This window comes from Pseudomonas sp. EA_65y_Pfl2_P74, assembly GCF_963970575.1.
Classification (GTDB): domain Bacteria; phylum Pseudomonadota; class Gammaproteobacteria; order Pseudomonadales; family Pseudomonadaceae; genus Aquipseudomonas; species Aquipseudomonas baetica_A.
On the sequence record NZ_CAXAOQ010000006.1, the window covers coordinates 1 to 57671 of the forward strand.

A 57671-nucleotide genomic window follows, 5' to 3' on the forward strand; every position below is an offset into this window, starting at 1 on the left:
CGAATCCGCTTCGTGACCCCGGCCGAACGGCACCGTGGTCAGGATCATCAGATCCTGGCTCGGCGTCATGAGCTGTACGAGCAAGCTCGGGAGAAATGCCCGGAACGCTGGTCTGGCCAGACAAGAACCTGGGAGCCGATGGGCACTGTGATGTTGAACCCGGATCGGCAGCAGCAGACCGAGAAAAGAGCGGCATAGTTAGACGGCGACGCGACAACAACCTTGAAAAACGCCGCATCAACAGCAAACTTTGAACCGCCAAAAACATTATTTCCATTGGTCGCGTCACGAATCTGGTCAACCAACTCTGACTCTAAGTCATTTTTGAACAGTTCGCGGTAAGCATCTGCCGGCTGCCCGCCCTGCACTCCAAGCGCCAAATATTGAGCATGAGGGGTAACAATGTGTGATCGCTCTGATTGTGCGTTAAAACGGTAACTTGACCAGCGATATTCTGCCGGATGATTTACCATTTTCGCTCTGACGGGATTCATTTCGATGTAACGATAACAGCACAACAAATATCGTTCACTCTCAACAAGGCATGAACGAAACCGGCCTTCCCACAAACTTCCGCTGCGACTATACGTACGATTTATATATTGGACGTATCGCTGCCCGACACCTTTCATCAGCAGGCTTGCGCTGTTGGAATTATGAGGACTGACTAACAAATGAACGTGATTGCTCATTAAGCACCACGCATGAATATCACAATCATTTTTAGAAGCCTGCTCGACCAAAAGCTCCAAATAAAAAAGGTAATCTTCCTCGGTAAAAAAACAGACAGATCTATTGTTTCCTCGCTGAATCAAGTGCAATGGTACGCCTGGTATCAAAACTCGGGGTCTACGCGGCATCGATGAATCCTTTCAATTGGTCGAACTGAAAGCTTAGCGGGCCGCAAGGTACAAATGACGGCAAATTTTTACCTATTGTTGCAGTGAATTACGTTAAACGTGGTCTGTCCCCCTTTACCCACTCTGTGCAAAAATCGGATGGCTTGCATGGGTTCGGTTTCTTGTATTTGTGTGGTGCAAACCAAGTTGCCGACTCATGCAGGCCTCTTCAATATTCCAACTTCTTGATTTTCTGTAAGAAAAATCGGGGATCCCTCAGGGTCTGTCCCCATTTATCCGTTTTTATCTTCGTCAATTGCCTCGCGCCGAAACGGGCGCAAAATCGGGACAGACCAAGTGCCTCAGAATACTTTATAAATGTGGCCTGTCCCGTTTTCATCAGTTCCTTAGAAGATTTTATAAACGTTGTCTATTACCGCTCCCCTTTAACCCTCAATCTTTCTCGCACCTAGTAACGAATCCACTTTCCGGTCGGGATTAATTCCGGGCCATCAGGATCAAGTAAGTAAAGCCATTCTGGATCGTGCCCTACCGTACCGATTAAAACACCTAGTGAATTTGGATGCTCGGGCATCGCACCTGAATGTATGGCACCTATATAACTGCCTTTACCATAAGGATTATGCAATTGAAAACGTAATGCACCATCAGCATTGTAGATCGCAGCATTGTGAGGAACCCCGAAGAACCAAGGTGTTTCAGAAAAGTCAAACCTAGATGGCTCTTCATTAAACACGACCAGCACTCCAGTCCGATCTGGCAGTATGCATGGGATGCCTGCAGCAGAAAACAAAACTTCCGAACCGTTATCAGAAACTATGTATCTTCTTATCTTTACAACCTTACTCACACGCACATATTTAACTTGCGCCATTTCAACTTCAAACTCAGTCCTACGCCCATGCCAATCGTAAAAACTCTCAAAAATTGTTCCATCAGCATGCACCACTTCATTTCTTATACGCGCAACTAGATCAATCATTTCAACAGCCTCAAACTATCAATATCAATATTATAAAACTCAGGATTTGTACGAGGGGTTTTATCCATAAAATTAACTTGATGTGCTCCACCAGCGAGACGCTTCTCTTGCTTGGCATCCCACATATCACCCGCAGTCCCTTCACGAACGCCTACACCCGGTTTCACCGTAAATTCGACCTTGTACAAATTCCCGGTTTTAAATTCGGTAGAAATAGCCAGTTTATTTCTAACGTCTTCCATTGAGTTCACTGGAGAATCTGTTGCCCATCCGCCTAAGAAAGATGCAGGATTTTGCTCCTTTAATTCACTACTCTTTATAGCGTCGTATTGCCTTTGATCGATTACCATGGTCATCGTTCGTGGCTGATCCAAAACCTTATCGGTGACGACTGTCCCCTCCTTCCACGCCGGTCGTTGCGTTCCCCAGTATGGAGGATCTATTCCACCTGACTGCTGTTTCAGAAGCAGATCATTCGCAGTCTTCTCACCATCGACACGCGGAAGACCATCACGGTCTGTCACCTGTCCTGCGTTGATGTTCTCCGCACGATGCTCCATTCCCGGAACAAAGTCACGCTGCGCAGACAACCCAAAACCCTCCGCATCGCGGGTAGCATTTAGTTCAACGTCAGAGACTTTCGAGGTGTTTCCAGTGAGGCCGCTCTCCTTCTTACCGCTCGAAACCAGAACCGAAGCCCCAGTCCCCTCAAAGTATTTCCCCGCCCCCTTCAGCAGTGCAATTTCCATTGCCGTCTTAGCGGCTTCCGTTCCGTAGTCGCGAAGCGGGTTCACGTCGCCGGGGTAGGTCGCGCTGCTAAAAGAGTCAAGTACTTTGCTTCCCTGGGTGTAGTCATAGGGCGCAAACAACTGCCCCGTGGCCTGCCACCCATCAGCGAACGATGCTGCACCTCCCAGCCCGGACAACGCCGGAATCGCGCATCCAACAGCGGTTACACAAGCCGGGCTTGACGCTATGGCGCCTCCAAACCCTGCGGCAGCCCCTATGGCGCCCAGTACCGCTCGACTGGCATTTGCCGAGTGCCGGAGGTCCTTGTCGTTGCGCAACAAGTCGTCGTTGACCTGGTCCCACTTAGAATACTCGTCGAAGGCCCCGGTAGCGAAAAGCGTACTTTGTGCATCCTTGAAACCTTTCCCGTCCGCCTCCAATGCTTTGATGAATTTGTAATTAGGATCATCGGGGGGTACCGAGTCACTGCAATGAACCAAGGCACAAGCCGCTGCTTTAAATTCATAGGCTTTATCAGGGTTCTCTTTTTGCAGCTTCTCCAGTGCCAAGGTTTCTTTTTGATGAAGCTGGCGGTTGTACTCGTCAGCCATCAAAGCAACCCACGATGCCTTGTTGACGTCTCCGCCGGCCAGTCCTGCAGCTGTCAAACCGACAATCTGGGAAAATGCCTGGCGTAGCTGAGGTTGGGTGTCGAACGTGGAGTTGAGCACACCTGCCATCGCTTGACTCGCACCTGCAGCCATCGCGCCGGTTTTGAAATCCCCACCAGTTGCACTGGAAATCGCTCCCCCCATCAACGCATGCAACGCAGTGCGAGCGACACCCCCTTCGGCCCACATCGCCATTCCGGTCGTATCACCCGCATTGTGTGCTGCCTGCCAGTGATCTTGGGCGTAGCCCCCGACAAAGTTGAACGCGGTGGCGGCGGCCACATTGCCTGCCTGAGAAATCAGCCCATCCTTCAGGTTCTCACTGTAACTCCCCCCGCCAATTACTGTTTTTATGGCCCCGCCTGCGAGTCCCTGCGCACCCGCATGAACAGCGAAACCACCGATACCTTGGAGAGTGTTTAGGTCAAATCCTTTTGTTAGGTTGTTGAACGGTACCGTGTGGCCGCCGAGTTGTGGATCGATCACGCCTTGTGTAAAGCCGGTCGTAACACCCGCGATCGCAGCATTCTTCAGGCTGTCCTTACTGAAGGTCTCCTTGACAGCGGCGCCGAGATTTCCTTTGTTATTAATAGTGCTGACTGCTGCAGTGCTGGCCAAGGACGTCAATACGGCAGAGGCCATTACATTGCCTAATCCGGCGGCGACGGTTGAACCGACAGCAGCACCACCTGCCACCGCCGAAGCGGTTGCCGTACCTGCTGCGGCCATGGCAGTCCCTGATCCCGCTGTCGCACCTGCGACGCTTCCCACAGCCGCACTCGCGGCTCCAGCTGTCAGCACAGTGATGATGATAATGATCACCAACATTGCGCCCTGACCGAGACTTGAGTTGCTGTATTTGAACGACTCGTGAACCTCCTTCACTCGCCGCCAGTCAACATCCCCGCGCGCCTCAGCATCCTTCAACCACGCCAGTTGCGGATCAGCCTTGACCATAGCGTCGATGGTCTGGCTCACGGACTCCTGATTGACATCCTTGATATCAATCTTCAGCCCATCAACGGCCTTGATCACGATGTTGCCCTTGGCAATCATTTGGGTCTGGCGCAAGGTTTCGTCGGTATTGCCACGGCCTTTGGAGGAGACCCACGCGGCACTGTTGTTGGTCTTGGTATGGCTCTCATCATGCAGATCCTTCACCCCTTCAAAGGTGATGGAGCCGCCGCTGTCGAGAACGATGTCCTTGCCGCTGTCGAGCTTGGCCACTTGATAGAGCTGGTCACCCTTGCTGACGAGCGAAAGGTTGCCACCGGTCTTGATCTCGCTACCCACGTGGGTGACCTGGGTGACTTCGTCGCGCTTGAGTTTCAGGCTGCCGAAGCCGCCCTTCTCTTTCATGTCATAGAGGGTGTAGTCCTTGTTCTGCGCGGCCAGCAGGTTCAAATCATTGCCGGCGTAGACGTAGGCTTCATTGCCTGCGCTGATCTTGCTTGCGACCAGCGTGGTGTCGCGTCCGGAACTGGTTTTCACGTCGCCGCCCGCGATGAACTCGGCGGCTTTCTGGACGGTGTGGTTGTCTTCTTCGTGGACGCGTTTCTTGCCATCCTTGCTATGGGTTTCGACATTGTTTTCGTCGCCGGCCGAGGACATGTAAATGTCGCGCTTGGCGTCAACGTTGAGGTTACCTTTGGCTTCGGCGGTGCTGGCGACGACGTTGATGTCGCGGCCGGCGTCGAGCTTCAAGTTGCCGCCGCTTTTCACCGTTGACGCAAGGTTTTCCACGGTGGTGGTGACGACCGAGCGATGGCCGCCATTGAACACTTCGTGGAGTTCGTTTTCGTTGCGCGTCGCCAGCAAGTTGATGTCACGGGTGGCGCTCAGGCTGGCGTCGCCGCCGCTGCTGATGGATGACGAGTTGACCAGATCCTGGCCGGACTTGATGGTCAGGCTGTCGCGCGCGGTGATGTTGCCGCCGTCATCGACCAGCGTGCGCATCCCGTTGCCGTCACGCACAGCGACAGCGGTTCGATCGTTGACGATGTCGCCCTTGAGGCTGGTGAGGCTGACCTGATTGCCGCGAATCTCGCCGGCCAAGGCATTGCGAATGCTGTCGGTGGCCATGAGCGTGATGCGCTCATTGGCTTCGACCAGACCGCCCTGATAGAGGCTGCCCTTGACGTCGACGGAGACGTCTTTGCTGGCGCTCAAGGTTCCGACGTTGACCAGGTCATTGCCGGCGAGCAGTTCCAGATCGCGGCCCTGAATCAGGCTGCCGCCGCGCACGTTGCGCGATTCGGCCTGTGCCAGATAGAGCACCGGCACCAGCACTTTCTGGCCGTCGACGATGCGTTCTTCCATCCAGACGATGTCGTGGGTCAGTGCGGCAACCTGCGCGGAGGTCAGGCTGACGCCGACCGACAGGTTCAGTTCGTTCTTGCTGGCGAGCGCGTTATCCATCAGATAACGGAATTGCTCGTAGTCGTTTTCCAGGCCGCCAGCGAGGAAACGCTGGCCCGTCTGGGCCATGACTGCGTCGCTGATCAAGCGCGATTCGTAGCGACCGTCGCCGAGGCGACGAGCTGCTTCATCTGTGCTGAAGTTGAGTTTGCCGAGCAGATAGTCGGAACTCATGAACGCCGCGGTCTGGGTCAGCTCCGGGTTGGTTTCGATCAGGTAACGGCTCTGCGGATTCGTGCTCTGCACGAACATGCCATATGGGCCTTTCGGCAGACGGAACGTCGAGGAAGCCGTCGGATCGACCGCCGCAAAAGGTACACCCTTAAAGTCGACCGGGACGAAGCTGATCTGCTTCACGCCGTCGGCATCGACACGTTCGATGCGGGTTACATTTTTCGCTGCCTGGGTGCTGGCGTCAGTGCTGTGCTTACCCAGATTGATGTTGATACCACCGACCACGGAGGTCTGATCGCTGGACAATGACCCGGTCAGTTGCCCATAGGTGTTTTCGTACAGCGTACCGTTCTGAATGCTGTTGGTGACATCCAGTTTGACTTTGCCACCAGCCTGAAGCACCGCCGAGTAGACGTTGTTGCCGTTTTCATTCCAGGTGGTGACGTCGCTGGTCTGAGCGAATCGGGAGTCGCTGGAGCGACTGACCAATTCTTCGAAACGCGCCTCGTCGAAATTGCCTGCCGCTGTGGCGGCATTGAACGCCGGGATGTCCATGAACTCCATCTGATCCCAGAGGCTGTTATCGATGTGTCCCGGCGTGCCGATCTGCACCACCCGATGGCCCGAGCGCGAGACCGCGCCCTGATTCAACAGGCTGTCGGCAGTCACCGTCAGGTCGCCGTTGGCCGCCAGCAGGCTGTAGCGGTTTTCCACTTGATTGGCGTGGATGTTGAAGTTTTTTCCGGCGACGAATCGTGCCGCGCGCGAGTCCTTGAGGACTTGATCGTTGAAGTCAGTGGTAATGGTGATATAGCCGCGTTTCCAGCCGTCATGGCCACCGCAATGCTGGGCGCACACCCAGCTCAAGCTGCCAGATGATTGCCCCGAGGTCATCTCGAATTCTGCCTTGGCGTTTTCCACCGAGACAGCATTGATGTCGATATCACCCTCACCTTCGACGGTGCCCGACAGGTTGCTGAACAACGCGGCACGACCGCCGCCCACAGCGTCGAAGCTCAGGTTGCCGCGGCTGTAGATGTCACCGTAGAAATTGTTGAGGCTGTTGCCGTGCAGCTTCATCGTGCCGCCGCTGAACAGCAGGGTGTCGGCGTCGTTGTAGATGCCGTTGGCAGCGGTGAACTCAAGATTGCCTTGGGCGCCGAGGGTGCCTTTGTTGTTGATGCGTGCTGCCGTCACCGTGAGGTTCTGGTTGGCGATCAGACGACCGAGGTTGTCGAGCGTGCCGCGCAGGGTCAGTGCGGTATCGCCCCCGCTGACCAGTCGCCCGTCCTGTTGAATCAAGTCGTTGGCGCTGATGGTGAGCTTCTTTTGCGCCGATACCCGACCACTGTTGAGCAGATTGCCCGTCAGGGTCAGCGTCAGATCGCCGTCGCTGAGCAGTTGTCCGGCGTTGGTCAGGTTGGCGACCTGAAGGCTCATTGCCGAAGCACTGGCGATGCGGTCACTGGCATTGAGGTTCAGATCCTGAGCGCTGGTGTAGGTCAGGCCGCCGTTGAGTTGCCAGGTGCCGACACCATTGACCGAACCGACATCCCACACGCCTTTGCCCAGTCCGGTGAGGCTGCCCTGGGTGCCGGTCAGATTGCTCAGATCCAGATCGAAGACACCCTGCGCGGCGTGACGCACGCTGCCGCTGAGGTTATTGAGTTGGCCGCCGGCGAGTGTCAGATCCTGGCTGCCGATCTCTATAACGCCGCTCTGGTTGTTCAGGTTGCCGGTCAGTTTGATCTGACTGGAGGCGCCGCCGAGTGCGCGAATCTGGCCGCCGGCACTGTTGTTCAACTGGCCGCTGGCGAGTTGCAGATGGGTCGCCGATTCGATCAGGCCACCCTGGTTGAGAATCTGGCTGACCGCTTCGAGCGCCAATCGATTGCCGCTGATCTCGCCGCCGGTGTTGTCCAGACTGTCGCCAACGAATACCAACTGATCCTTGGCGAACATCTTGCCGGCCCGGTTGGTCAGGCGAGTGACGGTCAATTTCAGATCACCCAACAGGCTGGAGATCAATCCGGCCTTGCCGTTAACCGCGCTGTTATCGAGGTCGGCGCTGGTGATCTCCAATGTGTCGGCTTGCAGCGTGCCGCCCTGGTTCTGAAGGGTTCCGCTACCCAGAGCCAGTTCGGCATGACTGCCATTGGCGAAGATCACGCCTTGCTGGTTCAGCAGGGTTTTGCCGGTAATTTTCAGGCCATCACTGCCCGCGATGATCTGGCCGGCAGCGTTGTTGTTGATCGAGATGCTGGTGATGTCCAGTCGCTTGCCGCGCAGGGTGCCGCCACGGTTATCCAGCTCGGTGAGCTGATCGAGCAGCAGACGCTGTTCAGCGGCATCGACCACGCCAGTGACGTTGCTGAAGACACCACTGATTTTCAGTGCGACATCACCGCCGTTGCCGACAATGCCACCGTTGTCATTGTTGTTCAGTTGCGTGGCAGTCACGTCGATGGCTTGGCCAAGCAGGACGCCGGCGCTGTTGTCGACGGCATCACTTTCGATGTGCAGGTCGGCATCGCTCTGGATCCGGCCTTTGACGTTGAGCAGTTGCGACTGGCCAGGAGCAGCTCGTTTGAGGATCAACCGCGCACCGTCAACACCTGCTGCCAACAGACCGTTATCGCTGTTATCGAGGCTGGCCGCGTGCAGGTCCAGACCATCACTGATCATGCGCCCGCCACGGTTGTCGACGTGGCCGTTTTCAGCCATCACCAGCAATTGCTGTGCGGCGACGACACCGCCACGGTTATCGAGCGAAGCGGCATGAATAGCCACATCACCCTGGCTGGCTTGCAACCGACCCAACGCGTTGTTCAGGTGCTGCTGGACCATCAGCGTAAGCTTGCCGCTTTGCGCGCTGAGGGTGCCGTCGTTGTTGCCGGTGAGGTTGGCCAGTTGCGCGTCAACTACGCCGCCCAGCAATTTGCCGGCCGAGTTCTGCAAATCGCGAGCGGTAACGTTCAGGCGATCATTGCCCTGAATCAGCCCCTGACTGTTGTCCAGGTCTTCGCTGGTGACCACGCTGTCATCGGACGAAAGGGTGCCTTGGGTATTGTCGAGTGTGCCGCGACTGTTCACTTCGAGGGTTTGGCCGATCAGGCTGGCATTACGATTATTGATGCTCTGAGCCGCGACGGTCAGGCGACCCGATGCCTGAATTTTGCCGTCGTGGTTATCCAGATCCTGCTCCAGTGTCAGCTCGGCAGCACCGTTTTCAGCACTGACGACACCTTTTTCGCTGTTATCCAGTCGTGCGGCAGTGACCAGAATCCGGTCAGCCGCGAGCGTTCCGCCATGGTTGAGCAATTCGCCGCCGGACACCGCCAGCGTGGTCTTCGCCTGGATTTTGCCTTGTGCGTTGTCCAGCCGCTCTCGGGCGACAACCTTGGCATCGCTCTGACCGGCGCCGATCAGACCACGGGTGTTGTCAACTTGCCGGGCATCGATATCCAGGCGTCCGGCAACGATTTTGCCGTCAGCGTTCTGCACATCCCGGGCATTGAGCTTGAGACTGCCGCCAGCGATTTCGATACGGCCCAGACGGTTGTCGAGGCTGTCGACCGACAGCGTCGCAGCCTGACCATCGGCAAAGCGGATCAGGCCCTTGAGATTGACGATGGCCGGCGCGCTGAGTGCCAGACGGGTTTCACCATAAATACGCGCGTTGACGCCCTGATTCACCAGCCGGGCAGCGCTCACCGTGACGTTTTTCGCCTGGACGATGCCATTCTGGTTATCCAATACACCGGTGGCCGCAGCGCTCAGGGAACGACTGGCCAACAGGCTGCCAGTGTTGCTCACCGCAGCACCATTGACGGTCAGATCACCTGTGGTATTGCGAGTGTTGTCGGCGTTCACCCCGGCTTCGATCACACCACTGTTGGTCAGTTTGCCGCCGCTGCTCAGGCGTACAGAATCGCGGGCGACAAGGCTTTGGCGGTTGACCAGTTGTTCAGCGGTCTGCACCGCCAGTTGCGTTCCAGCGTAAACCGGCCCTTGGGCATCAAGACCTCTGGACTTGATATCAATGGCACTGCTGGCAGTGACTTTGGCCATGCTCAACTGACCGTTGGCATCGATCTGGATGTCACCGGCGCTGGCGGCAAGATCGCCCGCCAGCTTCACACCTACGCCCTGCTCCGTGCCCACCAGTTTGATCGCGCCGGCATACATGCCACCGAGCGCAGAAGAGTCGATGGCCAGTTGCGGCTTGGCGCTGCCATCGTCAGCCCGCGCGGTGGCGTTGAGAGTGTCGGCATTGACGTCATTGCGGCCGGTGGTGATGTTCAGGCGTTTGGCATGAATCTGCGCATTGATCCGCGCACTGCGGGTGATGATTTCAAAGCTGTCGACGTTGCTCGCATCCAGACCGGTGCCGTCGATGGACACACTGCCCTGGTCCACCTGAAAACGATCCAGTCGACCGTTATCAAGCACCGGTTTGCCGGTGGTCAGGGTCACCCGCGGCGTGTTGATGAACCCACAGCCGTTGCAACTGATGCCGTAAGGGTTGGCGACGATGACACGCGCCGACTGCCCTGCCACTTCGGTGTAACCGCGCAGTTGACTCGGGCTGCCACCGTTGACTTCGTTGAGGATGGTTTGTGCGGCAGCCCCGCGCAAATTCGGGTTGCCTAGAATGATGCCGCCCATTTGCGTCAGTTGTGTGCGCGCCGTGGCGTTGTTGAGGATGACGCCTTCAGCACCGACGTTGTAATCATGAAACTGGTTGTGCGACAGCCCCGTCGCATTGGGCGCGGCGATATTGACGATGGGCACGCCGTTGCCGGCACGATCAAGGGTTGTGCCAGGCGCGTTGACTACGATCCCATCCGCCCGCGCCCAGATCGGTTGCCAGAACATGACGTTTGCCAACAGGAACGCGAGGCCGCGCTTGGGCATGCCCAGAAAGCGTTCGTGGTGTTTTACGACAGCAGAAGGCTGACCGGCCAGGTAGGCCAATTGACGGATGTCCATGTCAGAATCTCGGGGCGGGCGAAAATTAAAGGAAAAAATCCAGGCGGAAATAGATCGGTGCTTCACGCTCGGTCAGCACATCGGGGCGTTCCAGCGAGTGCGCAAACGTCACGCTGGCGGCGACGTGCTCGCCACGGGCGAACAGTTCCAGCGAGTTGCTCGACATGCGCCCGTGCTGATTACCGTTGTAGCGATCGCCGCGGATCACGCCCTGGTCATAACCCAGACTGGTGCCGTATTCAGCGAACACCGGGCGCAACCATTCGGCGGTCACCGGACGTGCCCAGCGCAAATCGTTACGCCAGTAACCGCCGCTGTCGCCCGACAAGGATTGATCCTTGTAACCACGGATCGACGACGAGCCGCCAAGGCTGGTGCGCTGGGAGCTGAACAGCACGTCTTCGCTGCGCTGGCCGGTCATCAGGCTGCTGAACGTTAAGGACTCGCCCCACACTTTGAAGGGCTGCAAGTAGCTCAGGGTGGCGGTGTATTTGCGGTAGCGCGCGTTCGGTTCGCCGGGGCCAGGATCGTGGCTGCCCTGCGCATCGAACGCGCCGATGCCTTCCTGCATGCCGGCGTCGAAGTTGACGAACGCACTGCCGACACGGCGGCCGTGGTTGAAGCCGAACTGCGCTTCGCTGATGCGGTTGCTGCTCAGCTTGAGCTTGCTGTCTTCGATGTAGGCGTTGGTGCGCAGGTAGGACAAACCGGCGTTGAGCGAGGTCTTGCTGACAGCGTCGCGGTGGATCACTCGCTCGGCGCGGATCTGATGGTTTTCGCTGTCACCGGTCTGCTTGAAGTTGTAGCCGTTGGCGGCGATCTGCGAGCGGTATTCGCTCTGGCTGTAGGTGTAACTGAAGTTCCACCAGCCCCATGGCAGGTTGTAATTGAGCACGGCGTTTCTGGAGGTGTGCTGGTGATCGGTCATCGCATCGTGACCGCCGCGCAGGCTCAACTGATCGGCCAGGCCCAACGGGCTGTCCCAGTCCAACGTCGTGCCCCACTGCTGTTCGCCAGTGCTGCGCTGGCCGTCGTTATTGCGCGACAGCCCGACACGCCAGGGTTTCTGCGGGGTGTTGGTCACCAGCACCGTGCTGCCACCCACGTTCTTGCCTGGCGCCAGTTCCATTTTTGCCTGATTGGACGGCAGGCGATTGAGCTGATCGACCATCTGCTCGATCTCGCGCAGGTTGACCCGTTCGCCCGACTTGCCGGGGAATGCCATGGCCAGTTCGCGCTCCGACAGCTTGCTGTTCTCGGCGCCCTTCATGCCTTCGAGCTTGCCTTCGACCACCAGCACCTTCAGATGGCCGCCGGACAGATCCTGTTGCGGCAGGTACGCGCGGCTGGTGACCAGACCTTTCTCAATGTAATGGTCGGTGATGACTTTGAGCAGCTCGTTGAGCTGTGGCACACCGAGGCATTCGCCGATGTAGGGGTTGAGCAGGCGTGCCTTGTCGCGCTCGGACAGGCTGTCGGCGCCCTTGAGTTCGACATCCTTGATCGGGAAGCAACGGGTGTCGGTGGGCGCTGCGGGTTGGGCAGGTTTGGCGTCCTTGCCGGGCAGATCCTTGAGTTCTTCGAGACGCCGCTGCTGCTCTTCGAGCAGACGGTTCTGGCGGTCGCGGATCAGGTCGGTTTCACCGGGTGTGGGGGCAGCAAAAGCGGTTTGGAGCGCGGACAGGCACAGCAAAGCTACGCACAACCTCGCCGCGAGGGCGGGTGGGTACATGTTCGATCCCTCGAGACGGAAAGTGATATCAAAATAGTGGCGAGATGTTAGATGGCCATCATTTTGACGTCAAACATAAGTTGAAACAATTTTTCGGAGCTTGTCGCCGATCTGTCGGATTCGATAATCGAGCACTTGCGTACAAGTCCCCCTTGAGCTTTACGCCGATAGTGAACGCTGCCATCACGGCATCCATTCGCCACGTAAGGAGTTCCCATGAGCACATTCACCACGCAAGACGGCACCGCGATCTATTACAAGGACTGGGGCAGCGGCAAGCCTGTTCTGTTCAGCCACGGCTGGCCGCTGGATGCCGACATGTGGGAATACCAGATGGAATACCTGAGCAGCCGCGGCTACCGCACCATCGCCTTCGACCGCCGCGGTTTTGGCCGCTCGGATCAGCCATGGACCGGTTACGACTACGACACCTTCGCCGATGACATCGCGCAATTGATCAATCACCTCGATCTGCGTGAAGTCACGCTGGTGGGCTTCTCCATGGGCGGTGGCGATGTCAGCCGCTACATCGCCCGTCACGGCAGCGAGCGGGTTGCCGGCCTGGTGCTGCTGGGCGCGGTGACGCCGCTGTTCGGCCAGAAAGCCGATTTCCCGCAGGGCGTCGACAAGTCGGTATTTGACGGTATCAAGGCGGGCCTGCTGCAAGATCGCGCGCAGTTCATCGCCGATTTCGCCGCACCGTTCTATGGCACCAATCAAGGTCAGAACGTCTCTGACGGCGTGCTCACGCAAACCCTGAATGTCGCCCTGCTGGCCTCGCTCAAAGGCACCCTGGATTGCGTCACGGCATTCTCGGAAACCGACTTCCGTCCAGACATGGCCAAGATCGATGTACCGACCTTGGTGATCCATGGCGACGGTGATCAGATCGTGCCATTCGACATCACCGGCAAACAGTCTGCCGCGCAAATCAAGGGTGCCGAACTGAAGGTCTACGAGGGTGCGCCGCATGGCTTTGCGGTGACTCATGCGCAAGCGTTGAACGAGGATTTGTTGGCGTTCCTGGGCCGCTGAGAGCCGGCCCGTCTGCCTTTCGCCAAGGCGTAAAAAAGCCCGCCAGACTTTTGCCTGGCGGGCTTTCAGTTGATCAGCGAGCGCTGAGTTCGATCCACTGCGGCTCAGTCGCTTCCATCTGGCGTTTAGCGCGGTACGTCAACGCCGACATCACTATGAAACCAAGCAGTATCAGGACCGGATACGCCATCAACAATTCAGAAAGAGAGTACTTCCAGGCCAGCGGACGCCCGACCCCCAGCATGGCGGCATACATCCATGACACTGCCGAGAGCGAGCCGCAGAACAGTGCGAGCATTCTTGCGCTGAACCCGAGATGGAGCAGCGAGCCAGCCTTCTGTAACGCCGGCAGCACCAGGCGATGCAACAAGACGCCGTTGTAGCTCAACATCACAACGATGATCACTTTGGCTTGCAGCTTTGGATTCATAAAGTAATCCATGCCTTTATCCAGATAATCGATACCGACGACCGCCATACCGGTCAGCCACAAGCCTATGAGGGCAAACACCACCGACTTCTGCAGTTTCTCCATATGAGCATTGTCATGTTCAGAGGGTATTTTTTGTTTTAACAGGTCACTCACCATCGCAACATCACTGGTCAACACAAGCCCCATTGCCACACAACACGCCACCAAATGAACATATATGACACCCAGGCGCAGAAACTCCATGAATTCTTTTTGCTCAAACAGGCTCATCATTGTATTTATTGTCACGATCATACTCTCCAACTTAATCAGCTGTTCAGGTCAGCCACAAAACAGACTAAATTCTGCCAATAACTTTCTAACTTCGCTCACACCAAACCCTTAGAATCGGCGGCATCAATCACCTATTCACTCAACTTACGCACCAATAGAACAACAACTATGCATCCTGAATTTCAGATAAAAAACCCCCATTTGCACTGAATGTACATGAGGTTCGGAGTCCACTTTTTTTTCTGCGATTGCAGCGGCCGCCAAGGGTGACGTCCTGAATAATCTGAGGTTCATAATGCTTGAATGTTCAATTTTCGGGCGAACTACCGACAAACGGCAGCATCACTTAACGACTCATTAATCAACAACTTCCCTGTAATGCCCACGCCAGCTAGCCTGCTTTATTCACACGCAACTTCTCAGGTTTTATTGGATCCATTCAGTGTTAACTTGACGAGACAATAGCAAGACATTCCCATTTACAACACTAACCCAATGAAATGGTCATACTTTTGAAGCGCGCAAATGAGCAATTTACAGCTATAAAAACGCCCCGATCCTGGCGGGGCGCTCTTATTACATGAATGAATCAAACCACGCCGATAAAGTCACTCGCTGTCAGCGCAACATGCCCGACCAGATCGATCTGGAAGTCAGCACCGTTGCCATTGTTGACATTGCCCTCCACATAAGTGTGATCAACACCGCTGACACTGACGTAGTGGTATTTCAATTGCGCCTGGTTGTTGAACTCACTGCCCGCGCCATTCCACTCACCGAGGAACGTGAAATCCTGGTTTCCACCAGATCCGCCGCCGGAGGTACGCGCATCTATTTGTGACAGGTCGATGTGATCCTCTCCCTGGGTAAAGTCGGTAATGACGTCTCGACTCAAGGTGGACGTCCCTGAATCGCCCGTAGAGGTGAACACAAACATGTCGTTACCGGTCCCGCCGGTCAAGGTGTCACGGTTCGCGCCGCCCACCAGGGTGTCGTTGCCACCACCGCCAACGAGCGTGTCGTTACCTCCAAGCCCCATCAGCACGTTGTTTGCGTTATCACCGATCAGGCTGTTGGAGCCGCTGCTGCCTGCAACGCCACCTGTTCGCCACACGCCGCGCCAGTCTGGCCGGTGAAATGGACATCCTGCGTGAGTCACTCAATTCCGCCGACGCCCAGGTCAAAGGATTGCAACGCGTCTACAACGCCCGCTCATCACAGATCGGTTTCCTCAATCAGGAACTGGTGGGCGTGCGCCAACTCGCCGCCGAAGGCTATGTACCGCGCAATCGCATGCTGGAACTGGAGCGCACCGGTTCCGACCTGAACGCCTCACAGGCCGATAACCTGAACAACATCGCCCGCGCTCGAGGCCAGGCCGCCGACATCAAGTTGCGCATCTTTCAGCGCGAGTACGACTACCGCAAAGAAGTGCAGTCGCTGCTGGCCGATGTGCAGAAGGAGAACAGCGCCCTCACCGATCGCTTGCAAGCCTTGGATTATCAAGTGCAACACACGGTCATTCGCTCGCCCATCGACGGCGTGGTTCAGGGCCTGAACGTGTCGACGGTCGGCGGGGTGATTGCGTCAGGCTTCAAGATCATGGAAATCGTCCCCGCCCATGAGCCGCTGCAAATCGACGCGATGATTCCGGTGCAAGCCATCGACCGCATGAACCCGGGGCTGCCGGTGATGATTTCGTTTCCCGCGTTCAACCATGTGCAGACGCCCAACATCCCGGGGAAGGTGCAGACCATTTCTGCCGACCGCTTGATGAGCGAAGACAACAAACAACCCTATTACCTGGCGCAGATCGAAGTGACGGAGGCCGGGATGGCCATGCTGGGCAGCAATCACATTCGTGCGGGCATGCCCGCCTCGGTGACCATCAAGACCGGCGAGCGCAATATGCTGAGTTACCTGCTCAAGCCATTGCTCGACCGCGTCAATAGCGCATTCAAGGAGCAATGAAGTGGACGGCATCGGGCGGGTGATCGGGGTTGCTGCGCTGCTAGGACTGGCGCAATCGGCAACGGCACTGGACCTGCGCGAGTCGTGGAATCTGATGCAGTTTCAGGGCCCGACCTTCCTGTCTGCCGGTCACGAAAGGGATGCCGCCCAGGAAAACCGCGCCATCGGCAAATCCGGCCTGCTGCCGAAAATCGGCATCACCGCGTTCGACAACCACATCAACGGCACGCAAAAACAGCCGGACTTTTACGGCAACAGCCACACCAACGATCTGAACTACGCCTCGCGCGGTGCCACCCTGCAACTGCGCCAGCCACTGTTCAACAAACAGAAAATGGCCGAGTACCGCCAGGGCCAGTATCAGGCCGACTATGGCAACGCGGTGTTCGACAGCAAGGCACAGGATTCGGCGGTGCGCCTGGCCGGGCGTTACTTCGACGTGCTGCTGGCCCATGAAACCGCCAAACTGGCCAATGCCAAACTCAGCGCACTGAATGAGCAAGTGGCCTCGACTCAGCGCCGACGGCAGTTGGGGGACGGCACCGTGACCGATGTCGATGACGCGGTGGCCAGACGTGATCTCGCTCAGGCCGAACTGATCGAGGCCGAGGACAGCCTGGTCGTCGCCAGGCGCCAGTTGCAAGAGTACGTCGGTGAAGCACCCGACCAGATCGCCACATTGCAGGAGACCTTCCCCACCCCGCCGCTGCAGCCGGACAACCTGCAGGCGTGGATCATCCGCGCCGGCACCGACAACCCGTCGATCCGCGCCCGGCGCTTGAACGTCAACACCGCCGATGAAGAAGTGGCCAAAGCCAAGGCCGGTCACTGGCCAACCCTCGATCTGGTGCTGGGCTACACCGCCGCCGACAGCGAAACCCTGTCCACCCAGAATCAGCGCAACCGCTACACCTCGGCCGGAGTAGAGCTCAACATTCCGCTGTACAGCGGCGGATACGTCAGTGCCCGGGCCCGGCAAAGCGTCGCCACGCGAGACCAGGCGCAAGAGGATCTGAATGCAACACGCGAAGAAATCATCTCCGGCACAACCCGGGAATTTCGCGGTGTGCAAAGCGGTGAAGCGCGCATTCATGCATTGGAAAAAGCCGTCAGCTCCAGCGAGCGCTCGCTGCTGTCGTCAAAGAAAGGCTTCCTGGCAGGCAGCAGCACCAACATCGACATTCTCAACGCCCAGGAACAGATTTTCACCGCTCGTCGCGACCTGTTCGAAGCCAAGTTGCGCTACCTGCTGGCCAAGCTGCGTCTGGCGGCTGACGTCGGCGCATTGGGCGACGACGACATCGAAAGCGCCAACGCCTACCTGGGGCCTCGGCTGTCGTTCTGAACAACCCACGCCAGCCCCCGCCGCCCTCTGTTTTCGGCTGGCCGACGATTAGGCGTGGCACCACTGTTTGAGCCAACACCCCGGCTATTGACTGCGTGGTCGAAACGGTACGCCGTGACGAAAAGGGGTCAATCACTCCCCCGCACGTACCACACCGCGCTCCTCCAACAAGCGTACAAACATACTCAAACTGCGCGACACGGTGCCCCGTCGCCACACCAGCCAAGTGGTCAGGTAGCGAAAATCCGCCGCCAGCGGCCAGACACTGACCGTCGCGCTACCGGGCATGCTTTGCAGCATTTTGCGCGGCATCAGGGCCAGGCCGGCGCCGGCGCTGACGCAGGCGAGCATGCCGTGATAGGACTCCATCTCGAAGATCTTGCCGGGCACGGCAGCGTCGGTGCTGAACCATTTTTCGAAGTGATGGCGATAGGAGCAGTTGGATCGGAAGGCATAGATGTTCTCGCCATTCACATCCGCTGCGCGTTCGACCGGGGGGTGATTGAGCGGCGCAATGATGACCATTTCTTCCTCGAACGCGGGCACACCCTCCAGCGCGGGATGCAACACAGGGCCGTCGACAAAAGCGGCGGCGAGTCGACCGGACAGCACGCCTTCAATCATCGTCCCGGACGGGCCGGTGGACAGGTCCAGGTCGACTTTCGGATGAAGCTGGTTGTAGGCCGCGAGCAGTTCGGGGATTCGTACGGCGGCGGTGCTTTCCAGTGAGCCCAAGGGGAAAGCGCCCTGCGGTTCCTCACCGGCGACGGTGGCCCGTGCCTCTTGAACCAAATCAAGAATGCGCCGCGCATATTCGAGAAAACTCCACCCGGCCGGTGACAGGCGCAAGCGGCTTTTCTCGCGAATGAACAGATCAACGCCCAGATCCTGCTCAAGCTGCTTGATCCGCGTGGTCAGGTTCGACGGCACGCGATGAATCTGCGCAGCGGCGGCGCTGATGCTGCCGTGTTCGGCAACGGCTTTGAAGATTTCCAGCTGCACCAGATCCACAGTCATTCTCCAATCGTGAAAGAAACGATCTTTATTATTCAGTTTCCAGAAAACAAACACCACCCTACTCTAGGCCCATCCACTGAACACGCAGGACAACGCCATGAGCCAGATTTCCAGCCAGACCCACGCTATCTCGATCAACCCCGCCACCGGCGAGCAGATCGGCCATTACGCCTTTGAGTCCGCAGAAGCACTCGACGCCGCACTGACCCGCGCCGCTTACGGCTTCGACAAGTGGAAACGCAAGCCACTGCAAGATCGCTCTCGCGCCCTGACCGCCCTGGCCGCTGCGCTGCGTGAAGGCGCCGAAGCCATGGCGACCATGATCACCCTGGAAATGGGCAAGCCTATCACCCAGGCCCGCGGTGAAATTGAAAAGTGCGCCAAGCTCTGCGAGTGGTACGCCGAACACGGCCCGGCCATGCTCGACGCTGAACCGACCCAGGTAGAAGGCGGCAAAGCGCGTATCGAATATCGCCCGCTCGGCCCGATCCTGGCGGTGATGCCATGGAACTTCCCGATCTGGCAAGTGCTGCGCGGCGCGGTACCGGCGCTGATCGCCGGCAACACTTATGTGCTCAAACATGCGCCGAACGTGATGGGCAGCGCCTATCTGTTGCGCGACGCTTTCACCCGTGCCGGATTTGCCGACGGCGTGTTTGAAGTGATCAACGTCACCCCCGAAGGCGTTTCCACCGCCATCGCCGACCCACGCATTGCCGCCGTCACCCTGACCGGCAGCGTCCGCGCCGGCATGGCCATCGGTGCTCAGGCCGGGGCCGCGTTGAAAAAATGCGTACTGGAACTGGGCGGCTCCGACCCGTTCATCGTGCTCAACGATGCGGATCTGGACGAAGCCGTACAAGCCGCCGTCATCGGTCGCTACCAGAACTCCGGCCAGGTCTGCGCCGCCGCCAAACGGCTGATCATCGAAGAAGGCGTCGTTGAAGAATTCACCCGCAAATTCGTCGAAGCCACACGCACGTTGAAGGTGGGCGATCCGTTGGCGGCTGACACGTACATCGGCCCGATGGCGCGTTTCGATCTGCGCGACGAACTGGATCAACAAGTACGCGACACTCTCGAAGAAGGCGCGACGTTGCTGCTGGGCGGCGGCAAGTCTGAGGGTGTGGGCAACTATTACCAGCCCACCGTGCTGGCGGATGTCACCGACCGCATGACCTCGTTCAAACAGGAACTGTTCGGCCCGGTCGCCTCGATCATCACCGCCCGCGATTGTGCCCACGCCGTCGCTTTGGCGAACGACAGCGAGTTCGGCCTGACCGCTACGATCTACACCGCCAACGTACAACTGGCCCAGCAACTGACCAGCGAACTGGACACCGGCGGCGTGTTCATCAACGGTTACTCCGCCAGTGATCCACGCGTGACCTTCGGCGGCGTGAAGAAGAGTGGTTTCGGTCGCGAGCTGTCGCACTTCGGCGTGCGCGAGTTCTGCAATGCGCAGACCGTGTGGCTGGATCGCAAATAACCCGCCCCCTGCGCCGCAGTAACCTGTGGGAGCGGGTTTGCTCGCGAAGAGGCCGGTAAAGTCAGCGTAATACGTTGCTATTACGCCGACTCGCGCACCAGCAACACCCGCGTCACTCGCCGTTCCTCAACAGCCTTGACGGTCATCTGCCAGCCTTCATATTCCAGGCGATCACCAATCATCGGCAGCCGATCCAGCAAGCTCATCACCAAACCGGCAACCGTCTGATAATCCTCGGTCGGTTCGGCACCGAAACCGGTGCGCTGGCGCACGCGCGCCAGGTTCAATGCACCACTGACGATGAAGCCACCCTGCTCTTCCACCACATCTGGCCCTTCGACTTCGCTGGCATCAGGCAGCTCGCCGGCAATCGACTCGAGAATGTCGGTCATGGTCAACACCCCCACAAAATCGCCGAATTCGTTGACCACAAAGGCAATGTGGGTCGACGCGGCGCGCATCTGTTCCAGCGCATTGAGGATCGAATAGCTGTCGAGCAGGTTGATGGTCTTGCGCGCCAGGTGTTCCAGGTTTGGCTCAGTACCGGCCAGGTACTCCTTGAGCAGCTCCTTCTTGTGCACGAAGCCCAGCGGCTCATCCACCACGCCATCGCGGATCAGCGGCAGGCGCGAGTAGGACGAGTGCATCAACTTCGTGCGAATCGCATCGGCATCGTCGGCCAAATCAATGGTGTCAACGTCGGCGCGCACGGTCATCAGGCCACGGATCGGCCGTTCGGCCAATTGCAGCACGCCGCTGATCATCACCCGTTCACGTCGGTCGAACAGCTCGGCGCCTGGTGCGTCGCCATCGTCCAGCAGGTCAGAGATTTCCTCGCCGACCTCCTCCACCGCCAATTTACGTCCACCCAGCAAACGCAATACCGCATGCGCGGTGCGCTCACGCATCGGACGCAGCCCCTGCATCGAACGCTTGCGGCGAGCCCGTGCGATCTGGTTGAACACCTCGATCAGGATCGAGAAACCAATGGCGGCGTAGAGGTAGCCTTTCGGGATGTGGAAGCCCAGACCTTCAGCGGTCAAGGCAAAACCGATCATCATCAGAAAGCCCAGACACAGCATGATCACCGTCGGGTGTGCGTTGACGAAGCGTGTCAGCGGCTTGCTCGCAACAATCATCAGGCCGATGGAAATGATCACCGCGATCATCATCACCGCCAGCTCATCGACCATGCCCACCGCGGTAATCACCGCGTCCAGAGAGAACACCGCGTCGAGCACGACGATCTGCGCAACGATCGGCCAGAACAGCGCATAAGCAGTATTCGTCGAACGTTCGCCGACATGGCCTTCAAGACGCTCGTGCAACTCCATCGTGGCTTTGAACAACAGGAACACGCCACCGAACAGCATGATCAAGTCACGGCCGGAGAAGCTCTTGTCAAACACCTCGAACAACGGCTGCGTGAGCGTGACCAGCCAGGAAATACTCGCCAGCAAGCCCAGGCGCATGATCAACGCCAACGACAGACCAATAATGCGTGCACGATCACGCTGATGCGGCGGCAGTTTGTCCGCAAGGATTGCGATGAACACCAGGTTGTCGATACCCAGCACCAGTTCCAGCACGATCAAAGTCAACAAGCCTAACCAGGCCGTGGGATCCGCTAACCATTCCATAAAACGTCTCTGTCTCTCTTCAGTGAATTCAGGCTGCCGGACACGGCAAGGCGCAACGCGAAAGCTCAATGGCTGCGTTATCAACGATAGTCGGGAGTCGGAAGACTGGATACTGCGAGTGCGTCAAGACCGCGCCGTGGCGCGAGGGGAAGCTGTAACTGGGAGGTTCCGAGAGGGTGTTCATGTAAATCCTGCATGAAAAAAGGATTTGGAGCGTACAGCCTGGAGTCACTTTTCTTACAGCCTGAAATCATTTCAAAATCTGTATTTCTTGAAAAATACGTCGTTTCGAACGGCCTCAATAACAACGACTTAGCGCCCGGCAAATCGCAGGCGCGACAACTCACGCAAATCCCCTTGGACGTAATAATCGTTAGCCCAACTGTCATCCACCGCCAACGGCCGCACCTGCTTCAATGCCAGTTTCTTCGCGAAATAACGAAACCGGTAATGCTCGTAGAACCGCAGCAACTCCAACCCATAACGATCCGCCAGATCGGTATCGCCGCGAATGATCAGGTAGTTTTCGTCATTGCCGTTGCTGGCCGAGGCGCTGAGGTTATGGCTGCCGCTGATGAGGGTCGGCGTGTCAGTGGTGAAGTCAGTCAACACCACTTTGGTGTGCACCAACAGATTGCCCTTCTGGCCTTTCATGTTTTCGCGTAGCCAACCCTCCAAACCGGTGTTGAGTAACGCCGTGGCGGCGAATTCGGCACTACGATCGGCATGGAACCCGGTGATGCGGCTGGTCGTGTTTTGCAGGCCGAAGCGCAGGATGTCGTCATGGGGTTGGCCAAGCAAGGCATTGAGGATCGCGTCAGGCAACGCGAAGGCGGTGACGAACAACACGTCCTTCTTCGCCGACTCGATGATCTCGACGAACTCGCTCAAATCCGCACCGCCCGTGCGCGGCGAGAAACCGGTGAACAGCGGCTGCGTGGCGTCCATCGGGTTGTGTTCGGTGATCCACGCACGGGTCGCGCCGACATCTGCCGGTGTCGCCCAGACTTCCTCGAAGGTTTGCAGATAGCGGGTGCTGACCGCCACCTCATCGAGCACATGCACAACATTGGCCTGACGATAAACACCGTTGGCGGTGAAATTGGTGCTGCCGCACAGCACTGCCTGCGGCTGGCGTTGACCCGCGGCATCGACACGGCTGAGGACGATGAATTTGTTGTGAAAGATATTGTGGGTGACCCGCCCACGTTTACTCGTCGCCGGCAGCTTCGCAAGACTCGCCTCGTTGAGAGTGGTGTCGTCGTCATCGGGGCGGGCGTGATACAGCACTCGCACCCGCACGCCCCGTTCGAACGCAGCGTTCACGGCATCGACGATGGCTTGCAGTTGGTATTCATAAATCGCGATGTCCAGCGCCCACTCACCATCGGTGGCGCGCGCGATAAACCCCAGCAAGCGCCCGAGCAAGCCGTTTTCCAGCCATTGCCGTGCCGCATCGGGCCAGGCTTCGATGGGCATGTTCTTGTTAGCGCTAAGTTGCGCATCGAGATCGGGAAACTTGCGCTGGAAGGCCTGACTGGCGGCCACCGCGCGGTTGAAAATCACACGCTGGTTGGCCGGATGACCGTCGTCTGAAGTAATGGTCAACTCCAGCGACTCGCCCAGTTGCGGCGCATCCGGCGTGCCATAAGCCAGGTGAACGCGATAGTGAATCGTCATCCCCGGATTGACCGCGTAATCGGCCCAGCGAAATTTTTGCAGCGGCGCCTTATCGCTGGGGGTGGCGTGAAACTGCGCAAACGTGTGGGCTTTGCCGGGGAAGGTCAGGCTGTTGAAGAGAAACAGCCAAGGCTTGTCGCCCTGCTGCTTTTCGATGGCAAACCCGAGCAGGCCTTGGCGACGTGGCTCGGCGAGGTCCATTGCCAGCAGCACGCCGTTGGTGCCGGCGTAAGCCTTGACACGAAAATCGTCCTCAGGGTTGGTGACCAGCATTCGCATCGCTCACTCCTTGTGATTGGGCTGGGTTGGAGCATAGAGCAGTGGTTCGAATTATGTCAGCAGATCTGAAGCCGAGTGGATACCATCGCGGGCAAGCCCGGCTCCCACCGGTCCCGCGGCGGTCACAAAACCTGTGGGAGCGGGATTGCCCGCGACATGGCCTTGTCAGCCGCTGCAGGTTTCAGAGGTCATCGATATGCCGATACTCCGCCCCCAGCGTCCCTGCCAGATCCTTCGCCCGGCCCAAACGGATCGGTCCGCGCTCGATATCAATCAACAGCCCCGGGCACCCGAGCGCCGACAACCCCGACCACGCCTTCAAACGCCCATCCGTCACCACCAGCAAACGCTGTTGCTCGACAGGAAAGCGCTTGCGCCGCACTGTCAGCCACTGCTGCGCCTGCGTCAACGCCGCGAGCAACGGCGTCCCGCCCCCCGCGCCCAACCCATCCAGCCAGACACGCAAACCGCTTGAGGCCTTCAACCCTTGTACCTGCCATTTGGGCACCGCACCACTGGCGGTCAGCAACGCCAGCCGCGCACGCTGGCGATAGGCGTCGTCGAACAGTTGCGCGAGCAGGCCCTTGGCATCGCTCAGTGCGTTATGACGGCGGGTCGAGGCCGAGGCATCGACGATCACCAGCCACAATTCCTGGGGTAAACGGGTGCGCAGTTGAAACAGCAGATCTTCACGTTTTTGCGGACGACCATTTAGCAACGTGCCCGGCCAGTTGACCGAGCCACTGCGAGCCGCATGACGTTTACCCTGGCGTCCGTTGTCGAGTTGTCCGGCGCGGGGTCTGGCATTCGCCCCCGCGTCGGATCGGGGGCGAATGCCTACATCTTTTTTGGCCAGCTCGGCACTTCGCGACGGCTGCCGGTGGCGAGCGCTGGTGCCTGCATGTCGCCCCACTGGCCCTGCCCTTCGTCCGGGTTGGCCTGCGCGTTTGACGGCGATTGCGCGGCTTGTTGCTGAGAACTCGACGGGCCTTGTTCACGACGACGGTGGCGCAAGGCAAATTCCGCCACCGCGTCGATGTCCTCCTCGGCGATGGCCGTGGCGCCGCGCCATGCGGCATGGGCCCGGGCTGCGCGCAACCACACGAGGTCGGCACGCAGACCATCGACGCCAGCGACAAAGCAGCGCTCGGTGATTTGCGCCAGTGCCGCATCATCCAGAGGAATGCCGGCCAAGGTGCTGCGGGCGGTTTCACAGCGCTCGCGAAGGGCTTGCTGCGCGGTTTCCCACAGAGCGCAGAACGCGTGTGGGTCGCTGTCGAAATCCAGTCGCCGACGGATGATCTGACCGCGCTCGGTCGGTGCGGTGTGGCCGCTAAGGGCAACGTTCAAGCCGAAGCGGTCGAGCAGTTGCGGGCGCAACTCACCCTCCTCCGGGTTCATGGTGCCAATCAGGACGAACTTCGCCGAATGCCGATGGGAGATGCCGTCGCGCTCGATCAGGTTGGTGCCGCTGGCCGCGACGTCGAGCAGCAGATCCACCAAATGATCGGGCAAAAGGTTCACTTCATCGACGTACAGCACGCCGCCGTCAGCCTTGGCCAGCACCCCGGGGGAAAACTGAGCCCGGCCATCGCTCAGGGCCGCGTCGAGATCGAGAGTACCGACCAGACGTTCTTCGGTGGCGCCCAGCGGAAGCGTGATGAACTGGCCGCTGGCGAGCAGATCCGCAAGGCCACGGGCCAGGGTGGACTTGGCCATGCCGCGTGGGCCTTCGATCAGCACACCACCGATTTTCGGGTCGATGGCGGTGAGGCACAGGGCGAGTTTCAAATCATCGGCGCCGACCACGGCGGAGAGTGGGAAATGCGGGGTGTCGGTCATTATCAGTACTCGGTCATGGTCGGTGAAATGCTTCCACATTTGAAATGAGCTGCATCAGGTGTCTTCTTCTATGTCCAGCAGCAGATTTTCGAGAGCCTCTTTATAGGCGCCCGGCGCCTGCCACATCCCCCGCTGTTGCGCTTCGAGCATGCGCTCGGTCATGTCGCGCAGTGCGTGGGGATTATGCTCGCGAACAAAATCCCGGGTGGCCGGATCAAGCAGATAAGCATCGGCCAGCAATGCGTATTGATGATCGTCGATCAATTGCGTCGTCGCGTCGAAGGCAAACAGGTTATCCACGGTCGCCGCCATTTCAAACGCGCCTTTATAGCCGTGGCGTTTGACCCCGTCGATCCATTTCGGGTTCGCTGCCCGCGAGCGGATCACCCGGTTGAGCTCCTCCTTCAAGGTGCGGATCTTCGGCAGATCCGGCTGACTATGATCGCCGTGATAACTCGCCGCTGCTTCGCCGCGCAGGCTTTCCACGGCAGCGAGCATGCCGCCCTGGAACTGGTAATAATCGTTGGAATCGAGCAAGTCGTGCTCGCGGTTGTCCTGGTTCTGCAATACCGCTTGCACCTGACTCAAACGCTGAACGAATTGTTCGCGAGCTGCGGTGCCTTCGTCGGAGCCACCGTAGGCATAAGCCCCCCAGTTCACATAAACCTCGGCCAGATCCTCGCGGGTCTGCCACAGACGACCGTCGATGGCGCCCTGCACGCCTGCGCCGTAAGCGCCGGGCTTGGCCCCGAAAATACGCCAACCGGCCTGGCGCCGTGCAGCGTCTTCATCGAGGCCCGATTGCAACAGGGCTTCGCGTTCGGCGCGCACTTTGGCCGCCAAAGGATTGAGATCGTCCGGTTCATCCAGCGCGGCCACCGCTTGCACCGCCGCGTCGAACAAGCGGATCAGGTTGGCAAACGCATCGCGGAAAAACCCGGACACCCGCAGTGTCACGTCAACCCGAGGGCGATCCAGCAGACTCAGCGGCAGGATCTCGAAATCATCGACCCGCTGACTGCCCGTGGCCCACACCGGCCGCACCCCCATCAGCGCCATGGCCTGGGCGATGTCGTCGCCACCGGTACGCATGGTCGCGGTGCCCCACACCGACAGGCCGAGCTGACGCAGGTGGTCACCGTGATCCTGCAAATGTCGTTCGAGAACCAGTGTCGCGGACTGGAACCCGATGCGCCACGCGGTGGTGGTCGGCAGGTTGCGCACATCGACCGAGTAGAAGTTGCGCCCGGTCGGCAGCACGTCGAGCCGGCCTCGACTTGGCGCGCCGCTCGGGCCGGCGGGGACGAAGCGCCCGCTCAAGGCATCGAGCAGACCGCGCATTTCCGCCGGGCCGCAGGCGTCCAGGCGCGGAGCGACCACTTCGTGCAGCGCCTGGATAATCGCATTCACGTCAGACCCACCCGGTCCCTGTGGGAGCGAGCTTGCTCGCCAAAGCGGTGTGTCAGTGCAAGCAGTGTTGGCCGACACGACACCTTCGCGAGCAAGCCCGCTCCAACAGGCGATTTGCAGTGTTTGGGAGATCAGTTCTGTGGCCAACAGTTCGAGGCGTTCGCGGGTATCGCCGGCGGTGCGCCAGACGTCATTGCTGACCTGTTGCAGTTGCTCTGGACGCGGACCAACCCACGGATCGGCCAATGCACAGTCCAACGGATCAAAACCCAGTTCAAATGCCTTGGCCAACGCCCGCAGCAGGCTCGACTGCGCACCTTTGCCGTCACCGCGTGGAATGCGCAGCAGCGCCAACAACGTATCGATGCGCAAACGCCCGGTTGGCGACTCGCCGAAGATGTGCAGGCCATCGCGGATCTGCGATTCCTTCAGATCGCACAAATAAGTGTCCAGACGCGGCAGCCAGATTGCCGCGTCGGCATCGCTGTCCAGCGCCGTGTCCAGTTGCAGTTCGCGATCAATTTGCGTGTCGCGCACCAATTGCAGAATGTCGCGCTGCAACTCACGGGCACGACGCGGATCGAGCAGTTGCGCCTCGTAATATTCGTCCGCCAACAGCTCCAGATTACGCAGCGGGCCATAGGTTTCGGCGCGGGTCAGCGGTGGCATCAGATGATCGATGATCACCGCTTGTGTACGCCGTTTGGCTTGAGCGCCCTCGCCCGGGTCATTGACGATAAACGGATAGATATTCGGCAGTGGCCCGAGCAACGCGTCCGGCCAGCAATTGTGCGAGAGCCCGACGCCTTTGCCCGGCAACCATTCGAGGTTGCCGTGCTTGCCGACGTGAATCACGCCGTGGGCGCTGTACGTGTTGCGCAGCCAGAAATAGAAGGCCAGATAACCGTGTGGCGGCACCAGATCCGGGTCGTGGTACACCGCACTCGGATCAACCTGATACCCCCGCGCCGGCTGGATGCCGATGAAGGTCAAGCCAAAGCGCAGGCCGGCGATCATCATTCGCCCGTCACGACACATCGGGTCTTTTTGCGGCGCCCCCCAACGCTCAACCACCGCGGCACGATTGGCTTCGGGCAGCGCGTTGAACATTGTCATGTAATCGTCCATCGCCAGACTTTGCAGGCATGGACGCTGGTCAATCGTGTCGAGGTCATTGCTGACTCCACCGAGCAACTGCTGGATCAACTCAGTGCCGCTGTCCGGCAGCTCGGCGGTTATCGGATAACCCTCAGCCTGCAACGCTCGAAGAATATTCAGCGCGGCTGCCGGCGTGTCGAGGCCAACGCCGTTACCGATACGCCCGTCGCGGGTCGGGTAGTTGGCGAGGATCAGCGCAATGCGTTTCTCGGTGTTCGGTACCCGCGCGAGATCAATCCAGCGGCGCGCCAGTTCGGCGACAAAATCCATGCGCTCGGGTTGCGCCCGGTAGCAGACCACATCGGATTGGCTACGCTCGCTGCGCCAGGCCAGATCCTTGAAACTGATCGGGCGGCTGATGATGCGTCCGTCGAGTTCCGGCAACGCAATGTGCATTGCCAGGTCCCTTGGCCCGAGGCCTTGCTCGCTGTCGCGCCAGCCTGGTTCGTTGTCCTGGGCGCAGATCGCCTGGATCACCGGGATGTTGCGGCGAAACGGCCGCAGATGCGGCATTTCCGGGCTCGACTGAGCGAAACCGGTGGTGTTGAGAATCACCCCTGCCTCAACTTCATCCAGCCAATCCTCGACCATCGACAGGCAGCCGGGTTCTTTCAGACTGGCCACCGCTATAGGCAGCGGATTGAGTCCCGCTGCCTGCAAGCGCTGACAGAAAACATCGATGAACGCGGTGTTCGCCGCTTGCAAATGCGAGCGGTAAAACAGCACCGCCGCAACCGGTTGATCGGCCAGCCAATCAGCTTGTTGCCAGTCACTCAGTGCGGCGGCGTTTTTATGCGGATGGTAAATCGCTGTGCGCGGCAGGGGTTGCGGCTCGGCCCAGGCGTAATCGCGTGCGAGCCAGCGGTTGGCCAGACAATGAAAGAAATCCAGCGCATTGCCCATGCCGCCCTGTCGCAAGAACTGCCAGAGCCGGTCGCGGTCGACCGCGCCGACGGTGCTCAGCTCACTGAGTTCCGGGTCGGGGCGATCGCAGCCCGGCACCATAATCACCTGCACACCGCGCTCGGCCAGCTCGACCAGACGCTCGACACCGTAGCGCCAATAGGCAATGCCACCGTGCAGCGAGATCAGAATCACCTTGGCATGGCGCAACACTTCATCGACATACAGATCGACCGAGGCGTGATTCTGCACCTGCATCGGGTTGGCCAGGCGCAGGCTCGGATAATCCTCGGGCAATTGCTGCGCCGCTTCGGCGAGCAACGCCAGGCTGGAGTCGCCGCTGCACAGGATCACCAGTTCGGCGGGGGTTTGCCCAAGGTCGGCAATGTTGTCATCCGACACGAAACCGCCGGGCTGGGTCCTGAGCAGGTGCATGGCTTAAACGCTGAGTGCGGCGCGAAGTTGCGCTTCGAGTTGAGTGGCGTCGAGTTCCTGACCGATCAGTACCAGACGGGTGACGCGCGCTTCATCGGCGCCCCACTGCCGGTCGAAATGCTTGTCGAAACGCGTGCCCACGCCTTGAATCAGCAAACGCATCGGTTTGTTCGGTATCGCCGCGAAACCCTTGACGCGCAGGATACCGTGCTGGACCACCAGTTGCGTCAGCGCATCGAGCAGCAGGCTTTCGTCGGCTTGCGGCAGTTCGATGGAGATCGAATCGAAGGCGTCGTGATCGTGGTCATCGTGGTCGTCATCACCGTCGTGGTGATGATCGTGATGGCTGTGGCGGCTGTCGATGTGCTCTTCAGAGCCTGCCCCCAGACCGATCAGCACGTCCAACGGCACGCGACCGTTGCTGGCCTCGATGATCTTCACCGCTGGCGGCAGCTCTTCGGCGACTTCGAGGCGCACCCGGGCCAGATCTTCAGGGCTGGTCTGGTCGGCCTTGTTGAGGATCACCAGATCGGCGCTGGCCAGTTGGTCGGCGAACAGTTCGTGCAAGGGCGACTCGTGATCCAGGTTCGGATCGAGTTTGCGCTGGGCATCGACCTGATCCGGGAACGCAGCAAAAGTGCCAGCGGCCACGGCCGGGCTGTCGACCACGGTGATCACCGCATCAACGGTGCAGGCGCTGCGGATTTCCGGCCACTGAAAGGCTTGTACCAGCGGTTTTGGCAGGGCCAGGCCCGAAGTTTCGATGAGAATGTGGTCGAGGTCGCCGCGGCGGGCCACCAGTTCGCGCATCACCGGGAAAAACTCTTCCTGCACCGTGCAGCACAGGCAACCGTTGGCCAGTTCATAAACGCGGCCGGTGGCTTCTTCTTCGGTGCAGCCGATGGTGCACTGTTTGAGGATTTCACCGTCGATGCCCAACTCACCGAATTCATTGACGATCACCGCGATGCGACGGCCCTGTGCGTTGTCGAGCATGTGTCGCAACAACGTGGTTTTACCCGAACCGAGGAAGCCGGTGACGATGGTGACGGGGAGTTTGGCCAGTGTTTTCATCGATATGCCCTTTGGCAAGGTGGCGGGCATACGGGACGAGAACCGGCAACGCGCGTGCGCGCCGGAAGCGTTCGCCACCGGATCACCCCGCCCGGTTGTAGTGAGAAACTGTGACGAGGCAGGTCTCCTGGCTGACGGCGTTCAGGCGCTGGGCCTGGCATTCACTGCGCCTTCCCGCTGGCGCCTTGTGCAAGGGCTGGCAGTGGCGTGGCAGTGAACTTCACCGTTCACAGTTGCGGGGGCAGCCGCGGCATTGACCGCGTTCCCTTCTTAGCTTCGGCCAGTGCCGAAGAACCTCGAAAGCACAAGGCTACGCATGGCTTGCTGATGGGTCAATGTTTGGATTGGGATTGGGTTTGAGGGCATATCCAACCCATCCAATTGACTCAAATCCCCCACCCATGCTCTCCTACACAACTTGTTACGGGTGCCCTTCACAGGGTGAAACGGGAAACCGGTGAATCATGTGCTTTACTCAAGCCCATGTCAGTCCGGTGCTGCCCCCGCAACGGTAAGCGAGCGAAGCATCAGATCCACTGTGCCGATACGGCATGGGAAGGAGATGCTTGCAGGTCGGGCCCAGCGCCAACCCCTCGTGAGCCCGGAGACCGGCCCGCAACACACAGCACGCATACCTTTTGTGTCGCTGAACATAACAAACCCGCGGTGGGCGGGCGCTGTTCGAACCCCTGCGTACTCGCACGCCGGGGCTTCATGCGCTCGACTGCCTCGCTGACATTCCAGAGGGAAGCGCCATGTCGATCATCAGCAGCACCGGCAGCAACACGGACAAAATCTCCAGCACCACCACCCTGAGCCAACGCCTGACCGCCGCTGTTTTCGCGTCGATTGTGGGTGCGGGCCTCGTCTACTTCGCCGGTTTCTCGCACATCGAAGCCGTGCACAACGCCGCCCACGATACCCGCCACAGCGCTGCGTTCCCGTGCCACTGAGGCCTGCCGACATGATCAAGCGAATTGCACAAACGGCAGGTTTCAGCGGTCTGCTGGCCGCCCTGCTTCTCACTCTGCTGCAAAGCTTCTGGGTTTCGCCGCTGATTCTGCAGGCAGAAACCTTCGAGAAATCCGAACCGGTGGCACAAGTCCACGAACACGCCGCCGGCTCTGCTGCGCACACCCACGATAGCGAAGCCTGGGAGCCGGAAGATGGCTGGCAGCGCGTGGTCTCGACCACCGGCGGCAATCTGGTGGTCGCCGTGGGATTCGCCCTGATGCTCGCGGGGCTCTACACCCTGCGTGCGCCGACCAAAACCTCGCAAGGTCTGCTTTGGGGGCTGGCCGGTTACGCAACGTTCGTACTCGCCCCCACCCTTGGCCTACCGCCTGAGCTGCCGGGCACCGCTGCCGCAGATCTGGCCTCACGGCAGACGTGGTGGATCGGCACTGCCGCCTCTACTGCGGTCGGCCTCGCCCTGATAGCGTTCAGCCGTCACTGGCTGATGAAGATCCTCGGTGTGGCGATCCTTGCGGTGCCACATGTGATCGGCGCGCCACAACCACAAGTGCATTCGATGCTGGCCCCTGAAGCATTGGAAGCTCAGTTCAAAATCGCTTCGCAGCTGACCAACGTGGCGTTCTGGCTGGCCCTTGGCCTGATCAGTGCGTGGTTGTTCCGCCGCAAAAGCGATGGCCAATACCACGCATGACCCGAGACAGTGCAGCGCCGACCTTAGTGGTCGGCCTGGGCTGCCAGCGCGGCTGCCCTGCCAGCACGCTGCGCGCGTTACTCGATCAGGCCTTGCAAGCGCATCGCATCGAGCTTGGAGCGGTCAAAGCCTTGGCCAGTATCGATTTGAAACGCGATGAACCCGGTCTGCAGGAACTTGCCGCACAATTGGCCTTGCCATTGCGCTACTTCAGCCGCGAAGAATTGGCCAATTACCAGCAACGGCTCAGTCACCATTCACAGATCGCCTACGAACGCACCGGTTGCTATGGAGTGGCAGAGAGCGCGGCTTTGGCGCTGGCTGAACAGTTGATTCAGGCACCGGCAAAACTGCTGATATCCCGGCAGAAATACGCTCAGGCAACATTGGCATTGGCTGGCGCTGCGTAAAATCCCGATAATCCTCGTCTTTGATCATGAGCAATCTTCATCTGAAGCATTGCCCCGCCGCGCTTTTCACAGGATTCCTACATGACCGTCTACTTCATCGGTGCCGGCCCCGGCGACCCGGAACTGATCACCGTCAAAGGCCAACGGCTGATCCGCAATTGCCCGGTGATCATCTATGCAGGTTCGTTGGTACCGGCAGCGGTGCTGGAAGGTCATCAGGCGCAGACGCTGGTCAACAGCGCTGAATTGCATCTGGAGCAGATCATCGAACTGATCAAAACCGCGCACGCCAAGGGCCAGGATGTCGCACGCGTGCATTCGGGAGATCCGAGCCTGTATGGCGCCATTGGCGAGCAGATTCGTTATTTGCGCGAGCTGGATATTCCCTTCGAGATCATCCCCGGCGTGACGGCCACCGCAGCATGCGCCGCGTTGTTAGGCGCAGAACTGACCCTGCCTGACGTGTCGCAAAGCGTCATACTGACCCGTTATGCCGACAAGACCGCCATGCCCGCAGGCGAAGAACTTGGAAGCCTGGCGCAACATGGCGCGACCATGGCGATCCATCTGGGGGTCAATCATCTGGAGAAAATCCTTGCTGAACTATTGCCGCATTACGGCGAAGACTGCCCGATAGCGGTAATTCACCGGGCGACATGGCCGGATCAGGACTGGGTGGTGGGAACGCTGGGGGATATTGCCCAGAAGGTCGCCGCCAAAGGGTTTCGGCGCACGGCGTTGATTCTGGTTGGGCGGGTGCTGGGCAGTGAGGTATTCAGTGAGTCCTCGCTGTATCGCGCCGGGCATGCGCACTTGTATCGCCCCTGAAGACATTCTTGAACATCACGCATAAAAAACGGCGCTCACGGGGCGCCGTTTTTCATGCTCGCAGCGAACACCTTAGTAATAGGCGTTTTCTTTCTGCGTATGGTCGGTCACGTCACGAACGCCTTTGAGCTCTGGAATGCGCTCGAGCAAGGTGCGCTCAATGCCTTCCTTCAGGGTGACGTCCGCTTGACCGCAACCCTGACAACCACCACCGAACTGCAGCACGGCGATGCCGTCTTCGACTACATCGATCAGGCTGACCTGACCGCCGTGGCTGGCCAGCCCCGGGTTGATCTCGGTTTGCAGGTAGTAATTGATACGTTCGTTGACCGGGCTGTCGGCGTTGACCATCGGCACTTTGGCGTTTGGCGCCTTGATGGTCAGTTGACCACCCATGCGGTCGGTGGCGTAGTCGACGACCGCGTCGTCCAGGAACGCTTCGCTGAACGAATCGATATAAGCGGTGAAGCTTTTGAGCCCCAGCGCCGTGTCTTCCGGCTTTTCTTCGCCCGGCTTGCAGTAGGCAATGCACGTTTCGGCGTACTGGGTGCCAGGCTGGGTGATGAAGACGCGGATGCCGATTCCCGGGGTGTTCTGCTTGGAGAGCAGATCGGCCAGGTAATCGTGGGCGGCGTCAGTAATGGTAATAGCGGTCATGGAAACTCCTCGCAGGCTTGGGCGCAGTTTACGCCAATCGTTGCGCCGGACAAAGTCCTAGTATTTTTGTCGGGAAAGATTCTCGACAGACTGACCTTCTGTCCGTGCCTTGAGCCAACGGTAGCCACGTTTTCCCAACCATGGGTAACTCAACCAGGAGCCGACGCCGATTACCAAAACACTGACGACAAACATCCGACAGGCATTGCGCTGCCGCTGAAGGTTGTGACAGCAGGCCCTTCTCAAAGGCCGATCAGAGATTCTCGTATCGATTCATGTCCAGCACCCCCTCTTCAACCGGATTGGTTTCGTGGAGGTACTGGCTCAAGTCGTGAAAATAGAACCAGAACTGCGGATGACTGCGGCGAATACCCCAGCGTTCGACGATTTTTTCGAAGCGGTTGGCGTCTTTGGCGTTTTCCATTGCATCGACAAACTCAGGCACTTGCTCGGCGGGAATATTGAAGATGAAGTTCGGATAACTGCTGAGCACGCCCGGGTAAAGAGTGATCGTGTCGAGGCCCGGCTGATAACGCAGCGACTCACCGAGCAAGAACGCCACGTTGCTGTGCGCGCGATTGCGCAACAGGCTATAGACCTCGCGTTTGCCACTGGCAGTTTCAATACGCAACATCGTCGCTTCCGGCAACTGGTCGATCACCTTCAACCCGGCGGCGGGGCGCGATGTCAGGCGACTGAGCGCCTGTTCGGCGTTTTGCAGCGCCGGATCGATATTCGGGCGTGAGCAATAGGCGCCCTCGCAACGGTTGATCGGGTCAGGTTGGGCGTCGAGGTCGCCATAACGCGCCAGCAACTGCATGGCGAAATCGTGTTTCGGGTCTTTCTTGTTGAGTTTCAGCGCGGTCGGCTTGTCGTCGTCGATGGACTCGTAATCCAGCCACATCTTGAACTGGCCACTGCTCTGATACCAATCGTCGAGGTAATCCTCACGGGAGTCGGCGGGCATCAGGCGCAGGAAGTTTTGCTCGGCGCCGTTACGGATCAGATCGAAATACAGGCGGGTTTGCGCCTGATGCGAAACGTTGCCGAACACATCGAAGTTGACCGCCAACTGGTAATAGGTGCGCTCCAGCAACGGATAGTCGAACAACCACATCGTCTGCGGCACCTCGCCGATCAGGCCTTTGGTGACCGAGGCGCTGTCGAAGTGGCGGAAGATGCTCAGCAACGCATTGTCGTTGCCCGCCCACAGCGTCGACCAGCTCGGCGCCGGCTGGTCGGCGTAACTGTCACGGCGCAGGGCTTCGTATTCGTTACGTTTGTTGCGGTAGTCGCGCCAGAGGCTCAGGACGCTGCCGACATCGTCGTTTTGCCCGGGCATGGCCAGCAACGGTGTGGCCTGACCACGATAGTTGGGATCGGTGATGTACAAGTCATGTTCCGGAGCCTGGAACAGCGCCCAGAAGTTGTCGCGTATAACGTCGGTCGCGATCTGCCCTCGGCACACCGGGCCACGTATAAAGGTGCGGACGAAATACTCGGCGTTATCGAGCATGAACTGATAGCGCGCCTGCGCCGGAATGGCCTCGAACGTGGCGAACGGATTGGCCCGGCTCTGCGGCCCGTAACCCGGCAAGGCGTTGACCTGCCAGTTGCCGCTGTAGAACAGGCTTTTGACCCGCGCCATTTTTGCCGCGCTCAGCGGGTAGGTGATGTGCGTTTTGTGAACGATCACGCCTTGGACCGGCCACAAGCGGTAATACACCTGAGTCCCCGGATCGTCATTCGGGCGACGAGTGGCAATCAGGTCGATGGGTTGTCCGGTTGGCGTGCGCGAACGCACCCACTGAAAGTAGTGCCCTGGCTCACCGTCCTTGAAATAGATGTGCGCCAGGAACCAGTGTTCGTACAGCCAGCGCCCGACCAGACTCTCCCGGGCTCCGGGCGTGTTGAGCAGATTTTCCCACTGGACAATCTGCATCGCTTCTTTGCTGCTGGGCGCCAGACCCTGTTCGTCAATGGGTGCGCCGGACGCCAGCCAGCGTTGCAGCGTTTGGTATTGCTGATCAGTCAGACCGGTGACCGCCAGCGGCATGCCTTCTTTCGGATGGGCACCGGCGTACGCCTCGAACTCGGCAGGCATGGTGCACATGTTTTCCCGGTTCAGGCCCAGGGCGATTTCTTCTGGCAGTCTGGCGTTCGGCGTCAACGGGGTTTTGTGCCCCAGCTCCAACATGCGGGCCATCAAAGCCGCCTGACTGCCCTGTGCATCAAGTACCGAATAGAAACCCTTTTGCTGCCAGGCGCGCTTGCCGAAAGCGTCGTAGAACAACCGGGTAGTTGGCGCCGCCTGAGTGCGCTCGCCGTCGTAGACCGGCATTTTGCTCGCGCCACGCCCGGCGCCTTCGCCGCTGCCCAGGTTGAGCTGACAAGCGGAGTCGTAGCACGCATGGCAGGCCACGCACTTCTCGGTGAAAATCGGCTGGATATCACGGGTATAAGAAAGCGCGGGATCTTGCGCCGCAGCGCCCCAGCTCAAGAACAGCAAAACGATGCTGATGACGCGGTACGACATGTCCCTGATCCCGATCCTGAAGAAAAACGCTGAGATTCTACAGTATGACGGTCGTACCAACATGAGCGATATTCATGCAAAACCGCCACATGCTCTAAAAGCGCACAGGTTTGTTATGATCCCGCTCCTTCGTAATGGTCTTTCCGAGTAGTCCAAATGTCCGATCGCAGCGTCCGCCTTCAAGCTCTCAAGCACGCCCTCAAAGAGCGCATCCTGATACTCGACGGCGGTATGGGCACGATGATCCAGAGCTACAAGCTCGAAGAGCAGGATTATCGCGGCAAACGCTTCGCGGACTGGCCGAGTGACGTCAAGGGCAACAACGACCTCTTGGTGATCACCCGTCCGGACGTCATCGGCGGCATCGAAAAGGCTTATCTGGATGCCGGCGCCGACATTCTGGAAACCAACACCTTCAACGCCACCCGCATCTCCATGGCCGACTACGGCATGGAAGAGCTGGCGTACGAACTAAACGTAGAGGGCGCGCGCCTGGCGCGCAAAGTCGCCGACGCCAAGACCCTGGAGAACCCGGACAAGCCGCGCTTCGTCGCTGGCGTGCTCGGCCCCACCAGCCGCACCTGTTCGCTGTCGCCTGACGTCAACAACCCTGGCTACCGCAACGTCACCTTTGATGAGCTGGTGGAGAACTACACCGAGGCCACCAAAGGCCTGATCGAGGGCGGCGCCGACCTGATCCTGATCGAAACCATCTTCGACACCCTCAACGCCAAAGCGGCGATCTTCGCCGTGCAAGGGGTGTTCGAAGAGTTGCACCTCGAACTGCCTATCATGATTTCCGGGACCATCACCGACGCCTCCGGCCGGACCTTGTCGGGCCAGACCACCGAAGCGTTCTGGAACTCCGTGGCCCACGCCAAGCCGATTTCGGTGGGCCTGAACTGCGCCCTTGGCGCCAGCGAATTGCGTCCGTATCTGGAAGAACTGTCGAACAAGGCCAGCACCCACGTTTCCGCGCACCCGAACGCCGGCCTGCCGAACGAATTCGGTGAGTACGACGAACTGCCGTCGCAAACCGCCAAAGTCATTGAAGAATTCGCCCAAAGCGGCTTCCTCAATATTGTCGGCGGCTGCTGCGGCACCACTCCGGGCCACATCGAAGCCATTGCCAACGCCGTGGCCGGTTACGCGCCGCGACAAATCCCGGATATTCCCAAGGCCTGCCGCCTCTCGGGCCTGGAGCCGTTCACCATCGATCGCAGCTCGTTGTTCGTCAACGTCGGCGAGCGGACCAACATCACAGGTTCGGCCAAGTTCGCCCGTCTGATCCGCGAAGACAACTACACCGAAGCCCTGGAAGTTGCCCTGCAGCAGGTCGAGGCCGGCGCGCAGGTGATCGACATCAACATGGACGAAGGGATGCTCGATTCGAAGAAGGCCATGGTGACCTTCCTCAATCTGATTGCCGGCGAGCCGGACATCTCCCGCGTACCGATCATGATCGACTCCTCGAAATGGGAAGTGATCGAAGCCGGCCTGAAATGCATTCAGGGCAAGGGCATCGTCAACTCGATCAGCATGAAAGAAGGCGTCGAGCAGTTCATCCATCACGCCAGGCTGTGCAAGCGCTACGGCGCCGCCGTGGTGGTGATGGCGTTCGACGAAGCCGGCCAGGCCGACACCGAAGCGCGCAAGAAAGAAATCTGCAAGCGCTCCTACGACATTCTGGTCAACGAAGTCGGCTTCCCGCCGGAAGACATCATCTTCGACCCGAACATCTTCGCCGTGGCCACCGGCATCGAAGAACACAACAACTACGCTGTGGACTTCATCAATGCCTGTGCCTACATCCGCGACGAACTGCCGTATGCCCTGAGCTCCGGCGGCGTGTCCAACGTGTCGTTCTCGTTCCGCGGCAACAACCCGGTGCGTGAGGCGATTCACTCGGTGTTCCTGCTGTACGCGATCCGCGCCGGCCTGACCATGGGCATCGTCAACGCCGGTCAGCTGGAAATCTACGACCAGATCCCGCAGGAACTGCGCGACGCGGTCGAAGACGTGGTGCTCAACCGCACACCGGAAGGCACCGACGCCCTCCTCGCCATCGCTGACAAATACAAGGGCGACGGCAGCGTCAAGGAAGCCGAGACCGAAGAGTGGCGCAACTGGGACGTCAACAAGCGCCTGGAACACGCACTCGTCAAGGGCATCACCACACACATCGTTGAAGACACCGAACAATCGCGCCAGTCATTCGCCCGCCCGATCGAAGTGATCGAAGGCCCGCTGATGTCGGGCATGAATATCGTCGGCGACCTGTTCGGTGCCGGCAAAATGTTCCTGCCGCAGGTGGTCAAATCCGCCCGTGTAATGAAGCAGGCCGTAGCGCACCTGATCCCGTTCATCGAACTGGAAAAAGGTGACAAACCTGAGGCCAAGGGCAAGATCCTCATGGCCACGGTGAAAGGCGACGTCCACGACATCGGCAAGAACATCGTTGGCGTGGTGCTTGGCTGCAACGGCTACGACATCGTCGACCTCGGCGTCATGGTCCCGGCGGAAAAGATCCTGCAAGTGGCCAAGGAGCAGAAGTGCGACATCATCGGGCTGTCTGGCCTGATCACCCCGTCGCTGGATGAGATGGTTCACGTTGCCCGTGAAATGCAGCGTCAGGACTTCCACTTGCCGTTGATGATCGGTGGCGCGACCACATCCAAAGCGCACACTGCCGTTAAGATCGAGCCCAAGTACAGCAACGACGCCGTGGTTTACGTGACCGACGCCTCCCGCGCGGTCGGCGTGGCAACGCAGTTGCTGTCCAAGGAATTGAAGGCCGGTTTCGTTGAAAAAACCCGAGCCGAATACGTCGAAGTGCGCGAACGTACCGCCAACCGCAGTGCCCGCACCGAACGTCTGAGCTACGCCGCCGCCATCGCGAAGAAACCGCAGTTCGACTGGGCCAATTACCAGCCGGTCAAACCGACCTTCACCGGCAGCAAAGTGCTGGAGAACATCGACCTCAAGGTACTGGCCGAGTACATCGACTGGACGCCGTTCTTCATCTCCTGGGATCTGGCCGGCAAGTTCCCGCGCATCCTCGAAGACGAAGTGGTCGGTGAAGCCGCCACAGCGTTGTACAAAGACGCTCAGGAAATGCTCGCCAAACTGATCGACGAGAAACTGATCAGTGCCCGTGCGGTGTTCGGCTTCTGGCCAGCCAATCAGGTGCATGACGACGACATCGAGCTGTACGGCGATGACGGCAAGCCATTGGCCAAGCTGCATCATCTGCGTCAGCAGATCATCAAGACCGACGGCAAACCGAACTTCTCGCTGGCCGACTTCGTGGCGCCCAAGGACAGCGAAGTGATCGACTATGTCGGTGGCTTCATCACCACCGCCGGTATCGGCGCCGAAGAAGTGGCCAAGGCTTATCAGGATGCCGGCGACGACTACAACTCGATCATGGTCAAGGCACTCGCCGACCGTTTGGCCGAGGCGTGCGCTGAATGGCTGCACCAGCAGGTACGTAAAGAACACTGGGGCTATGCCCGGGATGAAGTGCTCGACAACGAAGCGCTGATCAAAGAGCAATACTCCGGCATTCGTCCTGCGCCGGGTTATCCGGCGTGCCCGGATCACACCGAGAAAGCTGCATTGTTCGCCCTGCTCGACCCAGAAGCCGCCGAAATGCGCGCCGGGCGCAGCGGTGTATTCCTCACCGAGCACTACGCGATGTTCCCGGCGGCAGCGGTCAGCGGCTGGTATTTCGCCCACCCGCAGGCGCAGTACTTCGCCGTGGGCAAGGTCGACAAGGATCAGGTGCAGAGCTACACCTCGCGCAAAGGTCAGGAACTGAGCGTGACGGAGCGCTGGCTGGCGCCGAATCTGGGTTACGACAACTAATCCAGCTTCAACGCAATACTCTGTGGGAGCGAGCGGGCTCCCACAGTGGTTTTTGCGGTGCCCTTGAAACGGTTGGCTATGCTTGTCTGACACACATGGCAGACGAGGGATTTATGGACGATCCAGTCGACAACAAACCGCCGAGTTTCTGGCAGATGCTGCACAGCGTGATGGCAGCGGCGTTCGGCGTGCAGAGCGGCAAGAACCGGGCACGGGACTTCACCCACGGCAAACCCAGTCATTTCGTGATATTGGGGATTGTGTTCACCGCAGTGTTTGCGCTGACGCTGTTTGCCATCGTCAAACTGGTCGTGCATTTCGCCGGCGTCTGACGTGCTTCAGTGCATCAAGGCCTGGAAAGTGAACGGGTAGCGGTACGAGGCTGGCCGCCCTTTGGCCGAGAGTTTGCGAAATCTCACGCCGTAGTCAGGCGAACTTCCCATGGCCAGCATTCGCCGGGCATGAGCCTTATCGATCAGTTGCAGCAAAGGCACCTGACGATCGCGGCCGCCATGCTGATCCAGATCCACGCCCTGCTCGTGGTCATGCAGTTCCACCAGCGCCCAGCCGCCCAAAGTGAAGTGTCCGCCCAACAGCACGCTCAAGCGCCCATCGACCAGAGCCTGCAGCGCCGCCGGTGACGTATTGACCGCACTGAACAAGGCGTCTTGCCCCGGGATTTTGCCGGTCTCGGAAAACGCGCGCATCGCGCCAAAGGCCATTTCATCGTTGGCCGACCACACCAGTGACACCTTCGGATAGCGCGCGAACAACTGTTTGGCCTGTTCATAGGCGCGCTGCTGCGTCCAGCCGCTGTAGACACGTTGGCGCAAACGTACTTGCGGATGTTCGGCCAGTGCGCGCTGCATGCCGTGCTCACGCAACTGCGCCGACGGCGTGATTTTCAAACCGGAGAACGCCAGCAATTCGATCTCCTCACCCCCGCTCACGGGCCGATGCATTCGAATCAACGCCTTCATCATCAGGTAGCCGCCCTCCTCATCGTTCGGCACCAGGTTGCCGACCCGATCCGTGCGCTCGCCGACCAGAGCTTGCTGGTCGGGGGTCAGTGCAGCGTTAACGATGAACAACTTCACGCCACTGTCTTGAGCCAGACGCAGGATCTGTGGCGCCACGTATTGCTCGTTGACGAACATCAGGTAATCGGGACGATTCGGCCCCTGCAACGCAAGACGCGCCTGAGCGAGTGTCAGTTCGGGTCGACGCAGGGAATAGAGAATGCGCAGATCAATGCCAAGATCCCGGGCGGCTGCCTGCATGAATTGCGAATAACTGACCCAGAACGTTTCCTCGGTCGAGCCGGGATTGAGAAACAGCACGGACTCCGCCCGCGCGCTGGACGCGAAAACCGCGCCAAACAATAGAAAGCTGATGTGAAAAAACCTGAACATGAAACAGCCGGGCCCAAGGAAAAACAGCCGCGATTATAGCCTTCGAAAACCGGCTGCTGGCGCCTGATTCCGTTTTTTGTCCGACAATCGTCGGACACGGGCCCGGAGGGGTCGCTTACTGATGACTGACCCAGAATACCGCCGTTCCTACGACCAGAATGATCAGGAACACAATCGCCCAGGCATCGACACTGCTATCGCTTTTCCTTGCTTTGGTTGGGTTGCTCATTGCATCGCCTCTTGTCGGTTTTATCGGTGATTGCAGAAAGACTCGACCACAGTTAAGACGATGATTGTCCGCACGACAAATGTGGGTTAGTTGACAGCCATTCTCGTTAGGCGATTTGGTTCTTTACATATACTCAAACATCACTTTTGCGCATAACTGCAAACGGGTATATTGCCCCGGCTCCGTTAGAGAGTGCGCGGCCGTGCGCGCAGAATTGCAGAGGCAACCTCGGACTCCAGCAAGCGAAAACCCAGCGTTTTCCGAGTAGCCCAAGCCTGAGAACAGGACTTATATGTACGTATACGACGAGTACGATCAGCGGATCATCGAGGACCGCGTCAAGCAGTTCCGTGATCAGACCCGACGCTATCTGGCAGGTGAGCTGAGCGAGGAAGAATTCCGTCCCCTGCGCCTGCAAAATGGCCTCTACATCCAGCGTTTCGCGCCGATGTTGCGAGTGGCAGTGCCTTACGGCCAACTGACTTCGCGTCAGACCCGCATGATGGCCAGGATTGCCCGCGACTACGACAAGGGCTACGCCCACATCAGCACACGACAGAACGTGCAGTTCAACTGGCCGGCGGTTGAAGATATCCCGGACATCCTGGCGGAACTGGCCACGGTGCAGATGCACGCGATCCAGACCAGCGGCAACTGCCTGCGCAACGTCACCACCGACCAGTTTGCCGGCGTCGCTGCCGACGAAGTGATCGACCCGCGCCCATGGTGCGAGATCGTGCGTCAGTGGACCACGTTCCACCCTGAATTCGCTTACCTGCCACGCAAATTCAAGATCGCCGTCAACGGTTCGACCGCTGACCGCGCAGCCATTGAAGTGCATGACATTGGCCTGGAGCCAGTGCACAACGAAGCTGGCGAACTGGGCTTTCGCGTGCTGGTCGGTGGCGGCCTCGGTCGTACTCCGGTCGTCGGCGCGTTCATCAATGAGTTTCTGCCCTGGCAGGACCTGTTGAGCTACCTCGACGCCATCCTGCGGGTCTACAACCGTTACGGCCGTCGCGACAACAAATACAAGGCGCGGATCAAGATCCTCGTCAAAGCGCTGACCCCTGAAGTATTTGCGCAGAAAGTCGATGCCGAAATGGAACACCTGCGCGGTGGCCAGACTACGCTGACCGAAGCCGAACTGCATCGCGTCGCCAAGCACTTCGTTGACCCGGACTACAAGGCGCTGGACAACCAGTCTGCCGAACTGGCCGCGCTGGACAAAGAACACCCCGGGTTCGCTCGCTGGCGCACCCGCAACACCCTCGCGCACAAAAAGCCGGGTTATGTGGCCGTGACCCTGTCGCTGAAACCGACCGGCGTTGCCCCGGGCGATATCACCGACAAGCAACTCGATGCCGTCGCCGATCTGGCCGAGCGCTACAGCTTCGGTCAACTGCGCACCTCCCACGAGCAGAACATCATTCTGGCCGACGTCGAGCAGAGCCAGTTGTTCACCCTGTGGGGCGAGCTGCGTGAAGGTGGTTTCGCCACGCCGAACATCGGCCTGCTGACCGACATCATTTGCTGCCCTGGCGGTGATTTCTGCTCGCTGGCCAACGCCAAGTCGATCCCGATTGCCGAATCGATCCAGCGCCGTTTCGACGACCTCGATTACCTGTTCGACATCGGTGAACTGGACCTGAACATCTCCGGCTGCATGAACGCCTGCGGTCACCACCACGTCGGCCACATCGGCATCCTCGGGGTGGACAAGAAAGGTGAGGAGTTCTATCAGGTTTCCCTCGGCGGCAGCGCAAGCCGGGATGCGAGCCTGGGCAAGATCCTCGGCCCGTCCTTCGCTCAGGAAGCCATGCCTGACGTCATCTCGAAGCTGATCGACGTTTACGTTGAACAACGTACCGAAGACGAGCGCTTCATCGACACCTATCAGCGTATTGGCATCGACCTCTTCAAGGAACGCGTCTATGCAGCGAATCATTAAGAACAACGAAGTCGTCGACGAAACCTGGCACCTGTTGCCGAAGGACTTCAACATCGACGAGATCAGCAACTGCGACGATCTGATCGTTCCACTGCAACTGTGGCGCGAACACAGCCGCATGCTCAAGGCACGCGACGGCGGCCTGGGTGTATGGCTTGATGCCGACGAAGAGGCCGAGGAAATAGGTCCTGACGTGGCCGAGTTCCAGGTGATCGCGCTTAACTTCCCGGCGTTCACCGACGGGCGCAACTACTCCAACGCACGCCTGCTGCGTGACCGTTACGGTTTCAAAGGCGAACTGCGGGCAATTGGCGATGTGTTGCGTGACCAGTTGTTCTACATGCACCGCTGCGGTTTCGACGCCTTTGCCATACGCCCGGACAAAGACCCGTACGAAGCGCTTGAAGGCCTCAAGGATTTTTCGGTGACCTATCAGGCGGCCACTGACGAACCCCTGCCGCTATTCCGTCGTCGCTAAACCTGCGGGTTTGCCGCGGACACAAAAACGCCGGTCAATGACCGGCGTTTTTTTATGCGCGACTGTTTTACCAGAAACGTTGCTGGGTCAGACGACTCCACCAGCTCAACAGCACGCGATCCACCGAACCGCTGGCCGCCATGCCGATACGCTCTTGCAGGCTTTTACGCTCGGCGTAGTGCAGGTGGTAGACCTCGGCCTGTCTGGCCTTCTGCGCAAGGTATTCGTCGCTGGTCTTGAGTTCATCAACCAGTTGCTTGTCCAGCGCTGCAACACCAAGCCAGACTTCACCTGTGGCCACTTCATCGATCGCCAGTTGCGGACGATAGCGAGCGACAAAGTTCTTGAACAACTGATGGGTGATGTCCAGGTCTTCCTGAAACTTCTCGCGGCCCTTCTCGGTGTTTTCGCCGAACACGGTCAGGGTGCGTTTGTACTCACCGGCGGTCAGCACTTCAAAGTCGATATCGTGCTTTTTCAGCAAGCGGTTGACGTTGGGCAACTGCGCGACCACGCCAATGGAGCCAAGGATGGCGAACGGCGCACTGATGATCTTGTCGCCGATGCACGCCATCATGTAGCCGCCGCTGGCCGCGACCTTGTCGATACACACGGTCAACGGCACGCCGGCTTCACGAATACGGGCCAGTTGCGAGGAGGCCAGACCGTAGCTGTGGACCATGCCGCCACCGCTTTCCAAACGCAGGACGACTTCGTCCTTGGGTGTGGCGAGTGTCAGCAGCGCGGTGATTTCATGACGCAGGCTTTCGGTGGCCGAAGCCTTGATATCGCCGTCGAAATCCAGCACGAACACCCGTGGTTTGGCTTCGGGCTTTTTCTTCTGCTTCTTCTCGCTTTTCTCGGACTTGGCCTCACCCTTGCGCAAAGCCTTGAGTTGATCCTTGTCGAGCAGCGTTTGCTCAAGGCGCTCACGCAGGCCTTTATAGAAATCATTGAGCTTGCTGACCTGCAACTGACCTGCCGACTTGCGCCGCCCCTTGCTGCGCAACGCGGCAAAACTGGCGAGCACTACCAGAATGGCGATCACCAGCGTGACGGTCTTGGCCAGGAAACTGGCGTATTCGGTGAAAAACTCCACAGAGACTCCTTAAAACAATGCGCGGACGTGAAACACACGCGGGATGGCGCCAGCATACCCATGCGCCGGCTCCTCGACCAGCCGTGAAACCTCTGGCAACACGCCTGTAACGGGCATTTCAAACAAGCGTATGTTTTTTCATTGACAGCACCCCATCATCCTCATAACCTCGCCAAACCTTCAACGTACCGGGATGACGCGGACGTGGGCAGCATCTATTTGATTCGACATGGCCAGGCCTCCTTTGGTGCAGACGACTATGACGTCCTGTCACCGACCGGCGTGCGCCAGGCAGAAGTCCTCGGCCAGCACCTCGCTGAACTGGGTATCCGCTTTGACCGCTGCCTCGCGGGTGACCTGCGTCGCCAACAGCACACGGCCACCAGCGCGCTGGAACAATTCACCGCGCAAGGCCTGTCGGTACCGATGCTGGAAACCGATTGTGCCTTCAACGAATTCGACGCCGACGCCGTGATCCGCGCCCTGCTCCCGGCCATGTTGCCGGACGAACCGGAAGCGCTCGACATCCTGCGCAATGCCGCGCAAAACCGCGGCGAGTTCCAGCGCATTTTCGCCTTGATCATTGAGCGGTGGCTGGCCGGCACTTACGACCCGCCGGGGCTGGAGAGCTGGCTGGGCTTTGTCGAACGGGTTCAGGCCGGATTGCACCGAATCCTCGAACAAGCTGAAAAAAATCAGAAAATCGCCGTGTTCACCTCCGGCGGCACCATCACCGCACTGCTCCACCTCATTACGCAAATGCCTGCGAAACAGGCCTTTGAATTGAACTGGCAAATCGTCAACACCTCGCTCAACCTGCTGAAATTCCGCGGTCGCGAGGTGGCTTTGGCTTCCTTCAACAGTCATGCACACCTGCAACTGTTGAAGGCCCCGGAACTCATCACCTTCCGCTGAGTCCGGATTACTGTGAACCTTGCTGTAATCAACCTGCTCTTATTACCCAAGAAAGGATCGAACCATGACCTCCGTAGCTGATGCCGTACAAGCAATGAAAGCCAAGTTCAACCCAGCCGCTGCTGCCGGTCTGGATCTGGTCTTCGGTTTCCGCATCGACGAGACCAAGAACTTCTCGCTGATCGTCAAGGACAGCACCTGCGAGCTGCAAGAAGGCGAAAACCCGGACGCCCAGGTCACTCTGGTGATGGACGGCGAAACCCTGGAAGGCATCGTCGACGGTTCGACCGACGGCATGCAAGCATTCATGGGCGGCAAACTGCGCGCTGAAGGCGACATGATGCTGGCGATGAAACTGTCCGAACTGTTCCCGTCGTAAGACTACGATTCGGAAAAAACAAATCCCGCCTTGGTGGCGGGATTTGTCGTTTCAGGGTCAATGGATGCCGGCGGCGTCCAGTGCCTTGAAGACCTGCCGATCAGCGACCTGGGGCCCACTGTCGGGGTACATCAACTGGACGCCGCCTCCGGGGAGGATTTCACCGGTTTGCGCATCACGCGCGAAGGTGATGACATACCGCTCCCCCTGATACTTCAAGTAGATATTGTAATAATCCTGCGGCTGATCCGGTGCTGCGAAAGCACTGTAACGAATGAACGCAGTGTTCACATTCAACTACCAGCCCTTAACGGCGCAGGCTCTGAGTCTCGTCCAGTTCCTTGAATATCCGCACGTAATGCGCATCGGATTCTTGGTTCGGATAAATCAGTTTTGCACTGTTTTTATCGATCAGCTCTCCCGTTTGCGCATCTCGGCTGAAGGTGATGACAAACCGTTGATTTCCCAGATTCAGGAACAGGTTATAGAGATCGACTGGCTTGTCCGGCTTGTCGAACTTGCTGATCCAGTACCTGACACGCCCAGTCAGATCCGGTGGGTCGTTGATAAGCGAGTCGGTATTGACCTGGGGAAAGTCATACTCAAGCGCCACCCCTGCGATGGCGACGAGGTCATCGTTCATGTTCGCCGTAACCGGCAGAGGTTTATTGCGCAGCATGCTTTCGGCGCTTGCTTGGGCCGGGGTTCCCATGAGACGGCGGCTGTACATTCCGCTTGTAAACCAGCGAGTGGCGTCGAAACGATTATCGTCTGGACTCCAGATGCCGTAATACATCATTACTTTCGAGGACATTTCGTCTTCCTTGCCAACGAGATATAGACCCATCAAAACCGCGACGGCCAATAGCCCGATCGCACGAAAAACCATTGTTTTTTTTATAGTTGAGGTCATTTGGCTGGTTTGTATTCGCACAGCTTTTTGGGAACGCCATCCGGTGTATTGCCAGATCGTACGCCATGGACAGCCCCTTCAGCGTCCAGGGGATATCCGAGTGTGTCGTTGTAATGTTCCCGTCCTTGAGCTTGTTTCAACAGCGCGGCATCTTTCTCGCTCAATGTTTTGACAGGCGGCACAGGCGCCCGCTCATTCGGCAACTGAGCGGCGGGATCTTTGCTGGTGGTGCGGTGGGCTGTCAACCGACGCTGGTAATCACTGAGATTCTTGCGGTAGGCACGGCTGGCGGCCTTGTCCGCTTCCTGCTTGGTCGGTGCCTGCTCCACCGCGGCACGATCTTCGTGGGTGCCATAGGTCTGGTCATACAGACTGCGCCGAGGAAATGCCCACACGGTTGTTCCAGTGGCATCAGCCATTATTTGCGCCAGACTGAGTTCAAAGTGCGGGTCTTCATTTTCCGCTACCTTCACGCTCGCGTTGATCCCTAATCCGGTTCGGCATGCGTAGGAATAGATCTTCGCGCCATAGGCGAACGCGTCAGGCGTAAACATGCGAGCCTGGGCATCACGTAATCGGTAGCTGTCACGTTTGTCCAGCTCGTACCCCAGTTCTATGCTGCCTACAACGCCGTGGGAAAAGAAATCCATTTGCTTGATTTCCCGACTTCTGCGTTTTCGACTCGCGACAAAATCAACCAACTGCGAAATTGAATCGTACTCGCGATACTCGGCACCATAACCCTCGGTCACGATCTTTTTGACTTCAGCCAACAGATTTGGGTCGTACTCATCCTTGAAGATCAGAAATGCCCGTTGAATAGAGTAACTCGGCGTAGACGGTGGATAGCTTTTGAGCTGACGTATGCCCTGGTTGATGAAGTTCATCATGTTGCCCCGCTGGCCACGAATATTCGCGATAAAACCCAGGTAGGACGCTCCCACTACCGTCACATAGTCCTGCGCCAGAGTCCCCTTCACTTGCGTCGTCGCGTGCTGATCGTTCGTCTGGCCCTGATTTTTTTTTGGAGTTGCCACGTAAAACCTTCCTTAGTAAGCGATACCCAGAGCATCCAGGTGGGCGGCGGCTTCCTTACCCCATTGCACGACAATGGAGGTCGGATCGGCAGTGAACACGCGAACGGCGTTGCCGTGGTTGTCAGTGTGGCCGACAAGGCGTTGGCCGTCTCCGGTTTCGATGCAATAGAGCATATCGGGAATCGCCTCGCCGGTGGATTCATCAACCAGTTGGAAGCGTTCGCTGTGTTTGGGCACAGTCACGATAGGAGTGAAGGGTGCGGCGCCGACTTGAGTGCCCACGAACACGTCGCCAGAGCCGGTGATGATCATACCGCCATGGGCGGTGCCACTGCCGAGAAACGCAATGGGTTGGCCATTGATCAGGATGTTGCCGATTCCTTCGGTGACCGAATCACCGCACGCCGTTGTGTCTCCGACCCGCAGCACCGGCATGCCGTTGATATTCACGTTGGGCGAACCGCTGGTGCTTGGGTTGGTACCGTGACCGGTCACCGGACAGGCATTGAGATCGCTGAGTCGAGCGGCTGGTTTTGCCATCGTCTACTTCCTTGTATTGGCTAGGGCGCGGAATGTACCGGATCTATACCAGGGATAAAAGTCTGTCGCCGCGTATAAAGGCCGAATCTGGCGTAGCGAAGGATGCCGCCAGCAACTCACGGGTATAGGGATGGGCCCGGCAATCGCGTCCGAACCTTAGATCCTCGAGCCGCCGCTGCTGAGGATTTCGTTACGCTCAATCACCGCCCCGGTCAACGCACTGCCATCGTCCAAAGTGAAATCACGTCGTTCAGCAGTATCGGTCACCAACTCCCCTGCATCCGGCAACCCGCCGTAACGCGGCCCGAGCAACCCGGCCAGCAGCACAATACCGAGCACACTCAAACTGCCGCTGATAAATCCACGACTGCTCGACGCCGCATTGAGGCTCTGCAGCAGACGGTTGCACGGCAACCAACGCAAAGTCGGATCGCACAGCAGGGCCAGACTTGCGCCCATTTGTTCGATGACATGCGGATGCTAAGGATCGGCGGTACGCAAGACATCGAATGCAGCGCGCCAGGCTCACGAATGGGAGGCCGGTAGTGCCAGGCCCCGTAAAAAGAAGACGCTTCGTCGCCTCGCAAAAGATTGGCTGACAGAACGTTGACCTCGATCACTGGCGCACGGGCGAGACTGATTAATCTTCCGGCTCCATCGAAGGCCAGGGAAGGCTCACCGGGAGCCTGCGGCTGATCCCATTCAAGGAAGAACTCTCATGCGACCACTCAACATCATTCTGCTGTCGTCGGCATTCAACGGTTTGACTCAACGCGCCTGGCTGGAACTGCGTCAGGCCGGACATTCGCCCAGCGTCGTGGTGTTTACCGACGACGCTTCGGTGTGTGAACAGATCGAACGCAGCGGCGCGGATCTGGTGATCTGTCCGTTCCTCAAGGACCGCGTGCCGCCAGCGCTTTGGCGTAACACCGAACGTCCGGTGGTGATCATTCATCCGGGCATCGTCGGCGATCGTGGCGCCAGTGCGCTGGACTGGGCGATCACCCATGAGCTGTCGAGCTGGGGCGTGACCGCGTTGCAAGCGGTTGAAGAGATGGACGCCGGCCCGGTCTGGGCGACCTGCGAATTCAATCTGCCGTCGGGCTTGCGCAAGTCCGAGCTGTACAACGGTCGGGTCAGCGATGCGGCGATTCGTTGCATTCGCGAGGTAATCGAAAAATTCGTCGAAGGTTATGCGCCAGTGCCGCTGGATTACACCGACCCCAAAGTGCGTGGGCGTTTGCAGCCGAACATGAAACAGATCGACCGAAGCTTCAACTGGCACGACTGCGCGCGCTTCATCAAGCGCTGCATCGACGCGGCGGACGGCCAGCCCGGCGTACTGGCAAGCCTGGCGGGAGGTCAGTATTACGTGTACGACGCGCACCTGGATTCGCGCACGGGTCTGCCCGGCGAAATCCTCGCCGTGCAGGACGATGCCGTGCTGGTCGCGACCGGCGATCAGAGCCTGTGGATCGGCTCGCTGCGGCGCAAACCGCAGCCTGGCGAAGAAACTTTCAAGCAACCGGCGCGACATGTGCTGGCCGGGCAATTGGCCGATGTGCCGACGCTCGACAGCTCGATTGCCACCCAGCCATTCAGCGACGCGGCCTATCAACCGATTCGGTACCGCGAATCCGGGCATGTCGGCGAACTGACCTTCGAGTTCTACAACGGTGCCATGAGCACCGAGCAATGCCAACGCTTGGTCCAAGCGCTGCGCTGGGCCAAGTCCCGCGACACTCAGGTGTTATTGATCAAGGGCGGACGCGGGAGTTTTTCCAACGGTGTGCATTTGAACGTGATTCAGGCCGCGCAGGATCCGGGGGCTGAAGCCTGGGCGAATATTCAGGCAATCGATGATGTCTGTGAGCAATTACTGACGGCGCGGCAACTGGTGGTCAGCGGCGTAACGGGCAGTGCTGGCGCCGGTGGCGTGATGCTCGCGTTGACGGCCGATATCGTCTTTGCCCGGGCCGATATCGTGCTCAATCCGCATTACAAAAGCATGGGGTTGTACGGCTCCGAATACTGGACTTACAGCCTGCCCCGCGCCGTTGGCCCGGCGATGGCCGAGCAACTGACTCAAGCCTGCCTGCCGGTCAGTGCCCACCAGGCCCTGCAACTGGGTATGGCTCAGGAGATCGGCCCGCGTTGCCCGGATGAGTTTTCGCTGTGGCTGCTGCAACGGGCCAACAGCGTTTTGAGCGACCCGACCTATGCCGCTGTGCGTGAACGCAAGGCCCGGGTTGATCAGGTGCTGATCCAGCAATGCCGTGAAAGCGAGCTGCAGGAGATGCAGGAAGACATGCTCTACAACCGCAGTGGTTTCGCCGAGAAATGCGCCCATTTTGTTTACAAGCGCAAGGCGTGTGGCACGCCGGCGCGGCTGATCGCGGATTGGGCACGGGGGCGTGAAGTTGAGCTGACGGACTGATCGTCACCGCCCGCCACGGCCTCATCGCCGGCAAGCGAGCGCTCACAGATATCAAACCGTGGCCGCGACCCTAATGGCGATTGAACGATGACGCAGTGTAGAGGCTGCACATACAATGCGCCCACCTCAAACACTGGCCCGCCCATGGACATCGACCTCGCCCGCACCTTTCTGGAAATCGTCCGCCACGGCAGCCTCGCCGCGGCGGCGCAGAAGCTGTTCGTCACACAAACGGCAATCACCGCCAGGGTGCAGAAACTCGAGAGCCAGTTGGGCAGCACCCTGTTCGTGCGCAATCGGGCCGGGGCGAAACTGACGCCCAACGGCGAGGCCTTTGTGGTCTACGCCAATCAACTGGTGCAGACCTGGGAGGCCGCGCGCCGCGACTTGCCGCTGCCCGAGGGTTATCACAACGTGCTGCACATCGGCGGAGAAGTCAGCCTGTGCAATCCGTTGATGCTCAGTTGGGCTGCCGAACTGCGCGAGAAAATTCCCGGGCATGCGTTGCGCATGGAAATCCGCGACGGCGAAAACCTGCTGCGCCAACTTGAACTCGGTGTGCTCGACGCGGCGCTGGTCTATCAGCCCGAATACTGGCCGGGGTTGCAGGTCGAGCAGGTGCTGGAAGAAAAGCTGATCCTGGTGCGCGCGCCTGATCGCCCGGATCCCTACGTCTACATCGACTGGGGCCCGGATTTTCGCCGCCAGCACGATGCCGCTCTGCCGGAAAAAGCCAAAGCCGCGCTGAGTTTCAACCTCGGCCCTCTGGCCCTGCAATACATCCTCGAACACGGTGGCAGCGGCTACTTCCGCACTCGCGTCGTGCGCACCTACCTGGAGAGCGGCGCCCTGGAGCCGGTGACCAAAGCCCCTGAATTCGGTTACCCGACCTATCTGGTGTACTCGCGCGATCGCGACTCGGCGACGCTGCAACAAGCCTTCAATCTGCTGCGCGAAGTGATTCGCAACGATGACGACTGGTCGCAACGCTGGAACCCACTGAGCTGAGGCGGCCGCTTTACAGCCGATCATGGCGCATGTGCCCCAAGGTCTGGCCTGCATAAACGAGCGGATCGGCTAATCTGCCGGGTATGACAACGATCCCCGCAGGTGACGCAGTGAGGCAGACCACCGAGGCATTTCGCAGTCGCTACCGTGCGGCGATCCATCCGCTTTACAACCCGTGGTTGCATGGCGCCTTCGTGCTGCTGTTCGGCGTACTGGCCATCGGCATGTTCTGGAGCAATGTGCAGCAGGTGCAACCGCTGCAATGGCTGACCGTGCCGCTGACCCTGCTGTTCTTCAATTTCGGCGTGTACAGCGTGCATCGCCATCTCGGCCACCATAAAAAAGCCTTCGCGAAAATGTTCTACGCCCGACATGCGGGCGATCATCACAGTTTCTTCACCCCCGGCCACATGACCTACGACAGTGCCCGCGACTGGCGGGTGATTCTGTTCCCGGCCTGGCTGATCGTCATTCACACGCTGTTCATCACCCTGCCGGGGTGGTGGCTGCTCGTGCAGGCCAATGTCAACGTTGCCGGGCTGTTCGGCGGCTGCATGGTGTTCGGTTATCTTGCCTACGAGGTGTTTCACGCCTGCGAGCATCTGCCGCCGGACAATCCGTTGACCCGGCTGCCGTGGATCCGCCAGATGCGTCGCCTGCACGAATTGCATCACCGCCGCGAGCGCATGCAGGAATGCAACTTCAACATTGTCTTGCCCTTGATGGACTACTTGTTCGGCACCCTTTACTGGGAGCCGGAAACCGCCCCTTTGAGCCATTCGAGAATGCCCATGACGCGCCTGCAACACCCGATCGATATCGCCGGTGAACCGATTGCCGTGCTGGCCTACGCTGCCAGCGTCAGCCGCTGGCCAGAGTGGCACCCGTCTTCGCTGAAAATCAACGGCCCACAGGGCCCCCTGCATGCGGGTTCGCACTTCGAGGAGGATATTCATGCGGGTGGGCGGCCAGGTCACTTGAGCTGGGAAGTCACGGAGTATCTGCCCGGTCGGCGCTGGTGTGCGCAGGCGCACGGTGATCACGGGTTGTCATTGTTGCTCACTTACGAATGCTCGACCGAAGGCAGCGGCACACGGTTTGTGCGCACCCTGGAGTATCGCTTCGAGGGGCTGGGCATGCGCATCGCCAATCAGTTGCTGCTCAAACGCCGTATTGGTCGCGAGTCGGCTGCGTCGATGCTCGCGTTACGCGACATGGCCACGCAATACATTGCATCGGCGAGGGCAAGCGCATGAAGTTGGGACATGGGTTGATGCTGCTGATCATTCTCGTTTTCGCGTTTTTGTTGCTGATGCCCACCCGGGTTGAGCCGGTTGCCTGGAAACCACAGGCCGCGCCATCGCTGACCAACGGAATCTACGCCGAAAACCAAAAACTCAAAGGCGTTGCACAGGTTGGCCCGAGTGACATCGAAGGGCCAGAGGCGCTGCTGCTGGAAGGTGACTTTTTGATCACTGGATTGCATGACGGTCGGCTGATTCGCAGCAGTCTCGACGGTCAGGAACGCCAAGTGCTCGCAGATACCGGCGGACGTCCCTTGGGTCTGGCCCGACATCCCAACGGTTTGCTGGTGATTGCCGACGGCGTCAAAGGTTTGCTCTCGCTCGATGCACAAGGGCGCTTGATTGCCCTGGCGACAGCCGCCAATGGCCTGGCGTTCGGTTTCACCGACGATGTGGCCATCGACCAATCCGGGCATTACGCCTACTTCAGTGATGCCTCCAGCCGTTGGGGTTATGGCCATGACGGCGAGGCGATTATCGAGCATGGCGGTGACGGACGTCTGTTGCGCTATGACTTTCAGACCGGCAAAACCAGCGTACTGCTGGACAAACTGGAGTTCGCCAACGGCGTGACCCTCGGCCCGGATGACGCCTATGTATTGGTCAACGAAACCGGCGCTTACCGCATCAGCCGATACTGGCTAACCGGGCCCAGGGCCGGCACCCATGACCTGTTCATCGACAATTTGCCGGGGCTGCCGGACAACCTCGCCTTCAACGGCAGCGACCGGTTTTGGGTGGCGCTGTACGCACCGCGCAATCCCTTGCTCGATGGCACTGCCGGGTATCCGCTCGTACGCAAGATGATCGTGCGAGCGCTGACCGTGTTGCCCAAACCGGTGGAAAAGCGCGGGTTTGTGCTGGGGCTGGATCTGGACGGCAAGGTGATTGCCAATCTGCAGGATGCCAGCAGCGGTAATTACTCACCGATAACGACGGCGCGCGAGTATGGGCCGTGGTTGTATTTCGGGTCGTTGAAGGCTTCGCATATGGCGCGTTTGCCCTTGGCAGATGCGCTCAAATGAGCCCGCATTAAAGGCACTGGACTGACTGACGCTATCGCTGGCAAGCCTGCTCCCACGCGGTTTGTGAAACATCGAAAATCATTCGATAACCACAAACCTGTGGGATCGGTCATGGGGCACCTCGCAAGGAGTCGATGAATTCGGACTCTGAACATTCGAGGTGCCGGGCGTGGTTGTCGTTCCAGTCAATCTACAACCGTAGGTCGGCGGATCAGGACGGGGGCTGCAAATGGCTGACGATCTCGTCCTTGACCTTCAGGCGCTTCTCTTTGAGTTTTTTCAGTTCATCGTCGCTGGGGGCATCCGAGGTGGCCGTTTCGGCCTTGACCACATCGGCATCAGCCTGGGAATACTTGTTGATCAGTGAATCCAGTCGTGGATCCTGGGTGCGTTTTTGCTGGATCTCTTCCTTCGTGCAACTCAAGTCCTGAAACAGGTCATGGGGAACCGGCATGGAACACCTCCATCAGTTGATCGGGAGGCCAGCGCGACCGATTGCGCTGACCCGTTATCAGAATGGCCTTGGTTGAACGCTTCTGTCGACCACCTGTCAGACCAGCGGCGCCCGTTCGTCGCCCTGTCGCTATTGCGATAAAGCCTTTGCTCGTTGCGCGCCCTCAATCGCCTGTCGCTCAAAAAACTGTGGCCGCCGGCCTGAAGCGATGAGGCCATTGGAGACGACACATTTAACGACTCATGGCGCGGGCAAGGAATGGTGCAGTCCGGCTCTTTTTGCTCGCCGCGACTTTTTGCGGCGTACCCGCCGCAACAATCTTGCCGCCCAGATCCCCCGCCCCCGGGCCGATGTCGATCACCCAGTCGCTCTGCGCGACCACGCGCATTTCATGTTCGACCACGATCACCGTGTGCCCCGCCGTCACCAGCGCATTCAACTGCTCCAGCAACCGATCGACATCGCGCGGGTGCAATCCGGTGGTCGGTTCATCCAGCACATACAAGGTGGCGCCACGCTGGTTACGCTGCAACTCGGTGGCCAGTTTGATCCGCTGCGCCTCACCGCCGGACAGTTCCGTGGCTGGCTGCCCCAGGCGCAAATAACCCAGACCGATGTCGCGCAGCACCTCCAGTGAACGCCGAATGCCCGGTTGCTCGGCAAACACGCTCACCGCCTCATCGACAGTCAGTTGCAACACCTGAGCGATGCTCAAGCCTTGCCACATTATCGCCAGCGTCTGCGGGTTGTACCGTGCGCCATGACAGGTCGGGCACGGTGCATACACGCTGGGCATGAACAGCAATTCGACACTGACAAAGCCTTCCCCCTCGCACGTCGCGCAACGACCCTTGGCGACGTTGAAGGAAAACTGCCCGGCGTCATAACCCGCCGCCCGCGCCTGGGGTGTCGCGGCGAACAGCTTGCGCACGTTGTCGAATAACCCGGTGTAGGTCGCCAGATTGGAGCGTGGCGTGCGACCGATGGGTTTCTGATCGACTTGCACCAGTCGCTTGATCGAATCCAGTCCGGCGCTGACGTGTCCGCCGCTGACCTGCGGTGCGTCGTCTTCGAGGGTGAGTGCTTCCGACTCGTGATCAACCGTCGGCCGCCCCAGTTGCGCGCCGACCAGTTCCAGCAACGCCTGACTGACCAGACTCGATTTTCCGGAACCGGACACGCCCGTCACCGAAGTGAAGCAACCCAAGGGAAACTCGGCGCTGAGATTGGTCAGGTTGTTGCGGGTGATACCGTCGAGTTTCAGCCACGCTGTCGGCTTGCGCGCCGTCCGCGTCTGCCCTTGCGCTTGGGCAAACAGATAGGCGCGCGTCTGCGACTGCTCAATGGCGGCCAACCCCGCCGGCGGGCCGCTGTACAACACTTGACCACCCTGCTCTCCCGCCGCCGGCCCGACGTCAATCAACCAGTCGGCTCGGCGCATGGTTTCCAGATCATGCTCGACCACAAACAGCGTGTTGCCCTCGGCTTTCAAGCGCTGCAAGGCTTCGAACAAGGCCTCGCCGTCCGCCGGGTGCAAACCGGCGGACGGTTCGTCGAGCACGTAAATCACGCCGAACAATTGCGAGCCCAGTTGCGTGGCCAGTCTCAGGCGCTGCAACTCCCCGGACGACAAGGTCGGCGTGCTGCGATCCAGCGCCAGATAACCGAGGCCCAAATCGGTCAGGGTACTGACCCGCTCGAGCAAGTCCTCGGCAATACGCTGCGCTGCCAGGCGTTTTTCCAGGGACAGGTTCGGGGTGTGCCGCACATCCGGCGCGCTAGTGTGTCCGCTGGCGCCGTGGGCTACACGCTGCTGACGGGCCTCGCGAGTCTGCGCATGGCTCAGGGTTTCGCCGCGCTCTTCAGCGCGATCCAGATAGCTGGCTTCCGCCACCGGTTTCAGCACCTCGGCCACCTTCAACAACGGCATCTGCGACAACTCGCCGATGTCATACCCGGCGAACGTCACCGACAACGCCTCGCG

Annotated in this window: 40 protein-coding genes, 3 pseudogenes and 2 riboswitches (1 of these 45 running past the window's edge); of the genes and pseudogenes, 19 read left to right on the top strand and 24 right to left on the bottom strand. The window is 59.1% G+C overall.

What is annotated here, in order from left to right; translation table 11 throughout:
• Positions 1 to 198: pseudogene (locus tag AACY18_RS05860) on the top strand (IS3 family transposase); the annotation flags it as partial.
• A gap of 305 nt (positions 199 to 503) precedes the next feature.
• On the opposite strand, the pseudogene AACY18_RS05865 reads toward AACY18_RS05860, so the two are convergent.
• The 4 genes and pseudogenes from AACY18_RS05865 to AACY18_RS05880 form a co-directional block, all read right to left on the bottom strand.
• Positions 504 to 860, bottom strand: a pseudogene (locus AACY18_RS05865) (transposase); the annotation flags it as partial.
• Between the two features lie 448 nt (positions 861 to 1308).
• Positions 1309 to 1842, bottom strand: coding sequence for a hypothetical protein (locus AACY18_RS05870; protein ID WP_339434234.1), 534 nt, complete (start codon positions 1840 to 1842; stop codon positions 1309 to 1311).
• Positions 1839 to 10826: a two-partner secretion domain-containing protein gene (locus AACY18_RS05875; RefSeq protein WP_339464505.1), complete on the bottom strand. Its 8988-nt coding sequence runs from the start codon at positions 10824 to 10826 to the stop codon at positions 1839 to 1841. Before AACY18_RS05875 ends, AACY18_RS05870 begins: the two co-directional genes overlap by 4 nt.
• Before the next feature lie 25 nt (positions 10827 to 10851).
• On the bottom strand, positions 10852 to 12558 hold the full coding sequence (locus AACY18_RS05880; RefSeq protein ID WP_339464506.1) for a ShlB/FhaC/HecB family hemolysin secretion/activation protein: 1707 nt from the start codon (positions 12556 to 12558) through the stop codon (positions 10852 to 10854).
• 216 nt (positions 12559 to 12774) lie between these two features.
• Here AACY18_RS05880 and AACY18_RS05885 point away from each other — a divergent pair, with 216 nt between their 5' ends.
• Positions 12775 to 13593, top strand: a complete 819-nt coding sequence (locus AACY18_RS05885) for an alpha/beta fold hydrolase (RefSeq protein WP_339434231.1) — start codon at positions 12775 to 12777, stop codon at positions 13591 to 13593.
• Positions 13594 to 13666: 73 nt separating this feature from the next.
• Here the strand turns inward: AACY18_RS05885 and AACY18_RS05890 are convergent, their stop codons facing one another.
• The gene (locus AACY18_RS05890) at positions 13667 to 14314 is read right to left on the bottom strand and encodes a hypothetical protein (protein ID WP_339464507.1); all 648 of its coding nucleotides are present in this window, start codon (positions 14312 to 14314) and stop codon (positions 13667 to 13669) included.
• A gap of 574 nt (positions 14315 to 14888) precedes the next feature.
• Positions 14889 to 15458 carry a M10 family metallopeptidase C-terminal domain-containing protein gene (locus AACY18_RS05895; RefSeq protein WP_445261950.1) on the bottom strand — a complete coding sequence of 190 codons (570 nt, stop codon included), beginning with the start codon at positions 15456 to 15458 and terminating at the stop codon, positions 14889 to 14891.
• Here AACY18_RS05895 and AACY18_RS05900 point away from each other — a divergent pair.
• Positions 15389 to 16270: pseudogene (locus AACY18_RS05900) on the top strand (HlyD family type I secretion periplasmic adaptor subunit); the annotation flags it as partial. The gene AACY18_RS05895 and the pseudogene AACY18_RS05900 overlap by 70 nt on opposite strands.
• Before the next feature lie 10 nt (positions 16271 to 16280).
• Positions 16281 to 17615 carry a TolC family outer membrane protein gene (locus tag AACY18_RS05905; RefSeq protein WP_339432938.1) on the top strand — a complete coding sequence of 445 codons (1335 nt, stop codon included), beginning with the start codon at positions 16281 to 16283 and terminating at the stop codon, positions 17613 to 17615.
• Between the two features lie 132 nt (positions 17616 to 17747).
• Here the strand turns inward: AACY18_RS05905 and ptrR are convergent, their stop codons facing one another.
• Complete coding sequence (gene ptrR, locus AACY18_RS05910) at positions 17748 to 18626, bottom strand: putrescine utilization regulator PtrR (RefSeq protein ID WP_221732771.1); 879 nt, start codon at positions 18624 to 18626, stop codon at positions 17748 to 17750.
• A 103-nt stretch (positions 18627 to 18729) separates the two neighbouring features.
• Here ptrR and AACY18_RS05915 point away from each other — a divergent pair, with 103 nt between their 5' ends.
• Positions 18730 to 20121, top strand: a complete 1392-nt coding sequence (locus AACY18_RS05915; RefSeq protein WP_339464509.1) for an aldehyde dehydrogenase family protein — start codon at positions 18730 to 18732, stop codon at positions 20119 to 20121.
• Between the two features lie 80 nt (positions 20122 to 20201).
• On the opposite strand, the gene AACY18_RS05920 is transcribed toward AACY18_RS05915, so the two are convergent.
• The 6 genes from AACY18_RS05920 to cobW form a co-directional block, all read right to left on the bottom strand.
• The gene (locus AACY18_RS05920) at positions 20202 to 21761 is read right to left on the bottom strand and encodes a TerC family protein (RefSeq protein WP_339432935.1); all 1560 of its coding nucleotides are present in this window, start codon (positions 21759 to 21761) and stop codon (positions 20202 to 20204) included.
• Between the two features lie 312 nt (positions 21762 to 22073).
• Positions 22074 to 23720, bottom strand: a complete 1647-nt coding sequence (locus AACY18_RS05925) for a phospholipase D-like domain-containing protein (protein WP_339432934.1) — start codon at positions 23718 to 23720, stop codon at positions 22074 to 22076.
• 181 nt (positions 23721 to 23901) lie between these two features.
• Positions 23902 to 24633, bottom strand: coding sequence for a vWA domain-containing protein (locus AACY18_RS05930; protein ID WP_339464510.1), 732 nt, complete (start codon positions 24631 to 24633; stop codon positions 23902 to 23904).
• Positions 24558 to 25562 (bottom strand): ATP-binding protein, encoded by a 1005-nt coding sequence (locus AACY18_RS05935; RefSeq protein ID WP_339432932.1) that lies wholly within the window; start codon positions 25560 to 25562, stop codon positions 24558 to 24560. Before AACY18_RS05935 ends, AACY18_RS05930 begins: the two co-directional genes overlap by 76 nt.
• A gap of 54 nt (positions 25563 to 25616) precedes the next feature.
• Positions 25617 to 29468: a cobaltochelatase subunit CobN gene (gene cobN / locus AACY18_RS05940; RefSeq protein WP_339464511.1), complete on the bottom strand. Its 3852-nt coding sequence runs from the start codon at positions 29466 to 29468 to the stop codon at positions 25617 to 25619.
• Between the two features lie 3 nt (positions 29469 to 29471).
• Positions 29472 to 30542, bottom strand: a complete 1071-nt coding sequence (cobW, locus tag AACY18_RS05945; RefSeq protein WP_339432930.1) for a cobalamin biosynthesis protein CobW — start codon at positions 30540 to 30542, stop codon at positions 29472 to 29474.
• A 100-nt stretch (positions 30543 to 30642) separates the two neighbouring features.
• Positions 30643 to 30856, bottom strand: a riboswitch (cobalamin riboswitch).
• Positions 30857 to 30950: 94 nt separating this feature from the next.
• A riboswitch (cobalamin riboswitch) is annotated at positions 30951 to 31173 on the top strand.
• A 124-nt stretch (positions 31174 to 31297) separates the two neighbouring features.
• Between cobW and AACY18_RS05950 the strand changes: the two genes are divergently transcribed.
• From AACY18_RS05950 to cobM, 4 genes are all read left to right on the top strand, one after another.
• Positions 31298 to 31495: a CbtB domain-containing protein gene (locus AACY18_RS05950; protein WP_339432929.1), complete on the top strand. Its 198-nt coding sequence runs from the start codon at positions 31298 to 31300 to the stop codon at positions 31493 to 31495.
• A gap of 11 nt (positions 31496 to 31506) precedes the next feature.
• Complete coding sequence (locus AACY18_RS05955) at positions 31507 to 32208, top strand: CbtA family protein (protein WP_339432928.1); 702 nt, start codon at positions 31507 to 31509, stop codon at positions 32206 to 32208.
• Complete coding sequence (locus tag AACY18_RS05960; RefSeq protein WP_339432927.1) at positions 32205 to 32618, top strand: cobalamin biosynthesis protein; 414 nt, start codon at positions 32205 to 32207, stop codon at positions 32616 to 32618. The genes AACY18_RS05955 and AACY18_RS05960 overlap by 4 nt, the downstream gene beginning before the upstream one ends.
• 81 nt (positions 32619 to 32699) lie before the next feature.
• Positions 32700 to 33446: a precorrin-4 C(11)-methyltransferase gene (gene cobM / locus AACY18_RS05965; protein ID WP_339432926.1), complete on the top strand. Its 747-nt coding sequence runs from the start codon at positions 32700 to 32702 to the stop codon at positions 33444 to 33446.
• 72 nt (positions 33447 to 33518) lie between these two features.
• On the opposite strand, the gene nfuA is transcribed toward cobM, so the two are convergent.
• Complete coding sequence (nfuA, locus tag AACY18_RS05970; protein ID WP_003225494.1) at positions 33519 to 34103, bottom strand: Fe-S biogenesis protein NfuA; 585 nt, start codon at positions 34101 to 34103, stop codon at positions 33519 to 33521.
• A gap of 253 nt (positions 34104 to 34356) precedes the next feature.
• Entirely contained in the window at positions 34357 to 36639 is a 2283-nt protein-coding gene (locus AACY18_RS05975) for a fatty acid cis/trans isomerase (protein WP_339464512.1), read from the bottom strand.
• Positions 36640 to 36795: 156 nt separating this feature from the next.
• On the opposite strand from AACY18_RS05975, the gene metH reads away from it, so the two are divergent.
• Both metH and AACY18_RS05985 read left to right on the top strand, forming a co-directional pair.
• Positions 36796 to 40506, top strand: coding sequence for a methionine synthase (gene metH, locus AACY18_RS05980; protein WP_339432924.1), 3711 nt, complete (start codon positions 36796 to 36798; stop codon positions 40504 to 40506).
• Positions 40507 to 40619: 113 nt separating this feature from the next.
• Positions 40620 to 40838, top strand: coding sequence for a DUF2970 domain-containing protein (locus AACY18_RS05985; RefSeq protein ID WP_221732738.1), 219 nt, complete (start codon positions 40620 to 40622; stop codon positions 40836 to 40838).
• Positions 40839 to 40844: 6 nt separating this feature from the next.
• On the opposite strand, the gene AACY18_RS05990 is transcribed toward AACY18_RS05985, so the two are convergent.
• Positions 40845 to 41918 carry an ABC transporter substrate-binding protein gene (locus AACY18_RS05990; protein WP_339432923.1) on the bottom strand — a complete coding sequence of 358 codons (1074 nt, stop codon included), beginning with the start codon at positions 41916 to 41918 and terminating at the stop codon, positions 40845 to 40847.
• A 521-nt stretch (positions 41919 to 42439) separates the two neighbouring features.
• Here AACY18_RS05990 and AACY18_RS05995 point away from each other — a divergent pair.
• Together AACY18_RS05995 and AACY18_RS06000 are read left to right on the top strand one after the other, a co-directional pair.
• Complete coding sequence (locus AACY18_RS05995; RefSeq protein ID WP_339432922.1) at positions 42440 to 44098, top strand: nitrite/sulfite reductase; 1659 nt, start codon at positions 42440 to 42442, stop codon at positions 44096 to 44098.
• Complete coding sequence (locus AACY18_RS06000) at positions 44082 to 44576, top strand: DUF934 domain-containing protein (RefSeq protein ID WP_339432921.1); 495 nt, start codon at positions 44082 to 44084, stop codon at positions 44574 to 44576. The genes AACY18_RS05995 and AACY18_RS06000 overlap by 17 nt, the downstream gene beginning before the upstream one ends.
• A gap of 67 nt (positions 44577 to 44643) precedes the next feature.
• Here AACY18_RS06000 and sohB read toward each other — a convergent pair whose 3' ends face one another.
• A complete protein-coding gene (sohB, locus tag AACY18_RS06005) occupies positions 44644 to 45675 on the bottom strand; it encodes a protease SohB (protein WP_339432920.1) in 1032 nt (343 codons plus the stop codon).
• 204 nt (positions 45676 to 45879) lie between these two features.
• Between sohB and AACY18_RS06010 the strand changes: the two genes are divergently transcribed.
• Entirely contained in the window at positions 45880 to 46590 is a 711-nt protein-coding gene (locus AACY18_RS06010) for a histidine phosphatase family protein (RefSeq protein WP_339432919.1), read from the top strand.
• A gap of 64 nt (positions 46591 to 46654) precedes the next feature.
• Entirely contained in the window at positions 46655 to 46969 is a 315-nt protein-coding gene (locus tag AACY18_RS06015) for an SCP2 sterol-binding domain-containing protein (protein ID WP_103302367.1), read from the top strand.
• A 57-nt stretch (positions 46970 to 47026) separates the two neighbouring features.
• Here AACY18_RS06015 and AACY18_RS06020 read toward each other — a convergent pair whose 3' ends face one another.
• The 5 genes from AACY18_RS06020 to AACY18_RS06040 form a co-directional block, all read right to left on the bottom strand.
• On the bottom strand, positions 47027 to 47260 hold the full coding sequence (locus tag AACY18_RS06020; RefSeq protein WP_339464514.1) for a hypothetical protein: 234 nt from the start codon (positions 47258 to 47260) through the stop codon (positions 47027 to 47029).
• A 16-nt stretch (positions 47261 to 47276) separates the two neighbouring features.
• A complete protein-coding gene (locus AACY18_RS06025; protein WP_339432918.1) occupies positions 47277 to 47783 on the bottom strand; it encodes a hypothetical protein in 507 nt (168 codons plus the stop codon).
• A 95-nt stretch (positions 47784 to 47878) separates the two neighbouring features.
• Positions 47879 to 48919 carry a hypothetical protein gene (locus tag AACY18_RS06030; protein ID WP_339464516.1) on the bottom strand — a complete coding sequence of 347 codons (1041 nt, stop codon included), beginning with the start codon at positions 48917 to 48919 and terminating at the stop codon, positions 47879 to 47881.
• A 12-nt stretch (positions 48920 to 48931) separates the two neighbouring features.
• The gene (locus AACY18_RS06035) at positions 48932 to 49459 is read right to left on the bottom strand and encodes a PAAR domain-containing protein (RefSeq protein WP_339464517.1); all 528 of its coding nucleotides are present in this window, start codon (positions 49457 to 49459) and stop codon (positions 48932 to 48934) included.
• Positions 49460 to 49615: 156 nt separating this feature from the next.
• Complete coding sequence (locus AACY18_RS06040) at positions 49616 to 49918, bottom strand: hypothetical protein (RefSeq protein ID WP_339464519.1); 303 nt, start codon at positions 49916 to 49918, stop codon at positions 49616 to 49618.
• 259 nt (positions 49919 to 50177) lie between these two features.
• On the opposite strand from AACY18_RS06040, the gene AACY18_RS06045 reads away from it, so the two are divergent.
• The 4 genes from AACY18_RS06045 to AACY18_RS06060 all read left to right on the top strand — a co-directional run bounded on the left by AACY18_RS06045 (position 50178) and on the right by AACY18_RS06060 (position 55233).
• A complete protein-coding gene (locus AACY18_RS06045) occupies positions 50178 to 51896 on the top strand; it encodes a hydrogenase maturation protein (protein ID WP_339464521.1) in 1719 nt (572 codons plus the stop codon).
• 144 nt (positions 51897 to 52040) lie between these two features.
• A complete protein-coding gene (locus AACY18_RS06050) occupies positions 52041 to 52904 on the top strand; it encodes a LysR family transcriptional regulator (protein ID WP_339432913.1) in 864 nt (287 codons plus the stop codon).
• A 110-nt stretch (positions 52905 to 53014) separates the two neighbouring features.
• The gene (locus AACY18_RS06055; RefSeq protein ID WP_339432912.1) at positions 53015 to 54160 is read left to right on the top strand and encodes a sterol desaturase/SRPBCC family protein; all 1146 of its coding nucleotides are present in this window, start codon (positions 53015 to 53017) and stop codon (positions 54158 to 54160) included.
• Complete coding sequence (locus AACY18_RS06060) at positions 54157 to 55233, top strand: SMP-30/gluconolactonase/LRE family protein (RefSeq protein ID WP_339464522.1); 1077 nt, start codon at positions 54157 to 54159, stop codon at positions 55231 to 55233. The genes AACY18_RS06055 and AACY18_RS06060 overlap by 4 nt, the downstream gene beginning before the upstream one ends.
• 211 nt (positions 55234 to 55444) lie before the next feature.
• Here AACY18_RS06060 and AACY18_RS06065 read toward each other — a convergent pair whose 3' ends face one another.
• The gene (locus AACY18_RS06065) at positions 55445 to 55687 is read right to left on the bottom strand and encodes a DUF465 domain-containing protein (RefSeq protein ID WP_221732752.1); all 243 of its coding nucleotides are present in this window, start codon (positions 55685 to 55687) and stop codon (positions 55445 to 55447) included.
• Positions 55688 to 55919: 232 nt separating this feature from the next.
• A protein-coding gene (locus AACY18_RS06070) for an excinuclease ABC subunit UvrA (RefSeq protein ID WP_339464523.1) crosses the window boundary here: on the bottom strand, positions 55920 to 57671 show its 3' portion. It continues 882 nt past the right edge of the window; 1752 of the gene's 2634 nt are visible here — the last part of the coding sequence; the start codon falls outside the window, past its right edge; the stop codon is at positions 55920 to 55922.

Excerpts from the sequence above, each read along its gene's own strand:
- AACY18_RS05870 (WP_339434234.1), bottom strand. The coding sequence starts at position 1,842 with ATGATTGATCTAGTTGCGCGTATAAGAAATGAAGTGGTGCATGCTGAT.
- AACY18_RS05875 (WP_339464505.1), bottom strand. The coding sequence starts at position 10,826 with ATGGACATCCGTCAATTGGCCTACCTGGCCGGTCAGCCTTCTGCTGTC.
- AACY18_RS05880 (WP_339464506.1), bottom strand. The coding sequence starts at position 12,558 with ATGTACCCACCCGCCCTCGCGGCGAGGTTGTGCGTAGCTTTGCTGTGC.
- AACY18_RS05885 (WP_339434231.1), top strand. The coding sequence starts at position 12,775 with ATGAGCACATTCACCACGCAAGACGGCACCGCGATCTATTACAAGGAC.
- AACY18_RS05915 (WP_339464509.1), top strand. The coding sequence starts at position 18,730 with ATGAGCCAGATTTCCAGCCAGACCCACGCTATCTCGATCAACCCCGCC.
- AACY18_RS05920 (WP_339432935.1), bottom strand. The coding sequence starts at position 21,761 with ATGGAATGGTTAGCGGATCCCACGGCCTGGTTAGGCTTGTTGACTTTG.
- AACY18_RS05925 (WP_339432934.1), bottom strand. The coding sequence starts at position 23,720 with ATGCGAATGCTGGTCACCAACCCTGAGGACGATTTTCGTGTCAAGGCT.
- AACY18_RS05935 (WP_339432932.1), bottom strand. The coding sequence starts at position 25,562 with ATGACCGACACCCCGCATTTCCCACTCTCCGCCGTGGTCGGCGCCGAT.
- cobN (WP_339464511.1), bottom strand. The coding sequence starts at position 29,468 with ATGCACCTGCTCAGGACCCAGCCCGGCGGTTTCGTGTCGGATGACAAC.
- cobW (WP_339432930.1), bottom strand. The coding sequence starts at position 30,542 with ATGAAAACACTGGCCAAACTCCCCGTCACCATCGTCACCGGCTTCCTC.
- AACY18_RS05950 (WP_339432929.1), top strand. The coding sequence starts at position 31,298 with ATGTCGATCATCAGCAGCACCGGCAGCAACACGGACAAAATCTCCAGC.
- AACY18_RS05955 (WP_339432928.1), top strand. The coding sequence starts at position 31,507 with ATGATCAAGCGAATTGCACAAACGGCAGGTTTCAGCGGTCTGCTGGCC.
- AACY18_RS05960 (WP_339432927.1), top strand. The coding sequence starts at position 32,205 with ATGACCCGAGACAGTGCAGCGCCGACCTTAGTGGTCGGCCTGGGCTGC.
- cobM (WP_339432926.1), top strand. The coding sequence starts at position 32,700 with ATGACCGTCTACTTCATCGGTGCCGGCCCCGGCGACCCGGAACTGATC.
- nfuA (WP_003225494.1), bottom strand. The coding sequence starts at position 34,103 with ATGACCGCTATTACCATTACTGACGCCGCCCACGATTACCTGGCCGAT.
- AACY18_RS05975 (WP_339464512.1), bottom strand. The coding sequence starts at position 36,639 with ATGTCGTACCGCGTCATCAGCATCGTTTTGCTGTTCTTGAGCTGGGGC.
- metH (WP_339432924.1), top strand. The coding sequence starts at position 36,796 with ATGTCCGATCGCAGCGTCCGCCTTCAAGCTCTCAAGCACGCCCTCAAA.
- AACY18_RS05985 (WP_221732738.1), top strand. The coding sequence starts at position 40,620 with ATGGACGATCCAGTCGACAACAAACCGCCGAGTTTCTGGCAGATGCTG.
- AACY18_RS05990 (WP_339432923.1), bottom strand. The coding sequence starts at position 41,918 with ATGTTCAGGTTTTTTCACATCAGCTTTCTATTGTTTGGCGCGGTTTTC.
- AACY18_RS05995 (WP_339432922.1), top strand. The coding sequence starts at position 42,440 with ATGTACGTATACGACGAGTACGATCAGCGGATCATCGAGGACCGCGTC.
- AACY18_RS06000 (WP_339432921.1), top strand. The coding sequence starts at position 44,082 with ATGCAGCGAATCATTAAGAACAACGAAGTCGTCGACGAAACCTGGCAC.
- AACY18_RS06015 (WP_103302367.1), top strand. The coding sequence starts at position 46,655 with ATGACCTCCGTAGCTGATGCCGTACAAGCAATGAAAGCCAAGTTCAAC.
- AACY18_RS06025 (WP_339432918.1), bottom strand. The coding sequence starts at position 47,783 with ATGTCCTCGAAAGTAATGATGTATTACGGCATCTGGAGTCCAGACGAT.
- AACY18_RS06035 (WP_339464517.1), bottom strand. The coding sequence starts at position 49,459 with ATGGCAAAACCAGCCGCTCGACTCAGCGATCTCAATGCCTGTCCGGTG.
- AACY18_RS06040 (WP_339464519.1), bottom strand. The coding sequence starts at position 49,918 with ATGGGCGCAAGTCTGGCCCTGCTGTGCGATCCGACTTTGCGTTGGTTG.
- AACY18_RS06045 (WP_339464521.1), top strand. The coding sequence starts at position 50,178 with ATGCGACCACTCAACATCATTCTGCTGTCGTCGGCATTCAACGGTTTG.
- AACY18_RS06050 (WP_339432913.1), top strand. The coding sequence starts at position 52,041 with ATGGACATCGACCTCGCCCGCACCTTTCTGGAAATCGTCCGCCACGGC.
- AACY18_RS06060 (WP_339464522.1), top strand. The coding sequence starts at position 54,157 with ATGAAGTTGGGACATGGGTTGATGCTGCTGATCATTCTCGTTTTCGCG.
- AACY18_RS06065 (WP_221732752.1), bottom strand. The coding sequence starts at position 55,687 with ATGCCGGTTCCCCATGACCTGTTTCAGGACTTGAGTTGCACGAAGGAA.